The sequence below is a fragment of the uncultured Rothia sp. genome, assembly GCF_963544205.1.
Lineage (GTDB): Bacteria > Actinomycetota > Actinomycetes > Actinomycetales > Micrococcaceae > Rothia.
Genome location: NZ_CAUUDY010000001.1, coordinates 288358 through 346028, shown reverse-complemented (window position 1 = coordinate 346028; position 57671 = coordinate 288358). Strand labels below are relative to the sequence as shown.

At 57.3% G+C, this 57671-nt stretch carries 47 protein-coding genes (2 of these 47 only partly in view); 45 read left to right on the top strand and 2 right to left on the bottom strand.

Going from position 1 to position 57671, the window contains the following annotated elements; translation table 11 throughout:
• Positions 1-126: the 5' end (the start) of a GTP 3',8-cyclase MoaA gene (gene moaA / locus RWZ58_RS01380; protein WP_314656903.1), read on the bottom strand. The gene continues 1086 nt to the left of window position 1, outside the view; only the first 126 of its 1212 coding nucleotides appear in the window; it begins with the start codon at positions 124-126; its stop codon lies off the left edge, out of view.
• 232 nt (positions 127-358) lie between these two features.
• Between moaA and modA the strand changes: the two genes are divergently transcribed.
• From modA to tuf, 22 genes are all read left to right on the top strand, one after another.
• On the top strand, positions 359-1165 hold the full coding sequence (gene modA, locus RWZ58_RS01375; protein ID WP_296544989.1) for a molybdate ABC transporter substrate-binding protein: 807 nt from the start codon (positions 359-361) through the stop codon (positions 1163-1165).
• Positions 1166-1314: 149 nt separating this feature from the next.
• Positions 1315-2190: an ABC transporter permease subunit gene (locus tag RWZ58_RS01370; RefSeq protein ID WP_314656902.1), complete on the top strand. Its 876-nt coding sequence runs from the start codon at positions 1315-1317 to the stop codon at positions 2188-2190.
• A gap of 123 nt (positions 2191-2313) precedes the next feature.
• Positions 2314-3693, top strand: coding sequence for a molybdopterin molybdotransferase MoeA (locus tag RWZ58_RS01365; protein WP_314656901.1), 1380 nt, complete (start codon positions 2314-2316; stop codon positions 3691-3693).
• Between the two features lie 108 nt (positions 3694-3801).
• Positions 3802-4302: a cyclic pyranopterin monophosphate synthase MoaC gene (moaC, locus tag RWZ58_RS01360; protein ID WP_044150196.1), complete on the top strand. Its 501-nt coding sequence runs from the start codon at positions 3802-3804 to the stop codon at positions 4300-4302.
• A gap of 55 nt (positions 4303-4357) precedes the next feature.
• Positions 4358-4876 (top strand): MogA/MoaB family molybdenum cofactor biosynthesis protein, encoded by a 519-nt coding sequence (locus RWZ58_RS01355; protein ID WP_314656899.1) that lies wholly within the window; start codon positions 4358-4360, stop codon positions 4874-4876.
• On the top strand, positions 4866-5372 hold the full coding sequence (locus tag RWZ58_RS01350) for a molybdenum cofactor biosynthesis protein MoaE (protein ID WP_005504913.1): 507 nt from the start codon (positions 4866-4868) through the stop codon (positions 5370-5372). The genes RWZ58_RS01355 and RWZ58_RS01350 overlap by 11 nt, the downstream gene beginning before the upstream one ends.
• A gap of 129 nt (positions 5373-5501) precedes the next feature.
• Positions 5502-6695 carry a ThiF family adenylyltransferase gene (locus tag RWZ58_RS01345; protein ID WP_314656898.1) on the top strand — a complete coding sequence of 398 codons (1194 nt, stop codon included), beginning with the start codon at positions 5502-5504 and terminating at the stop codon, positions 6693-6695.
• Between the two features lie 78 nt (positions 6696-6773).
• Positions 6774-10493 carry a nitrate reductase subunit alpha gene (locus RWZ58_RS01340; protein WP_314656896.1) on the top strand — a complete coding sequence of 1240 codons (3720 nt, stop codon included), beginning with the start codon at positions 6774-6776 and terminating at the stop codon, positions 10491-10493.
• A complete protein-coding gene (gene narH / locus RWZ58_RS01335; RefSeq protein WP_005504921.1) occupies positions 10493-12106 on the top strand; it encodes a nitrate reductase subunit beta in 1614 nt (537 codons plus the stop codon). The genes RWZ58_RS01340 and narH overlap by 1 nt, the downstream gene beginning before the upstream one ends.
• Positions 12107-12109: 3 nt before the next feature.
• On the top strand, positions 12110-12850 hold the full coding sequence (gene narJ / locus RWZ58_RS01330) for a nitrate reductase molybdenum cofactor assembly chaperone (RefSeq protein WP_005504922.1): 741 nt from the start codon (positions 12110-12112) through the stop codon (positions 12848-12850).
• A 26-nt stretch (positions 12851-12876) separates the two neighbouring features.
• The gene (gene narI, locus RWZ58_RS01325; RefSeq protein WP_311446859.1) at positions 12877-13710 is read left to right on the top strand and encodes a respiratory nitrate reductase subunit gamma; all 834 of its coding nucleotides are present in this window, start codon (positions 12877-12879) and stop codon (positions 13708-13710) included.
• 30 nt (positions 13711-13740) lie between these two features.
• On the top strand, positions 13741-14961 hold the full coding sequence (locus RWZ58_RS01320; RefSeq protein WP_005504924.1) for a nitrate/nitrite transporter: 1221 nt from the start codon (positions 13741-13743) through the stop codon (positions 14959-14961).
• Positions 14962-15247: 286 nt separating this feature from the next.
• Positions 15248-18088 (top strand): aminomethyl-transferring glycine dehydrogenase, encoded by a 2841-nt coding sequence (gcvP, locus tag RWZ58_RS01315; protein ID WP_314656892.1) that lies wholly within the window; start codon positions 15248-15250, stop codon positions 18086-18088.
• Between the two features lie 172 nt (positions 18089-18260).
• Complete coding sequence (gene gcvT, locus RWZ58_RS01310) at positions 18261-19379, top strand: glycine cleavage system aminomethyltransferase GcvT (protein WP_296546798.1); 1119 nt, start codon at positions 18261-18263, stop codon at positions 19377-19379.
• Between the two features lie 274 nt (positions 19380-19653).
• Complete coding sequence (locus RWZ58_RS01305) at positions 19654-21150, top strand: L-serine ammonia-lyase (protein ID WP_314656890.1); 1497 nt, start codon at positions 19654-19656, stop codon at positions 21148-21150.
• Positions 21151-21407: 257 nt separating this feature from the next.
• Positions 21408-24914, top strand: coding sequence for a DNA-directed RNA polymerase subunit beta (gene rpoB, locus RWZ58_RS01300; RefSeq protein WP_200962785.1), 3507 nt, complete (start codon positions 21408-21410; stop codon positions 24912-24914).
• Between the two features lie 110 nt (positions 24915-25024).
• Positions 25025-28927 (top strand): DNA-directed RNA polymerase subunit beta', encoded by a 3903-nt coding sequence (locus tag RWZ58_RS01295; RefSeq protein ID WP_314656888.1) that lies wholly within the window; start codon positions 25025-25027, stop codon positions 28925-28927.
• A 439-nt stretch (positions 28928-29366) separates the two neighbouring features.
• Positions 29367-31550: a neutral/alkaline non-lysosomal ceramidase N-terminal domain-containing protein gene (locus RWZ58_RS01290; RefSeq protein WP_314656886.1), complete on the top strand. Its 2184-nt coding sequence runs from the start codon at positions 29367-29369 to the stop codon at positions 31548-31550.
• Positions 31551-32187: 637 nt separating this feature from the next.
• Entirely contained in the window at positions 32188-32562 is a 375-nt protein-coding gene (rpsL, locus tag RWZ58_RS01285; RefSeq protein WP_005504939.1) for a 30S ribosomal protein S12, read from the top strand.
• Positions 32562-33032 (top strand): 30S ribosomal protein S7, encoded by a 471-nt coding sequence (gene rpsG, locus RWZ58_RS01280; protein WP_005504941.1) that lies wholly within the window; start codon positions 32562-32564, stop codon positions 33030-33032. The genes rpsL and rpsG overlap by 1 nt, the downstream gene beginning before the upstream one ends.
• Positions 33033-33104: 72 nt before the next feature.
• Positions 33105-35219, top strand: coding sequence for an elongation factor G (gene fusA / locus RWZ58_RS01275; RefSeq protein WP_303949355.1), 2115 nt, complete (start codon positions 33105-33107; stop codon positions 35217-35219).
• A 200-nt stretch (positions 35220-35419) separates the two neighbouring features.
• Complete coding sequence (tuf, locus tag RWZ58_RS01270) at positions 35420-36610, top strand: elongation factor Tu (RefSeq protein ID WP_005508397.1); 1191 nt, start codon at positions 35420-35422, stop codon at positions 36608-36610.
• 694 nt (positions 36611-37304) lie between these two features.
• On the opposite strand, the gene RWZ58_RS01265 is transcribed toward tuf, so the two are convergent.
• Entirely contained in the window at positions 37305-40634 is a 3330-nt protein-coding gene (locus tag RWZ58_RS01265) for a Fe2+/Zn2+ uptake regulation protein (protein WP_314656883.1), read from the bottom strand.
• A 576-nt stretch (positions 40635-41210) separates the two neighbouring features.
• Between RWZ58_RS01265 and rpsJ the strand changes: the two genes are divergently transcribed.
• From rpsJ to secY, 23 genes are all read left to right on the top strand, one after another.
• Positions 41211-41519 carry a 30S ribosomal protein S10 gene (gene rpsJ, locus RWZ58_RS01260; protein WP_004005287.1) on the top strand — a complete coding sequence of 103 codons (309 nt, stop codon included), beginning with the start codon at positions 41211-41213 and terminating at the stop codon, positions 41517-41519.
• Positions 41520-41533: 14 nt separating this feature from the next.
• Positions 41534-42190: a 50S ribosomal protein L3 gene (gene rplC / locus RWZ58_RS01255; protein WP_294628513.1), complete on the top strand. Its 657-nt coding sequence runs from the start codon at positions 41534-41536 to the stop codon at positions 42188-42190.
• A gap of 6 nt (positions 42191-42196) precedes the next feature.
• Positions 42197-42814: a 50S ribosomal protein L4 gene (gene rplD / locus RWZ58_RS01250; protein ID WP_005504957.1), complete on the top strand. Its 618-nt coding sequence runs from the start codon at positions 42197-42199 to the stop codon at positions 42812-42814.
• Complete coding sequence (gene rplW / locus RWZ58_RS01245) at positions 42814-43116, top strand: 50S ribosomal protein L23 (protein WP_005504959.1); 303 nt, start codon at positions 42814-42816, stop codon at positions 43114-43116. The genes rplD and rplW overlap by 1 nt, the downstream gene beginning before the upstream one ends.
• Positions 43117-43156: 40 nt before the next feature.
• Positions 43157-43993, top strand: a complete 837-nt coding sequence (gene rplB, locus RWZ58_RS01240) for a 50S ribosomal protein L2 (protein ID WP_005504961.1) — start codon at positions 43157-43159, stop codon at positions 43991-43993.
• A gap of 12 nt (positions 43994-44005) precedes the next feature.
• Entirely contained in the window at positions 44006-44287 is a 282-nt protein-coding gene (rpsS, locus tag RWZ58_RS01235) for a 30S ribosomal protein S19 (RefSeq protein ID WP_004005282.1), read from the top strand.
• Positions 44288-44347: 60 nt separating this feature from the next.
• Positions 44348-44713 (top strand): 50S ribosomal protein L22, encoded by a 366-nt coding sequence (gene rplV / locus RWZ58_RS01230; RefSeq protein WP_005504964.1) that lies wholly within the window; start codon positions 44348-44350, stop codon positions 44711-44713.
• Positions 44714-45511, top strand: coding sequence for a 30S ribosomal protein S3 (gene rpsC, locus RWZ58_RS01225; RefSeq protein ID WP_049331911.1), 798 nt, complete (start codon positions 44714-44716; stop codon positions 45509-45511).
• On the top strand, positions 45512-45931 hold the full coding sequence (gene rplP, locus RWZ58_RS01220; RefSeq protein WP_044150210.1) for a 50S ribosomal protein L16: 420 nt from the start codon (positions 45512-45514) through the stop codon (positions 45929-45931).
• Between the two features lie 5 nt (positions 45932-45936).
• The gene (gene rpmC, locus RWZ58_RS01215; protein WP_005504969.1) at positions 45937-46176 is read left to right on the top strand and encodes a 50S ribosomal protein L29; all 240 of its coding nucleotides are present in this window, start codon (positions 45937-45939) and stop codon (positions 46174-46176) included.
• Entirely contained in the window at positions 46173-46445 is a 273-nt protein-coding gene (gene rpsQ / locus RWZ58_RS01210) for a 30S ribosomal protein S17 (protein WP_060824425.1), read from the top strand. Before rpmC ends, rpsQ begins: the two co-directional genes overlap by 4 nt.
• A 487-nt stretch (positions 46446-46932) precedes the next feature.
• Complete coding sequence (locus RWZ58_RS01205; RefSeq protein WP_314656877.1) at positions 46933-49701, top strand: LPXTG cell wall anchor domain-containing protein; 2769 nt, start codon at positions 46933-46935, stop codon at positions 49699-49701.
• A gap of 934 nt (positions 49702-50635) precedes the next feature.
• Positions 50636-51826, top strand: coding sequence for a hypothetical protein (locus tag RWZ58_RS01200; protein ID WP_314656876.1), 1191 nt, complete (start codon positions 50636-50638; stop codon positions 51824-51826).
• A 657-nt stretch (positions 51827-52483) separates the two neighbouring features.
• The gene (gene rplN, locus RWZ58_RS01195; protein WP_005504986.1) at positions 52484-52855 is read left to right on the top strand and encodes a 50S ribosomal protein L14; all 372 of its coding nucleotides are present in this window, start codon (positions 52484-52486) and stop codon (positions 52853-52855) included.
• Positions 52856-52858: 3 nt separating this feature from the next.
• The gene (gene rplX, locus RWZ58_RS01190) at positions 52859-53194 is read left to right on the top strand and encodes a 50S ribosomal protein L24 (protein WP_314656873.1); all 336 of its coding nucleotides are present in this window, start codon (positions 52859-52861) and stop codon (positions 53192-53194) included.
• Positions 53194-53754, top strand: coding sequence for a 50S ribosomal protein L5 (rplE, locus tag RWZ58_RS01185; protein ID WP_070819400.1), 561 nt, complete (start codon positions 53194-53196; stop codon positions 53752-53754). The genes rplX and rplE overlap by 1 nt, the downstream gene beginning before the upstream one ends.
• A 73-nt stretch (positions 53755-53827) precedes the next feature.
• Entirely contained in the window at positions 53828-54226 is a 399-nt protein-coding gene (gene rpsH / locus RWZ58_RS01180; RefSeq protein WP_049331925.1) for a 30S ribosomal protein S8, read from the top strand.
• Positions 54227-54253: 27 nt separating this feature from the next.
• Entirely contained in the window at positions 54254-54790 is a 537-nt protein-coding gene (gene rplF, locus RWZ58_RS01175) for a 50S ribosomal protein L6 (protein ID WP_005505004.1), read from the top strand.
• 2 nt (positions 54791-54792) lie between these two features.
• A complete protein-coding gene (rplR, locus tag RWZ58_RS01170; RefSeq protein WP_005505006.1) occupies positions 54793-55152 on the top strand; it encodes a 50S ribosomal protein L18 in 360 nt (119 codons plus the stop codon).
• Positions 55153-55181: 29 nt separating this feature from the next.
• Entirely contained in the window at positions 55182-55826 is a 645-nt protein-coding gene (gene rpsE, locus RWZ58_RS01165) for a 30S ribosomal protein S5 (protein WP_171840195.1), read from the top strand.
• Positions 55827-55828: 2 nt separating this feature from the next.
• Positions 55829-56035 (top strand): 50S ribosomal protein L30, encoded by a 207-nt coding sequence (gene rpmD, locus RWZ58_RS01160; RefSeq protein WP_004005265.1) that lies wholly within the window; start codon positions 55829-55831, stop codon positions 56033-56035.
• A 2-nt stretch (positions 56036-56037) separates the two neighbouring features.
• Entirely contained in the window at positions 56038-56484 is a 447-nt protein-coding gene (rplO, locus tag RWZ58_RS01155) for a 50S ribosomal protein L15 (protein ID WP_005505008.1), read from the top strand.
• Between the two features lie 282 nt (positions 56485-56766).
• Positions 56767-57671 carry the 5' portion of a preprotein translocase subunit SecY gene (gene secY, locus RWZ58_RS01150; protein ID WP_314656872.1) on the top strand. 403 nt of this gene lie beyond the right edge of the window, so the window shows 905 of its 1308 coding nt (coding positions 1-905); the start codon lies at positions 56767-56769; its stop codon lies beyond the right edge, outside the window.

Sequence of the window (57671 nt, the reverse complement as noted above, 5' to 3'; positions counted from 1 at the left end):
CTTGACGCCGCTCTCAGATTTTTCGGGCGTAACAAAAGCAGCCCCGTTACCCTCCGCAGAAGATAAGGTGCTTAACGTTGGGCCCGCAATGAGTTCAGAAGAGGCCGAATTCGCCGTGTACGCCATGTAAAACCTATGTGGAAAATTTGCATATTTCAGGTGACAATATGATTATTCCATGTTCCGGCGCCCCTTACATAGTGTGTGAAGGGTAAGTTACAACTGCGCCACCGCAGACTACCGTGACAACGCAACAACACGTGTACAAGCTAGGGACGTACACAAAACGTCACATAAAGCCCGCACATGGACGCACCTCACCTTCAATAGCAGTACGAATCAACCTAGGAAATACCTCATGAAGAGCCCCCTCGCAGCCCTCAGTGCGCTCGCGGCAGCAACCCTCGCCCTCACCGGATGTGGCGCCACCCAGAGTTCATCTTCGTCCACCGCATCTGCCGCAAGCAGCCAGGCAGCCTCCGGCAAGGTCGAGGTCTTCGCCGCAGCCTCCCTGAACAACGCCGGTGCAGATCTCGAAAAGGCCTACGAAGCCGCCAACCCCGGCGTGGACGTCACCTTCGTCTACGAAGGCTCCGCAAAGCTCGTCAACCAGATCGAGCAGGGCGCAACCCCCGACCTGCTCATCACCGCAGATACCAAGAACATGGACAAGGCAAAGAAGCTTGACCAGTTCTCGGCTTCCGAAACCAACGTTCTGGTCACCAACAAGCTCGTGCTCGTCACCGCCGAAGGTAACCCCGGTAAGATCAACAGCCTCGACGACCTCAAGACCACCGAAGGCGTCGTCGCAGTCTGCAAGGAAGACGTTCCCTGCGGCACCATCGCCCACCAGGAACTGAAGAAGCACGACATCACCCTCAAGAACGCAACCACCGAAAGCAAGGTCACCGACGTAGCCACCAAGGTCACCACCGGTAACGCCGACGCGGGCTTCATCTACACCACCGACCTCGCCGCAGCCAAGAAGAAGGGCGCGAACCTCGGCTCCGTCGAACTGACCGACGTGGAACGCAACGAATACCCCGCAGCGCTGAGCAAGACCGGCTCCTCCTCCGAAGCCGCGAAGAAGTTCAACGAATGGCTGAAGACCTCCGACGAGGCGAAGAAGATCCTCACCGACTACGGCTTCAGCACCGCAAAGTAACACTAGCGCCGTTCCGCACCGCTGAAACCCGGAGCGCAGAACGGACACCCGCAGGATGCGGCGGCACGCTCAACGAGCAAGCCGCCGCATCCTGAACACGTCTCCTGCCGCGCTCTCAAGACCCCGAAGAAACACGCCGAGAAATACCCATGACAGACAGCACCGCAACCACCCGCCGCCGCGCCGGCGCCTCACGCACGCCCGGGAGTGGCCTCTTCGCCTCCGTGCCCGTGCTCTTCCTGGTTCCGGCGTCGCTGGGTATTTTCCTCATTGCCGGTCCGCTTCTCGGGCTCTTCCTCAACATCCCCTGGAGCCAGCTCGGCAGCATCTTCACCCCGCAGGTACTCGGGGCGGCGAACCTCTCGCTAGGCACCGCCGCCGCCTCCACCCTTATCTGTGGCCTTCTCGGCGCACCCCTGGCACTCGTGCTTTCTAAAGTGCTCAACCGCTCGCGGCTGCACCGCTTCGGGTCGGTCCTCTACGCCATCATCTACACCCCGGTAATTCTCTCCCCGGTCGTCTCCGGCCTCGGCCTGCTCTTCTTCTGGGGTCGCAAAGGCATGATCGGCACCTACCTCTACCAGGCTGGAATCTCTATCCCGTTCACCTCGAACGCGGTGATTATCGCCCAGGTCTTTGTTGCCCTGCCCTTCTTCGTTGCCACCGCGGTCACCACCCTGCAGGCTATTCCCCGCGAATACGAAGAAATCGCCCTTGTCGAAGGCGCCAAACCCGCAGAAATCACCTTCAAAGTGTTGCTGCCCCTCGCCGCGCCCGGACTCGCCACCGCCTTCCTCCTCTCCTTCGCCCGAGCACTCGGCGAATACGGCGCAACCGTCACCTTCGCAGGCAATGTGCAAGGAAAAACCCAAACTATACCCCTCGCCATCGACCTAGCTATCAACAGCAGCGACATCCCCAGCGCCCTCGGAAGCGCCCTGATCCTCATCAGCCTCTACCTAGGAATCTTCGGGATCCTCGGCCTGATTCGCGCCCTCAAAAAACTACGCGAAAGCACCCGATAAGCCGCTCTGCCGCTCGCGCCGCCACGAGCCGGTGCACACAGGCTCTTAGGCACAACTGCATTTACCAGCTCACAAACACACACCTACACTAGTCATAACCACCGCCGCACGATTGGAACCGCCATGATTTCCCCCGAATTCAACGGAACCCCCAGCACCGAAGAATACCGCGCCTACCTGGCGCTACTATTGCGTGAAGTCTTCATCGGCACCGCAGAAACGGTTCCCCTCTACCACGCGGCAGGACGCATCCTCGCCCAAGACGTCACCGCACGCATGGACGTACCCAGCTTCGACAACTCCCAAATGGACGGCTACGCCCTCACCGCGGCAGCCGTTGACCGCGAAGACCGTATCTTCACCGTCGGCCGCGAGATCCCCGCCGGACGCCCGCTACAGCGCTCCCGCTCCTCCGACGACCTGACCTACCCCATCATGACCGGCGCACCCATCCCCAAGGGCTACGACGCCGTCATCCCCGTCGAACAGTCTGAACGCATCGAATACCCCGACCTGCCCGAATCCTTCGGCCGCCCCAGCGAAAAGGTCAAACTCGCCCCCGGCAAGCCCGGACAGTTCGTACGCCGCCGCGGCGAAGATGTCGTCACCGGCCAGGTCCTCGCACGTGCCGGTGAACGCGTCACCCCCGCCCTGCTTGGTGCGCTCGCCTCCCAGGGGTATGCGCGCCTGACCGTCGCGGCAGGTCCCCGTGTGCTCGTGTGCACCGGCGGTGACGAGATCCTCTCCGGCGTTGAAGAAGACGGCAGCGCCACCACTCAGGAACTCGGTCAGGGCCAGATTTTTGACGCCAACGGCCCCATGCTCACCGCCATGCTCCGCGAAGACGGAGCGGAGGTGCGGCGCATCGCTATTGGTGATGACCCCATCGAGCTGCTGCACCGCCTCACGGCAGAATACGAGAGCTTCAAACCGGACATCATCATCACCTCCGGAGGCATCAGCCACGGTAAATACGAAGTGGTGCGTAATGCCATCGCCAAGGCGCACGAAGCCGATATTCTGGTGCCCATCTCCTGGTTTGGCCACGTCAGCCAGCAGCCCGGCGGACCGCAGGGTGTAAACGTTCTCGATTTCAAGGGCCACCGCGTGCCCATGATTTCCTTCCCCGGCAACCCGGTGAGCACCCTCATCTCCTACGCGCTGATTCTGCGCCCCTACCTGCGTGCCGGCGGCCCCTACGGTGTGCCCTATGCGGTTGCCTCCGAACAGGCAACGCTGAACAATGCTCCCCGAGGCGTGCTCGTCACCGACACCCCGCTCACCGCCCCGGCAACCAAACGCCAGTTCCTGCGCGGTACCCTCGCAATGGTGGAGGTCGAGCCCGGAACCTACCGGGTGGAGCTCTACCCCGACGTGCTCTCCGGCTCGCACCTGCTACACCGCGCCGCACAGGCGGATGTGCTCATTGAGCTGGCGCCCGGAACCACCTACACCGGGGGAGAAGCGGTACCCTACCACCGCATCCGCCTCACCGATAACTAGGTGACGCACCCCCGCATTGTTCCCATCCAGAGCGACAGGGAATAATTGAGACTCACACTAACTAACGATTCGCGGCAGAAGAACACCGCGCAGAAGCCAGGAGAAACGATGACCTCTACCTCTCAGCCCAACCAGGAACTGACCCACGTGCGCGCCGACGGCTCGGCACACATGGTGGACGTTACGGAGAAGTCAGTCACCACCCGCACCGCCCTGGCTGAAGCAACCGTGCGCACCCGCGAAGACGTCATCGCCATGATTTTTGACGCCGACCTGCCCAAGGGCGACGCACTGCCCGTCGCACGCGTCGCCGGCATTATGGGTGCTAAGCGTACCCCGGAAATCATTCCCCTCTGCCACCCGCTGCCCCTGGGCAAGATTACGGTGGACTTCGAGCGTGGCACCGACTTCGTGCGTATTGAGGCTTCCGTGAAGACCCGCGGCGTGACCGGTGTGGAGATGGAGGCGCTCACCGCCGTCTCCTCGGCAGCGCTGACCGTTTTCGACATGATTAAGGCAGTCGATAAGCACGCCGTTATTACCGATATTCGTGTTCTGGAGAAGAGCGGCGGCAAGTCCGGCGACTGGTCCGTCCGCGAGGACTCCTAAGCCCCGGCGGAACACCGCCCCACCGCCATCTGGTAAATACAGAAAAGGAATTCCAATGAGTAGCGAAGAGTACACCATGCCGGAGAACCTGACCGGCCTGGTCATTGTCGCCTCCACCCGCGCAGCCCGCGGCGTGTACGAGGATAAGTCCGGTCCCATCGCCGTGGAGTGGTTGCGCTCGCGCGGCTTCGACACCCCGGACGCTGTGGTCATCGAGGACCGCGATATTGTCGAGTACTTCAACACCCTGGTGACCGAGGGTAAGAAAAACGGTAACCTACCGACTTTCATTCTGACCAGCGGCGGCACCGGCCTGAACTCTGACGACCAGACCGTGGAGGCTGTACGCCCCCACCTGGACAAGGAAGTTCCCGGCATCATGCATGCTTTCTGGATGAACGGTCTGAAGAACGTTTCCTCGGCGGTTCTTTCTCGCGGCGTGGCGGGCGTGATTGACCGTACCTTCGTGATGACCCTGCCCGGTTCGCGCGGCGGTGTGAAGGACGGCGTGGCGACCCTCGACCCGCTTGTTGAGCACATCTGCCGCCAAATGGAGGACTACCATGACCACTAAGCCGCAGAACGAAGAATCCCTGGACCATTCGGGCGCGCATGGTGCTGAGCCGAGCGGCTCGACCGTGGTGTTCACCGATATTACGGAGGCGCCCCTGGAGCCGCTGTATGCGGCGGCTAAGGCTGAGGTTATGACCGATGCCATGGGTGCCCTGGTGATTTTTGATGGTATTGTGCGCAACCACGATCACGGTAGTGCGGTGCGTGGGCTGTCCTATAGCGCGCATCCGCAGGCTCGTGAGTATATTGCTGAGGTTGCCGCCGAGGTTGCCGCTGAGCTGGATGGCGTGCGCCTGTGGGCTGTGCACCGTGTGGGCCCGATTGCTATTGGTGAATCGGCTCTGACGGTGATGGCTGCTGCTGCTCACCGCGGCCGTGCGTTTGATGCCTGCGAGCTGGTTGCCGATCGGGTGAAGGCTCGTGTGCCGATTTGGAAGGAACAGGAACTGCTCGATGGAAGCATCGAGTGGGTTGGCGTGGATACTTCGCCCGCTTAGCCTTCTGAATATTCTTATATATCTATATAAGCCTGTCAGGGGGATTTCTCTCGGGCAGGCTTATTCTCCTTGAGGCTTGGCGCCCTGAAAGCTCAGGCCACCCTCTATTACTTGACGTGAGGATTCCCTATGTCTTCTCAGCCTTCAACCGGCGCGAGCGAGCTCTCTGCTGCTGAGCGTGCGTTCTATTCTCGTCAGCTGATTCTGCCTGAAATGGGGTATGAGGCTCAGCTGACGCTCAAGGGCGCGCGTGTGGTGGTGTTGGGTGCTGGTGGTTTGGGCGCTCCCGCTCTGCTGTACCTGGCGGGTGCCGGAGTCGGTCAGATTGTGGTGGTGGATGACGACTTCGTGGATGCCTCGAATTTGCACCGCCAGGTGATTCATACGCATGCCAGGGTGGGCAATTCTAAGGCTGAGTCCGCTGCTGAGTCCTTGCGCTCGCTGAATCCTTTTATTGAGGTTGTACCGGTGCGCGAGCGGCTGACGGAGGCGAATGCTGATGAGCTTCTGGCTGGCGCTGATGTGGTGCTGGATGGTAGCGATAATTTTGAGTCGCGCTATGTGGTGTCGGCGGCGGCGGCGCGTGCGGGGATTCCGCATGTGTGGGCTGCGATTCTTGGCTTTGATGCGCAGTTGAGCGTGTTTTGGGCTGGTCACGGTCCTGTGTATGAGGATTTGTATCCTCAGGCTCCTGTGGAAGGTAGCGTGCCGTCATGTAGTACCGCCGGTGTGGTGGGTGCTATGGCTGGCGTGGTGGGTGCTGCGATGGCTATGGAGGCGGTGAAGCTGCTGACCGGGGTGGGGGAGCCGCTCATGGGTGAGGTTGGCCTATATTCGGCGTTAAGCGGGAGGTGGGAATATATACCTCTTGTAGCTAGCGTGCAAGCTGTACCTAAGAAAAGCGCCATTTTGCCCCAAGAAACGAGTCATAAGCCCAAAAATCATGTAACAATTCGTAATATTTCTCAGGATTTTACAAGCACTTCTGCCGGTTCGGAACCTCGCTCGATGAGTGCTCAGGACCTTAAAAAGATGTCATCGGGTGAAAATATTGCCCTTTTGGATGTCCGTGAGCAGGTGGAATTTAATGCTTTCGCTATTGAGGGCGCTATCAATCTGCCCCTCACCGAACTGCTTGAAGCGGCTCGAAGCGGTACTCTAAAGGCCTTGATTGAGCACAAAATCCCTGTAAATGCCCAGAAAATCGTTATTTACTGCACCGGATACACCCGAACGGTTGAAGCGGCTCGTGAAATAGCGCCTCTGGAGGAGCGTTCTGTGTACATGCTTGAGGGTGGAATTTCCGCCTGGCTTACGGTCTAAAACACCCTTATTTCGCATGAATTAGGCAAGGTTTTTATCTCGTATTTTCTATGCCAAATTTCCGATATATTGGGCAGTATGGAACAAGCATCACAGATTAAGGGCCCGGATGGCCCCCTTACCGATCAGCTGATCAAGTTCGGTAAGTTCTTCTCCCGCTGGGATGAGACTGAAGACGGCCGCGCCGTCTTCCGTGAAGGCGGCCGCGAAGGTGACGCCTTCTACCGCGACCGTTGGAGCCACGATAAGGAAGTTCGCTCTACCCACGGCGTGAACTGCACCGGCTCCTGCTCCTGGAAGGTGTACGTCAAGGACGGCATTATCACCTGGGAAGCACAGGAAACTGACTACCCCTCGGTTGGTCCCGACCGCCCCGAGTACGAGCCCCGCGGTTGCCCCCGCGGTGCAGCATTCTCGTGGTACACCTACTCTCCCACTCGCGTTAAGTACCCCTACGTTCGCGGTCTCCTGCTGGAGATGTACCGCGAAGCGAAGGCAATCCACAACGATCCCGTGGACGCCTTCCACTCCATCGTGTCCGACCCCGCCAAGCGTGCACGCTACGTGAACGCACGTGGTAAGGGTGGTCTGGTGCGATCGACCTGGGCTGAGGCTCTCGAGCTGATGGCTGCTGCTCACGTGCACACCATCAAGTACTACGGTCCCGACCGTAACACCGGCTTCACCCCGATTCCGGCAATGTCCATGGCGTCCTTCAGCGCGGGTGTTCGCTACATCCAGCTGGCCGGTGGCGTCATGACCAGCTTCTACGACTGGTACGCTGACCTTCCCGTGGCTTCCCCGCAGGTCTTCGGCGACCAGACCGACGTTCCCGAGTCTGGCGACTGGTGGGACGCTGCGTACCTCATCATGTGGGGCGCAAACGTTCCGCTGACCCGTACCCCGGACGCTCACTGGGTCTCCGAGGTTCGCTACCGCGGTACCAAGGTTGTCACCGTGAGCCCCGACTACGCCGACAACACCAAGTTCGCTGACGAGTGGCTGCCCGCACAGGCAGGTACCGACGCGGCACTGGCTATGGCGATGGGCCACGTCATCCTCAAGGAGAACTATGTCGACCAGCGTGTCGAGTTCTTTGAGGACTTCTCCCTGACCTACACCGACCTTCCCTTCCTGGTCACCCTGGAAACCCGTGAAGACGGCGTTAAGGTCCCCTCCAAGTTCCTGACCGCTGCTAAGCTCGCTGGCGAGGCTGAGCAGCCGAACGCTGACTTCAAGCCCGTCCTGATGGACCGCGAGACCGGTGAGGTCTTCGTTCCCAACGGCACCATGGGTCACCGTTACGCTCAGGAAGACCAGGGCAAGTGGAACCTGGACCTGCAGGGCCGTAAGCCGATCCTGTCGATTCGCGACCTGCCCCAGGGCCAGACTGCAGCTGCAGAGATCAAGATGCCGACCTTCGACAACCCGAAGGGTCACGGCGACGTCATTACCCGCGGTGTGCCCGTAGCTTACGTTGAAGGCCACGAAGTCACCACCGTCTTCGACATTATGCTGGCACAGTACGGTGTGGGCCGTGAGGGCCTGCCCGGTACCTGGGCTAAGGACTACGAGGACTGGGACGTTCAGAACACCCCGGCATGGCAGGAGCAGATTACTTCTGTCCCCGCCGAGGCTGTTATCCGCGTTGCCCGCGAGTTCGCTAAGAGCGCCCTGGATTCCGGTGGCCGCTCCATGATTATCTTCGGTGCAGGTATCTGCCAGTGGTACCACGCTGACACCACCTACCGCGCTATTCTCGCTCTGCTGAACCTGACCGGTTGCCAGGGCCGTAACGGTGGCGGTTGGGCTCACTACGTGGGCCAGGAGAAGGCACGTCCTCTGACCGGTCTGACCAACATTGCGAACGCTCTGGACTGGAGCCGCCCGCCGCGTCACATGATCGGTACCGGCTTCTGGTACATGCACACTGACCAGTTCCGTCAGGACGCGTACTCCACCGACTACCTGCAGTCCCCGCTGGCTAAGGGCGAGCTGCGCGACGTTCACACTGCTGACGTTGTGGCACGTTCTACCCGTATGGGCTGGATGCCGTTCTACCCGCAGTTCCCCGAGAACTCGCTGGATCTGGCAGACAAGGCAGAGCAGGCAGTGGCACGCGGCGAGGCTTCCTCGAACGCGGACTACATTGCACAGCGCCTGAACTCCGGTGACCTGGAGTTCTCCGTTGAGGACGTTGACAACCCCGTCAACTGGCCTCGTACCCTGACCCTGTGGCGTTCGAACCTGTTCGGTTCCTCCGCTAAGGGTGAGAGCTACTTCCTGAAGCACCTGGTCGGTAGCATGGACAACGTCCAGGGCTCCGACTCGGAGAAGCTGCCGAACGAAGTGAAGTGGGTTGAGGACGCGCCTCAGGGCAAGCTGGATCTGCTGGTCACCTCGGACTTCCGTATGACCTCCACGACCCTGCTGTCTGACATCGTTCTGCCGACTGCTACCTGGTACGAGAAGCACGATATCTCCTCGACCGATATGCACCCGTTCCTGCACGCGTTCTCCCCGGCAATTGACCCGCCGTGGGAGGCAAAGACCGACCACGAGACCTTCAAGGCACTGGCGTTTGAGTTCAGCCGCCTGGCTAAGAAGCACCTCGGCGTCCGTAAGGACATCGTTTCGGTCCCGCTGTTGCACGACACCCCCGGCCAGATTGCTCAGCCCGGCGGTCACGCACCCGACTGGAAGAACACCCCCGGTATGGTGGGCGTACCCGGCAAGAACATGCCGAACTTCGTCACCGTCGAGCGCGACTACGGCGCACTGTACGACATGTACACCACCGTTGGCCCGCTGTTCGATAAGCTCGGTGCAACCACCAAGTTCATCACTTACGACCTGAAGGACGAAGTCGCGAAGATGGCTAAGGAATTCGGTGTGATGGACTCCGGTAAGGGCGCAGGCCGTCCGGCACTGGATACCGACGTGAAGATTTCTGAAGCAATCCTCATGATTTCCGGTACCTCCAACGGTGAGGTCGCTGTCAAGGGCTTCAAGGAGCTTGAGAAGCAGACCGGTCTGCACCTGATGGACCTGGCAGAAGGTAACGAGGAACGTCGTATCACCTTCCCCATGACCCAGGCCGCACCGCAGCCCGTGATGACCTCCCCCGAGTGGTCCGGTTCGGAGACCGGTGGTCGCCGTTACGCTCCGTTCACCGTCAACATCGAGAAGAAGAAGCCGTTCCACACCCTGACCGGCCGTATGCACTTCTTCCTCGACCACGACTGGATGCACGAAATGGGCGAGGCTCTGCCGATTTACCGTCCGCCGCTGGATATGACCGGCCTGTACAACGAGCCTGAGCTCGGTACTACCGATGGTGTTTCGGTTGCTGTTCGCTACCTGACCCCGCACAACAAGTGGGCAATTCACTCGCAGTACTTCGATAACCACTACATGCTGAGCATGTTCCGTGGCGGTCCGACTGCATGGATGAGCCCGCAGGACGCTGAGAAGATTGGCGTCAAGGATGGCGAGTGGATTGAGTGTGTGAACACCAATGGTGTCTTCGTCGGCCGTGCGGTTGTTTCGCACCGTATGCCCGAGGGCGTTTGCTACGTCTACCACGCTCAGGAGCGTATGGTTAGCCCGAAGTCTGAAGTCACCGGTAAGCGCGGTGGTATTCACAACTCGGTGACCCGTATTCTTCTGAAGCCCACCCACATGATTGGTGGCTACGCTCACCAGGCGTTCGCCTTCAACTATCTTGGACCGACCGGTAACCAGCGAGACATCGTCTCGTACATCCGTCGCCGTAAGTCCCAGGAGGTAACTTTCTAATGCGCGTTATGGCACAAGTTGCTATGGTGATGGCGCTCGATAAGTGCATCGGCTGCCACACCTGCTCCGTGACCTGTAAGCAGGCATGGACGAACCGAGCCGGTACCGAGTACGTCTGGTTCAACAACGTTGAGACTCGTCCCGGTCAGGGTTACCCCCGCCGTTACGAGGATCAGGAGAAGTGGAAGGGCGGCTGGGTGCTGAACAAGCGCGGTCGTCTGGAGCTCAAGAGCGGTAACCGCTTCCAGAAGCTCTTCACGATCTTCGCTTCCCCGATTCAGCCCGAGCTGAACGACTACTACGAGCCCTGGACCTACGATTACCAGAACCTGACCAGTGCTCCTCTGGGTGATGACTTCCCGGCTGCTAAGCCGGTCTCCCTCATCACCGGTGAGGACACCAAGGTCGAGTGGGGTATGAACTGGGACGACAACCTGGCTGGTGCGACCGAGTACGGTCACCTGGACCCGCTGGTTGAGAAGGTTCGCAAGAAGGCTGAGGACAAGATTAAGTTCGAGTTCGAGCAGACCTTCATGTTCTACCTGCCTCGTATTTGTGAGCACTGCTTGAACCCCTCCTGCATGGCTTCTTGCCCCTCCGGCGCTATCTACAAGCGCGCTGAGGACGGTATCGTTCTGGTTGACCAGGACCGTTGCCGCGGTTGGCGTCAGTGCATCACCGGCTGCCCCTACAAGAAGGTGTACTTCAACCACAAGACGGGTAAGGCTGAGAAGTGTACCTTCTGCTACCCCCGTATTGAGGCTGGTATTCCGACCGTGTGTGCTGAGACCTGTGTTGGTCGTATGCGCTACATCGGTATCTTCCTCTACGATGCAGACCGCGTGACTGAGGCTGCTTCGGTTGAGGATGAGAAGGACCTCTACGAGGCTCAGCTGTCGCTGATGCTTGATCCTTCGGATCCGGCTGTGATTGAGCAGGCTCGTAAGAACGACATCCCCGATGCGTGGATTACTGCAGCTCAGAAGTCGCCCGTGTACAAGCTGGCGAAGGAGTGGAAGGTGGCTCTGCCCCTGCACCCCGAGTACCGCACCATGCCGATGGTTTGGTACGTGCCGCCGCTGTCTCCGATTGTTGACCTGCTCAAGGAGCAGGGCCACGATGCAGAGAACAGCAACAACCTGTTCGGCGCTATTGAGTCTCTCCGTATTCCGGTTGAGTACCTGGCTGAGCTGTTCACCGCTGGTGACACTGAGGTTGTTACTAACGTTCTGCGCCGCCTGGCTGCGATGCGTTCGTACATGCGTGACATCAACCTCGGTGGCGAAGGCAACGAGGAGATTGCTCAGGCAGTTGGCATGACTGGTCAGCAGGTGTACGAGATGTACCGCCTGATGGCTATCGCTAAGTACAACGAGCGTTACGTCATTCCGAAGGCTCACATGGAAGACGCCCACAACCTTGAGGAAATGGGTTGCTCCCTGAGCGTGGATGGCGGACCCGGCATGTACGGCGATGCGTTCAACGACATGGAGGGTCGCCCGACCCCCGTGTCCACCGGTGTCTACGAGGCTAACAACAAGGTCAGCTTGTTCAGCTGGGACGGTTCTTCCCGTCCTGACGGCCTCTTCCCGAATACCACCGGAAAGAAGTAATAAGTGGCTGGATTCTTTTCCAAGCTCATGGGCAAGGCCGGTTCCGAGGCTACTGTCTCGGAGCCGGCTCAGCCGGAGAACCCGTTTGATATCGATTACGGTCCCGGCGAGGATAAGGACTCGGTGATTTACCAGGTGAGCGGTATGCTCCTGGGCTACCCCGATGAGGAGACTCTGAAGGTTCTGCCTGAACTGGTGGAGATTACCGCTTCCACCCAGGATGAGGCTTTCATTGCTGCCGTTGATGCGGTTCAGCAGTGGCTGACTTCTAAGGACCTGGAGGATGTGCAGTCCGAGTACGTGCAGGAATACGACCTTTCGCGTCGTCATTCTCTGCATCTGTCCTACTGGACCGATGGCGATACCCGCCGCCGTGGTGAGACTCTTCTGCGTTTCAAGCAGATGTACCGCGACTCCGGTATGTTGACCGTTTTGAATGGTGAGCTTCCGGACTACCTGCCGCTGGTGCTGGAGTTCTGTGCGTTGGTGGATCGCCGTAAGGGCCGTTCCGCTTTGCAGGCGTACCGTCCGTCCCTTGAGCTTCTTCGTCTGTCCATGAAGGACGGAAATCTGCCCCACTACGGGTTGTTGCAGAGCATCTGCGATACCCTTCCTGGCGTCTCTCCGCAGACTCAGGAAGAGGTCCAGAAGATGGCTGGCTACGGCCCTCCCGTCGAGACTGTTGGCCTGAATGGCTACGCTGATCATCAGCTGCTCCAGCAGGCTTCGGCTCGTTCTAACTAGTTTTATCCCTTGTGAGGAGACAACACGTGTACGTACTTGCTTCTGAGAACGCAGGACATGCTGCACAGGCTGTAGCCGATCCGGGTATTGTTGACATCCTGCTGTGGGGCGTTCTGCCCTATGTTGCACTGGTCATTCTGATTGGTGGCACCATTTGGCGTTACCGTACTGACCAGTTCGGATGGACTACCCGCTCGTCCCAGGTCTATGAATCGAAGCTGTTGCGCATCGCTTCGCCCCTGTTCCATTACGGTCTTGCGGCCGTTTTCCTTGGCCACGTTGGTGGTCTGCTGGTGCCTAAGGCATTCACCGACCTGGTCGTTTCGGAAGACACTTACCACATTGTGGCGCTGGCTGGCGGTTCTGTTGCTGCGGTCGCAACCATTGTTGGTATGTTTGTTCTGATTGGTCGCCGTGTTTCGAACTCTCGTGTGCGTTCGGCTACCACTCGTAATGACGTTTTCATGTATGTCGTTTTGGTTCTGGTGATTCTCGCCGGTACTGCGGCTACTCTAATTTCGGCAGTGAACCCCTCGGGTGGTTTGCCTCCGGTGAATGGTCACGAGGTTCACTTCAACTACCGTGAGACCATTTCTGTGTGGTTCCGTTCGCTGTTCTACTTCCACCCTGAGGTGGCTCTGATGGTGAATATTCCTGTGGCTTTCAAGATTCACATCGTGGTGGCTATGGTTCTGTTCATCATTTGGCCGTTTACCCGCCTGGTGCATGCACTGACTGTGCCTCTGCACTACCTCTTCCGCCCCTACACCGTGTACCGCTCTCGTGGCGGCCAGCGTGTTGGTGCACGTCGAGGTTGGGATCCGGTTGGTACTCTCCCGCGTGAGCGCGCCGACCGCTAATACACATATCCATATTGCAAAAGAGGAAATATGAGCACCCCTGCTGCACCGAGCTACGACCTGAAGAATGGTCAGCTCCGTAACGTTCTGCTTGCAACCTTCGCCTCGACCATTGGTTTCTGGGCGTGGACCGTTGTTGGCCCGCTGGCCAAGATGTACGCAAAGCAGATGCACCTGGACGCTGGTATGACCAGCCTTCTGGTTGCTATGCCGATTTTCATCGGCGCTATCGGCCGTATTCCCGTTGGTGGTCTGACTGACCGCTACGGTGGTCGTATTATGTTCACCGCTGTTCTGGCGATTAGCGCACCCCTGGTCTTCCTGGTTGGTGTTGCTGGTCAGATGAACTCGCTGCCCATGCTGCTTGTTGTGGCGTTCTTCCTGGGTATTGCGGGTACCGTGTTCGCTGTGGGTATTCCCTTCAGTTCCGCATGGTATGACGCTTCCAAGAAGGGTTTTGCGACCGGTGTGTTCGGTGCCGGCATGGTGGGTACTGCAATTTCTGCATTCGCTACCCCCCGCCTGGTGCAGGGTATTGGTTACTTCCAGACTCACGTTCTGATTGCTGTTATCTGTGCTGTAACCGCTGCTATCTCTTTCTTCTTCTTGAAGGATTCCCCGGCAACCATCGGCCGTGAGGTTACTCCGCTGATGCCGAAGATTGTTCAGGCATTCAAGGTGAAGACCACTTGGCAGCTGTGCTTCCTCTACGCTGTTGTGTTCGGTGCGTTCGTGGCATTCTCGAACTACCTGCCTACTTACCTGAGCAACATCTACAACTTCAACGCTAACGACGCTGGTATGCGTGCGGCTGGCTTTGCGGTTGCTGCTGTGATTGCTCGTCCCTTCGGTGGTGTGCTGGCTGATAAGTTCGGTCCGAAGATTATCACCCTCATCTCCCTGGGTGGTGTGGTGATCCTGGCAGTTATTACCGCGTTCCAGCCTGATGCTGAGCACGTGTATGGTGCTGTTTTCATCCTGATGGCTGCTCTTCTGGGTCTGGGCCACGGCTCGGTCTTCGGCTGGGTGGCTCGTGCGGCTGATCCGAAGAACGTTGGTGCGGTGTCCGGTGTGGTTGCTGCTGCTGGCGCTCTGGGTGGTTTCTTCCCGCCGCTGGTGATGGGTGCAACCTACAACCAGGCTGAGAACAACTACTTCATCGGTCTGATGCTGCTGGCTGTGACTGCGGCTCTGGCTTTCCTGTCGGCATTCCTGGTGCCGCACGGTGGCAAGCCCAACCACGCTAAGTAGGTTCTTCTAGTACATCCTTCTGCAGGATGTATGCGAAGTTTGCTTTGACTGAGTCCGGCTCGTTTTCTCTTCGGAGGGAACGAGCCGGACTTTGTGCTTTTTTGCTGTTTTGTCGTCTGACAGGGGTGGGCTTTGGCGGGGCAGAAGAGTTTGATGTTTGGGCATGTCGAATGTTGGTAAAGCTAGCGAAACTTTGTGGAGATGTGGGACACTTTAAAGTGTTCGACTCGTCGCAATAGCGCGACGTGACCCCTCTACGGTTTGCGCCGACCAATAGGAGAATCCTATGTCCTTTATTGATCGTCATCTCGGCCCCCGTTCCGCAGACGCAGAGCAGATGCTCGAAACCCTGGGATACTCTTCCCTGGATGCGCTGATGGACGCTGTCGTCCCCTCCCAGATTCGCCTTGACGGCGAATTGCAGTTGCCTGCTCCGCTGTCGGAGCATGAGGCTCAGGCAAAGATCGCCGGCTATGCTGCGAAGAATAAGGTTCTCGCCCAGATGATTGGTGCCGGATACTACGATGCAGTAACTCCCGCAGTTCTGCGCCGTAACATTCTGGAAAACCCCGGTTTCTACACTTCTTACACCCCGTACCAGGCTGAGATTTCTCAGGGTCGTCTGGAGGCTCTGCTGAACTTCCAGAACACCGTGATGGAGCTGACCGGCCTGGAGATTGCAAACTCCTCCCTGCTGGATGAGGCGTCAGCAGTGGCTGAAGCAGCTGTCATGATGTACCGTGCAAACCGCAAGGTGAAGAACGGCTTCTTTGCTATTGACTCCCGTTGCCTGCCTCAGGTTATTTCGGTGACTCGCGGCCGTGCAGAGATGCTCGGCATTCCCTTCGTCATTACTGATTTCTCTGAGGGTCTGCCCGAGGGCGACCTGTACGGTATCGTCCTGGCGTACCCCGGCAATGAAGGCGATATTCGCGATATTGAGCCGCTGATTAAGGCCGCTAAGGAGCGTAACGCCCTGGTCACTGTGGTCGCTGACCTGTTGGCTCTGACCCTGCTGAAGTCTCCGGGTGAGCTGGGTGCTGATATCGCTGTGGGTAACACTCAGCGTTTTGGTCTGCCCTTCTTCTTCGGTGGTCCTCACGCTGCGTACATGGCTGTTCACAAGGGTATGGAACGCACCATGCCTGGCCGTCTGGTGGGTGTTTCTAAGGACTCTGCCGGTAAGCCTGCGTACCGTCTGGCTCTGCAGACTCGTGAGCAGCACATCCGCCGTGAGAAGGCTACTTCCAATATTTGTACTGCTCAGGCTCTGCTGGCTATTGTTGCTGGCGCTTACGCGATGTACCACGGCCCTGAGGGTCTGCGCGCTATCGCGAACCGCCTGCACACTAACGCCGCTCGTGTTGCTACTGCGCTGGAGGCTGCGGGTTACGATATTGCTCACGATACTTTCTTCGACACCGTCGTGGTGGAGGCCGCTGGCCGCGCCGATGAGCTGGTCGCGAAGGCTCTGGAAGCTGGCGTGAACATCCGCCGCTTCGATGAGAACCGCGTTGGTATTTCCGTGGGTGAGTCTCACGGTGAGGAGCTGCTGAAGAGCCTGGTTGAGGCTCTGGGCGGTACCCTGGGTGAGGCAGATTCGAAGTATGACCTGCCCTCCAACCTGCTGCGTACCGATGACTACATGCAGCACCCGATTTTCCACAAGTACCGCTCCGAGACCGAGATGATGCGCTACCTGCGTCACCTGGCGGATAAGGACCTGGCACTTGACCGCACCATGATTCCGCTGGGTTCGTGCACCATGAAGCTGAACGCGGCTGCAGAGATGGAGCCCATCTCTTGGCCTGAGTTCGCGAATATTCACCCGCTGGTCCCGGAGGATCAGGCTGAGGGCTGGCACGAACTGATTAAGGACCTGAGCGAGTGGCTGGTTGCTATTACCGGTTACGATGCTATCTCGCTGCAGCCGAACTCGGGCGCGACCGGTGAGTACGCTGGTCTGCGCGCTATCCGTTCCTTCCATGAGGCTAACGGTGACCACGAGCGCGATACCGTCCTGATTCCGCTGTCTGCGCACGGCACCAACGCTGCATCTGCTGCTCTGGCTGGTCTGAAGGTTGCCGGTGTGGCAACCGCTGCTGACGGTTCGATTGATGTTGATGACCTGAAGGCAAAGATCGAGAAGTACGGTCCCAAGGTTGCCGGCATCATGATTACCTACCCCTCCACTCACGGTGTGTTTGAGGAGCAGGTTGCTGAGGTTTGCCAGCTGGTTCACGAGGCGGGCGGCCAGGTGTACCTGGATGGCGCGAACCTGAACGCTCAGATGGGCTTCGCTCAGCCGGGTAAGTTCGGTGGCGACGTTTCGCACCTGAACCTGCACAAGACCTTCTCCATTCCTCACGGTGGTGGCGGCCCCGGTGTTGGCCCGCTGGCTGTTCGTGAGCACCTGGCGAAGTTCCTGCCCGGTGACGCATACCGTGCCGATTCTGAGGGTAAGCTCCCCAACGACGCAGCACTGCCGATTTCGCAGGCGTTCTTCGGTTCTGCCGGTGTTCTGCCGATTAGCTGGATGTACATTGCGATGACTGGTGCTCAGGGTCTGAAGGACTCTTCGCAGTACGCGGTGCTGAACGCTAACTACATTGCGAAGAAGCTGAACGACAAGTACCCGGTGCTGTACACCGGCCCCGGCGGTCTGGTCGCTCACGAGTGCATCCTGGACCTGCGTCAGCTGACCGATCAGTCTCACGTGACTGCTGAGGATGTCTGCAAGCGTCTGATGGACTTCGGCTTCCACGCTCCGACTCTGGCGTTCCCGGTTCCGGGCACCCTGATGGTTGAGCCGACCGAGTCTGAGTCGAAGGAAGAGCTGGACCGCTTCATTGAGGCAATGGAGACCATCTACGACGAGATTATCGAGGTGGCTGAGGGCAAGGTTGCTGTGGAGGATTCGGTTCTGCGCAACGCACCGCACACCGTTGACGTGGTGAGCGCTGATGAGTGGGATCGCCCCTACACCCGTACCCAGGCGGCTTTCCCGGTTCCGAGCCTGCGCGCTAACAAGTACTTCACTTCGGTGGGTCGTATTGATGGCGCCGGCGGTGACCGTAACTTCGTGTGCGAATGCCCCCCGATGGAGGCTTTCGACCTGGAAGCATAAGGAGCTTGTAACGCTCCTGGGCGGGCTGTAACGGTCTGCCTGCCCCGTCCGTCCTCAGGTTTCTGGGGACGGGCGGGGGATGCCTCCGCAGCGTATCTCGTGTCTGTGGGGGCGAACCAAATCTACGACGATTGAATGATAACAGCACAAGGCTGTGCGTGAGGAGAATCCAATGTCCCCCAAGAAGACCTCCCTGTACCCGGTTCACGAGAAGCTGGGCGCTTCTTTCACCGACTTTGGTGGCTGGGATATGCCCCTGAAGTACGCTAATGACGTTGCTGAGCACGAGGCTGTCCGTACTCGTGCCGGTATTTTCGACCTGTCTCACATGGGTGAGTTCCGTGTGACCGGCCCGGATGCGGGTGCGTTCCTGGATTACGCTCTGGTGTCGAACATGTCCATCCTGAAGGTTGGTAAGGCGAAGTACTCGATCCTGGTCAACGATAAGGGTGGCGTGATTGACGACCTGATTACTTACCGTCTGGGCGATGAGGAATTCATGGTTGTTCCGAACGCTTCGAACATTGACACTGACTTCGCTGCGATGAGCGAGCGCCTGGGCGATTTCAACGTTGAGTTTGTGAATGAGTCGGATCAGACTTCTCTGGTTGCTGTTCAGGGTCCCCGTGCTGAGGAGATCCTGCTGGCTGCTGGTGTCTCTGACGAAGAGGCTGTCCGTGAGCTGAAGTACTACGCTTCGGTTCCGCTGACTGTTGCTGGTGTTGATGTTCTGCTGGCTCGTACCGGTTACACCGGTGAGGATGGCTTCGAGCTGTTCGTGCCGAATGAGAAGGCTGTTGAGCTGTGGGATAAGCTGGCTGCTGCTGGTGAGCCTTTCGGCATGATTCCTGCGGGTCTGGCTTCTCGTGACTCCCTGCGCCTTGAGGCTGGTATGCCGCTGTACGGTCACGAGCTGGGTCTGGATATCACCCCCTTTGAGTCCGGTCTGGGCCGTCTGGTTGAGATTGCTCTGGAGAAGAAGGCGGCTAACTTTGTGGGTCGTGAGGCTCTGGCTGAGCTGGCTAAGAGCGAGTCGAAGCGTATCCTGGTTGGTTTGAAGGCTCAGGCGAAGCGTCCTGCTCGTGCCGGTTCTAAGCTGGTGGATGCTGAGGGTAATGAGATTGGTGAGGTTACCTCCGGTATTCCTTCCCCGACTCTGGGCTTCCCGATTGCTATGGCACTGGTGAACCGTGAGTTCTCTGAGGTTGGTTCTACTGTGGATGTTGATATCCGTGGTAAGCGTGCTCCGTTTGATGTTGTGGCTCTGCCGTTCTACAAGCGTGAGAAGTAAGAGTTTTTCTGCAGGTAATCTGTAGGGCAGAGGCGCCGTGTCCTGTGTGGGCACGGCGCCTTTTCAGCGCTGTAATGCGGGGCTGAGCGGCGGGGGAATGTTGGAAGTGTTCTGAGCCTTAGTTTGTGATGGTTCTGAAGTGCGTTAGGATTAGAGCGGCCAGTCAAGGGTGATTGTCCGCACGTATAGACCGCAGATTGGTGTGTGGTTCCTTTGTTGAGGGGCGCGTATCTTTTGGTGCGGTGCACAGGCATTTTTATTTGAAGGACAGAACGTGGCTATTAACCAGAGCGCACCCAGTAGCGCCCAGAAGAAGGCAGAGGCTCTGCCGTATGACATCAGTGTTTTTGAGATGTTCAGCATTGGTGTGGGTCCTTCGAGTTCGCACACGGTGGGTCCGATGCGCGCTTCGAACCGTTTTGTGGCGGATCTGATTGACGAGGGTCTGCTGGACCGTGTGACGGGCGTGCATATTGATTTGTATGGTTCGTTGGCGGCTACGGGTGCCGGTCACGGTACGATGAGCGCGGCGTTGAAGGGTCTGTGCGGTTTTGTTCCTGAGACTATCAATATCGCTGAGTCTGAGGCGATGATTGAGCGTAATAGCGTGGACGGTAGGTTGCCGTTGGCTGGTTACCCGTCCTCTGCGTACGGTGTGACTGCTCCCGGTGGTGAGGAGCAGAAGGTGTACGGCCCGGTGGTGAATTACCGTGAGCTGGATATGACTCTGCGCCCTCTGACTGTTTTGCCGCGCCATACGAACGGTATGAAGATTGCGGCGTTTGCGGGTGAGCAGCTGCTGCTAGAGCGTACCTACTATTCGATTGGTGGTGGCTTCATTGTTGAGGGTGATGAGGAGGCGACCGGTGGCGCGTCGCTGATGAACCCTCCGTATCCGTTTGGTTCGGCTGCTGAACTGCTGGAGATGGCGAATGAGTCTGGTCTGTCGATTGCGCAGTTGAAGATGGCGAATGAGTGTTCTCTGCGTTCGGAGCAGGAGGTCCGTGACGGCATCCTGCATATCTACCGTGTGATGAAGGAGTGCATTGGCTCTTCTCTGGCGCGTGTGGGTTATTTGCCTGGTCCGCTGAAGGTACGTTGCCGTGCGGGTGCGTGGCACCGCGATTTGATGGTGGAGGATCCTTCGAAGTCTCCTGAGTTCGCTATTGACTGGGTGAACCTGATTGCTCTGGCGGTCAACGAGGAGAACGCTTTTGGTGGTCGTGTGGTGACTGCTCCGACGAATGGTGCTGCGGGTATTATTCCGGCGGTGCTGCATTACGCGATGAATTACACGCAGGGTATTCGCCATTGCGGTCAGGCTGCTCGTGATCAGGCTGTTGTTGATTTCTTCTTGGCGTCTTCTGCTGTGGGTGTGCTGTATAAGAAGCGTGCCTCGATTTCTGGTGCTGAGGTGGGTTGCCAGGGTGAGGTGGGTAGCGCCTCCTCGATGGCTGCTGCCGGTTTGGCGCAGGTGATGGGTGGTACCCCCGAGCAGGTCGAGAACGCTGCTGAGATTGCGATGGAGCACAACTTGGGCCTGACCTGTGACCCGGTGGGTGGTCTGGTGCAGATTCCGTGTATTGAGCGTAATGCGATGGCCGCGTCGAATGCTGTGACGGCGGCTCGTATGGCGTTGCGTGGTGATGGTACGCACCGTGTGTCGTTGGATCAGGTGATTGAGACGATGCGTCAGACCGGTCTGGATATGTCTCACCGTTATAAGGAGACGTCGATGGGCGGTTTGGCTGTGAATGTGGTGGAATGCTAGGTGCACGCCGTGGCAGGTTTGCACTCCTGATGAGGGTGTGGTAGACAGAAGGGATTTCTTCCTGTATCGTTAGTATTTACGCTTTCCCTAACCTTTGTGCCTTCATATAGCGGTGGGCACGGGCTGAAGGTGACGTTTTTCCGTCCGACTCTATAGCTTCGAGCACCGTTCTATTCGGGGGCTGAGGTTGTCATGTCGCCGGTAATGTCGCCGGGAGGCTGATTGCTAACAGACATGTCTGTGGAAGGATCCCCATTTTGGTCGCTTCGAGCACCTCTAACCATGACGCCGCTAACGGCGCAGAGAACGTCTCGCGCCGAATTTCATTCGCGAAGATTAACGAACCGCTGAAGGTTCCCAACCTGCTTGCTATCCAGACCGATAGCTTCGACCGCCTCGTTGGTAACGAGCGCTGGGCGGAGCGCCTGGAAAAGGCGCAGGCTGCTGGTGACACTTCTGTCCCCGCTCAGTCCGGTCTGGCTGAGATTTTTGAAGAAATCTCCCCGATTCGTGACTTCCAGGAGACTATGCAGCTCTCCTTCTCTGAGCCTGAGTTTGCTGACCCCAAGTACTCTGTTGAGGAGTGCAAGGACCGTGACGCAACCTACTCGGCTCCGCTGTACATTAAGGCTGAATTCATGAACCTCGCTACCGGCGAGGTCAAGCAGCAGACCCTGTTCATGGGTGACTTCCCCCTGATGACCGAGGCCGGTACCTTCGTTATTAACGGTACTGAGCGTGTGGTCGTTTCCCAGCTGGTGCGTTCCCCCGGTGCTTACTTCGAGAAGGCTCCGGACCGTACCTCCGATAAGGACATTTACTCTGCCCGCGTGATTCCTTCCCGCGGTGCATGGTTCGAGCTGGAGATTGATAAGCGCGACCAGGTTGGCGTGCGTCTGGACCGTAAGCGTAAGCAGTCCGTGACTGTTCTGCTGAAGGCTCTGGGCTGGACCGAGTCCAAGATTCTGGCTGAGTTCGGTCAGTACGACTCCATCCGCGCAACCCTGGAGAAGGACTCCGTCAAGGACCGCGACGAGGCTCTGCTGGACATCTACCGCAAGCTGCGTCCGGGCGAACCCCCGACGGTTGAAGCTGCCCAGGCTCTGCTGGACAACATGTACTTCACCCCGCGCCGCTACGACCTGGCGAAGGTTGGCCGTTACAAGCTGAACCGTAAGCTCGGCGTGGACGTTCCCATGGATTCCCCCGAGGCTTCCGTTCTGAGCCAGGACGACATCGCTCAGATGATTCGTTACCTCTGCGCTCTGCACGCAGGCGAGACCAGCATCCCCGGCGTCCGTGACGGCGAGGAAATCTCCCTCAAGATCGATATCGATGACATCGACCACTTCGGTAACCGTCGTATCCGCACCGTGGGCGAGCTGATTGAGAACCAGATCCGTACCGGTCTGTCCCGTATGGAGCGCGTGGTTCGCGAGCGCATGACCACCCAGGACGTGGACGCTATCACCCCGCAGTCCCTGGTGAACATCCGCCCCGTCGTGGCAGCTATCAAGGAGTTCTTCGGTACTTCTCAGCTGTCCCAGTTCATGGACCAGAACAACCCGCTGGCAGGTCTGACCCACAAGCGTCGTCTGTCCGCACTGGGCCCGGGCGGTCTGTCCCGTGACCGTGCAGGCATGGAAGTTCGAGACGTCCACCCCTCGCACTACGGTCGTATGTGCCCCATTGAAACCCCTGAAGGCCCGAACATTGGTCTGATTGGTTCGCTGGCAACCTACGGTCGAATCAACTCCTTCGGTTTCATTGAGACCCCCTACCGCGTGGTGACTGACGGCCGCGTGACCGATGAGGTCCGCTACCTGACCGCTGACGACGAGAAGTCTGTCGTTATTGCACAGGCAAACGCACCGCTGAACCCGGACCGTACCTTCGCTGAGAACGAGGTTCTCTGCCGTGCGGGCGATGGTTCTGGCGAAGCTGTTCTGGTCGCTCCCGGTGCCGTTCAGTACATGGACGTCTCCCCGCGCCAGATGGTGTCCGTGGCTACCGCCCTGATTCCTTACCTGGAGCACGACGACGCTAACCGAGCACTGATGGGTGCTAACATGCAGCGTCAGGCTGTGCCCCTGCTGGAGTCCGAGGCTCCCGTGGTTGGTACCGGTATGGAGAAGTACGCAGCACTGGACTCCGGTGACTCCGTGCTCGCGAAGAAGCCCGGTGTGGTTTCCTCCGTGGACGCTAAGACCGTTATCGTCCGTAACGACGACGGCTCTGTCTCCACCTACCCGATTATGAAGTTCTCCCGCTCGAACCCGGGTAACTGCTACAACCAGCGCGTTGTGGTGAAGGAAGGCCAGCGCGTCGAATACCGCGACGTTATCGCTGACGGCCCCTCCACCGACGGCGGCGAGCTGGCACTGGGTAAGAACCTGCTCGTGGCATACATGCCGTGGGAAGGCCTGAACTACGAGGATGCGATCATCCTCTCCCAGCGCATGGTTTCTGAGGACGTGCTGACCTCGATCCACATTGAGGAGCACGAGATTGACGCCCGCGACACCAAGCTGGGCCCCGAGGAGATTACCCGCGATATTCCGAACGTGTCCGAGGATGTTCTCTCGGCTCTGGACGAGCGCGGCATCATCCACATCGGTGCTGAGGTTGAGGCTGGCGACATCCTCGTTGGTAAGGTCACCCCCAAGGGTGAGACCGAGCTGACCCCCGAGGAGCGCCTGCTGCGCGCAATCTTCGGTGAGAAGTCCCGCGAGGTTCGCGACACCTCCCTGAAGGTTCCTCACGGCGAGTCCGGTACCGTCATCGGTATCCGCATCTTCGACCGCGAGAACAACGATGAGGACGACCTGCCCCCGGGCGTGAACCAGCTGGTCCGCGTGTACGTGGCTCAGAAGCGTAAGATTACCGACGGCGACAAGCTTGCAGGCCGCCACGGTAACAAGGGTGTTATTTCCAAGATCCTGCCGATCGAGGATATGCCCTTCCTGGAAGACGGTACCCCCGTGGACGTTATCCTGAACCCGCTGGGCGTGCCCGGTCGTATGAACATTGGTCAGGTTCTGGAAGTCCACACCGGTTGGCTGGCTAAGCAGGGTTGGAAGATTGAGGGCGAGCCCGAGTGGCTCAAGCACATGCCGAACTTCCCGAAGGAATCCGGCCCGACCCGCCTGGCAACCCCGGTGTTCGACGGTGCCCACGAGGACGAGCTGTTCGACCTCATGGACCACTCGAACCCGAACCGCGATGGTGACCGTCTGATCAACCGTTCCGGTAAGGCACGTCTGATTGACGGCCGTTCCGGTGAGCCGTTCCCGGACCCGATTTCGGTTGGTTACCAGTACATCCTGAAGCTGCACCACCTGGTGGATGACAAGATTCACGCTCGTTCTACCGGTCCGTACTCGATGATTACCCAGCAGCCCCTGGGTGGTAAGGCGCAGTTCGGTGGTCAGCGCTTCGGTGAGATGGAAGTGTGGGCGCTGGAAGCATACGGCGCCGCATACACTCTGCAGGAAATCCTGACCGTCAAGTCCGATGACGTGGCGGGCCGTGTGAAGGTTTACGAGGCTATCGTGAAGGGTGAGAACATCCCTGAGCCGGGTATCCCCGAATCCTTCAAGGTTCTTATCAAGGAAATGCAGTCTCTGTGCCTGAACGTCGAGGTGCTCTCCACTGACGGCAAGATTATTGAGATGAGCGACTCGGAGGAAGAAGGCTTCCGGGCAGCAGAAGATATGGGCGTGAGCCTGACCCACGACGAGCCTAGCTCCGTCGACGAGGCATAAGCACCGCCTCCTTCTAGGGTGGGGAACCCCGCATGCGCTCGCGTGCGTTGTGGGGTTCCCGCCCGCTAACCCAAGTCTTCAGAAACTTACAGAAAGAGATTAGGACCGATATGTCCAACGAATCTTCGCTTGGTTTGATGCGAATTGGCCTTGCCACCGCCGACGACATCCGTCGTTGGTCCTTTGGCGAGGTTAAGAAGCCCGAGACCATCAACTACCGTACCCTGAAGCCCGAGAAGGACGGCCTCTTCGACGAGCGTATCTTCGGCCCCACCAAGGACTGGGAGTGCTACTGCGGTAAGTACAAGCGCGTGCGCTTCAAGGGCATCGTGTGTGAGCGCTGTGGCGTTGAGGTGACCCGTTCCAAGGTTCGTCGCGAGCGCATGGGTCACATTGAGCTGGCTGCTCCCGTGACTCACATTTGGTACTTCAAGGGTGTTCCTTCCCGCCTGGGTTACCTGCTGGATCTGGCTCCGAAGGACCTGGAGAAGGTCATTTACTTCGCTGCCTACATGATTACCAGCGTTGACGAGGAAGCTCGTCACGAGGACCTGCCCATGCTGCAGGCTGCTCACGACCGTGAGAAGCAGGAGCTTGAGGCTGCTCTGAACGCTGATGTGAACGCTATTAGCCGTGAGGTTGAGGCGGAGCTGGCTCGTATTGAGGCAGAGGGCGGCAAGGCTGCTGAGAAGCGTAAGCTGCGTGATAACGCTGAGCGTCAGCTCGCGTCGGTGCGTAAGCGCTACGAGCGTGAGGCTGAGCACCTGGAGCGCGTGTGGGATCGCTTCAAGAACCTGAAGGTCGCTGACCTTGAGGGTGATGAGGCTCTGTACCGTTCCATGATTGATAAGTACGGTCTGTACTTTGAGGGCGCGATGGGCGCAGAGGCTATTAAGAAGCGTCTGGAGTCCTTCGACCTGGAGGCTGAGGCTGAGGCTCTCAAGGAGATTATTCAGACCGGTAAGGGTCAGAAGAAGACCCGCGCTCTGAAGCGTCTGAAGGTTGTTAACGCCTTCCTGACCACTAACAACTCTCCGCTGGGTATGGTCCTGGATGTTGTTCCGGTTATTCCGCCGGAACTGCGCCCGATGGTTCAGCTGGATGGTGGCCGTTTCGCGACCTCCGACCTGAACGACCTGTACCGTCGTGTGATCAACCGTAACAACCGTTTGAAGCGCCTGCTGGAGCTGGGTGCTCCGGAGATTATCGTGAACAACGAGAAGCGTATGCTGCAGGAAGCTGTGGACTCGCTGTTCGATAACGGTCGTCGCGGTCGCCCGGTGACCGGCCCCGGTAACCGCCCCCTGAAGTCTCTGTCTGACATGCTGAAGGGTAAGCAGGGCCGTTTCCGTCAGAACCTGCTCGGTAAGCGTGTTGACTACTCGGGTCGTTCCGTGATTGTGGTTGGTCCTCAGCTGCAGATGCACCAGTGTGGTCTGCCCAAGCAGATGGCGCTGGAGCTGTTCAAGCCCTTCGTCATGAAGCGTCTGGTGGAGCTGAGCCACGCTCAGAACATTAAGAGCGCTAAGCGTATGGTTGAGCGTTTCCGCCCGCAGGTTTGGGACGTTCTGGAAGAGGTTATTGCTGAGCACCCGGTTCTGCTGAACCGTGCACCTACCCTGCACCGCCTCGGTATTCAGGCGTTTGAGCCGAAGCTGGTTGAGGGTAAGGCTATTCAGCTGCACCCGCTGGTTTGCTCCGCGTTCAACGCTGACTTCGATGGTGACCAGATGGCAGTTCACCTGCCGCTGTCTCCCGAGGCTCAGGCTGAGGCTCGTATCCTCATGCTGTCCTCGAACAACATCCTGAAGCCGTCGGATGGCCGCCCTGTGGCTGTTCCTTCGCAGGATATGATCATTGGTCTGTTCCACCTGACGACTCCTCGCGATGGTCAGAAGAACGAGGGTCACGCATTCTCCTCGGTGTCTGAGGCTCTGATGGCGATGGATCGTCACGAGATTGAGCTGTACACCAAGGTGAAGATTCGCCTTGATGGTGACCAGTTTGTTGCTCCTGAGGGCTGGGAAGCTCCTGAGGGTTACAAGGCTGGCGACCCCGTGCTGCTGGACTGCACCGTTGGTCAGGTTCTGTTCAACCAGGCTCTGCCGAAGGATTACCCCTGGTTCTCCGGTGTGGCAGATAAGAAGGGCCTGGGTAGCCTGATTAACGATCTGGCTGAGCGCTACCCGATGGATGTTGTGGCTCGTGCTCTGGATAACCTGAAGAACTCCGGTTTCTACTGGGCTTCTCGTTCGGGCGTGACCGTGGCTGTTTCTGATATTGCTACTCCTGCTGAGAAGCCGGCAATTATGGAGCGCTACGAGAAGCAGGCTGCTGCAATTCAGGACGACTTTGAGATCGGTACCATCGATGACGAAGAGCGTCGTCAGGAGCTGATTAAGGTTTGGACCGAGGCTACCGACGTGGTTGCAGAGGCTATGCGTGAGAACTTGAGCTCTCACGGTGGCCTGAACACCATTTACCGTATGGTGACCTCCGGTGCACGTGGTAACTGGATGCAGGTCCGTCAGATTGCGGGTATCCGTGGTCTGGTGTCGAACCCGAAGGGTGAGATTATGCCTCGCCCGATTAAGTCCTCGTACCGTGAGGGCCTGTCGGTTCTGGAGTACTTCATCGCGACCCACGGTGCACGTAAGGGTCTGGCTGATACTGCGCTGCGTACCGCTAACTCGGGTTACCTGACTCGTCGTCTGGTGGACGTTTCGCAGGACGTTATCGTTCGCGAGCACGACTGTGGCACTCGCCGCGGTTTGGTTCTGCCTCTGATTGATGAGGATGGCGGTCTGCACCAGGATGTTGAGACTTCGATTCACGGTCGTACCCTTGCGGTTGACGTGAAGGACGAGGCTGGCAACGTTCTGGCTGCTGCTGGCTCCGATGTCTCTGATGAGCTCATTGAGAAGCTCTTCAAGGCAGGTGTGAAGGATGTTCGCGTCCGTTCGGTTCTGACCTGTGAGTCCGCTATTGGTGTGTGTGCACTGTGCTACGGTCGTTCGATGGCTTCGAACGTGCTGGTGGACATTGGTGAGGCTGTTGGTATTATTGCGGCTCAGTCGATTGGTGAGCCCGGTACCCAGCTGACCATGCGTACCTTCCACACCGGTGGTGTGGCTTCGGCTGACGATATTACTCAGGGTCTGCCCCGTATCCAGGAGCTGTTCGAGGCTCGTACCCCCAAGGGTGTTGCCCCGATTTCTGAGGTGTCCGGTCGCGTGACCATTGAGGATACCGAGAAGTCCTACAAGATTGTGGTGACCCCGGACGATGGTTCTGAGCCCCAGTCCTACACTGTTCTGCGTCGTGCGGCTTCTAAGCTGCAGAACGGCGATCACGTTCAGGTTGGCGATCAGCTGGCTACCGGTTCTGTTGATCCGAAGGAGGTTCTGCGTATTCGTGGTCCTCGTGAGGCTCAGAAGCACCTGGTGAGCGAGGTTCAGGGCGTGTACAAGTCGCAGGGTGTGGAAATCCACGACAAGCACGTTGAGGTTATTGTCCGCCAGATGCTGCGTCGCGTGACCGTGATTGAGTCCGGCGATACCGATCTGCTGCCTGGTGAGCTGGTTGATAACATTGCTTTCCAGACTGCTAACCGCAAGGCACTGGTTGAGGGTAAGAAGCCCGCAGCTGGCCGTCCGGAAATGATGGGTATTACCAAGGCTTCGCTGGCTACCGAGTCCTGGCTGTCGGCGGCCTCCTTCCAGGAGACCACCCGCGTCCTGACTCAGGCTGCTATGGAGGCGAAGACTGACCCGCTGCTCGGCCTGAAGGAGAACGTGATTATCGGTAAGCTGGTTCCCGCCGGTACCGGTCTGGCACGTTACAACGATATTGAGGTTGAGCCCAGCGCTCAGGCTACCGCGGAGCGTATGCAGGCTCTGGACACTTTCGGTGGTTACCCGAGCGCATTCCAGATGGATAACGAGGTGTACACTTACGGCAACGGCGGCTTTATGGCTGTTTCGCTGGATGAGTACGGTCGTGGTCTGGACTAAGGCTTCTGCCGTGAGGGGCAGGTTGGGGGTTTAGACTCCTGACCTGGTCCCTGATAAAGAACGCGGATACTCGAGTTGTCTCGGGTATCCGCGTTCTTTGTTTAACGAATAGGTGGGGGAGGGGCGGCTTTCTTTTAAGCGGTACTTTAATATTCTTTATCCTTCAGGGGAAGGTTGCATATTTTTTGCCTAGTGGGCGAATTTATTTATCAAAAAATCATTGGAGTGCATTATTTTTCAAAGCGAGAAAATTTCTTGGCTGAGCAAGAAATAAGATGATGCACAATTCTTGCGGGAACCCCTGTATCTCGCTCTAAGATTGCAATATACAGAATGTTTGCTCGTTTTTCTTGCCAGTATAAAAAGAGTGAATATTCTATATTTGAACAATGCTAATTCAACTTGGAAAGCCCTTTGACTAGGTTCTATTCTTGAAGGCATGCATATCACTCCATTCTCTTCCGGACGGGTGGCAACTCGAGGCACCCGACTGTCTTCCGGAGCAGCACACGCTCACGAATCTGAACAGAATTCTTCCTGGTCTGCAGGGGAGCAAAAGCGCTCCTCTGTTTTTTCGCGTTTTAAGGCGCCCACCCACTCTCTTGCTCGCATTGGCGCAGCATGTCTTATTGCGGCGTCCGCAATTCTTCCCGCCGGTCAGGTTGCAACCGCAGCCCCTGCTTCTCAGAGCGCTAGCGCTACCCCCTACCTGGTAGGTGCGGGTGCGGCGGATATTACCGGCGAGCCCGGTGAAGTCGGCTTCATGGGCTACGGTGAGACCTCCCAGAAGGGTAGCGGTGTGCATACTCGTCAGTACGCACGTGCTTTCATTGCTGTGGACCGAGCCTCGGGTAAGCGTAACCTCATTGTTGTTCTGGACTCTCTGACCGGTTGGCAGTCTCTGCGTGATGAGCTGGTGAAGCGCATCCGTGCAGAGTTTGGCTCCGCGTATGACGAGTCGAACATTATGATTACCGCGACCCACACTCACGCGACTCCGGGTGGCATTACGCACCAGAGCCTGTACAACATTACGACTCTGGGCTTCCATCAGGACACCTTCAACGCCCAGGTGAACGGTTCGCTGAAGGCAATCCGCCAGGCAACCAAGGATCTGGCTCCTGGTAACCTGACGATCTCTTCTTCGAAGCTGACCGGTGTTGGTGCTAACCGTTCCCGCGAGGCGTTTAATCTGGATTCTCCTCAGTTGCGTTCTAAGTTGCCCGGCGGTACCGATCCGACCAATATGACTCTGCGTTTGGAGCGTAACGGCAAGACTCGTGCGGTGCTGAACTGGTTCGCGATTCACCCGACGTCTTTGACCTCGAAGAATACTTTGATTTCGAGCGATAACAAGGGGTATGCGGAATACCTGCTGGAGACTCAGGATCACGGTGTTGACCGCAATGTTCCCGGTAGTGGCGATGGTTTCGTGGCGGCGTTTGCAAATGCAAATGCTGGTGACGTTTCTCCGAATACCTGGCTGAAACCGGGGCAGGGCCCGACCAATGACCAGTTCAAGAACGTGAAGATTCAGGGTGAGAAGCAGGGTAACGCCGTGCGTTCTCAGCTCAAGAGCTCGGGTACCCCGGTGGGTAAGGGCTTGGATTCGCGTATTTCGTACTTCAACTTCTCGGGTATGAATGTGGACGCCAAGTACACCGGTAGCGGCCATAATGAGCGCACCTGCCAGGGCTTCCTGGGTACTCCGTTCGGCGCCGGATCCACTGAGGATGGCGGCGGTGGTTGGGCTGTCTATAAGGAAGGCTCTGGTCGCCCCTCTATTCTGGGTACCTTGGTGTTCACACCGAGTGCGGCACAAACGCGCTGCCAGCAGCCGAAGGGCATTCTCTTCTCTGCAAAAAATGGAACGATCATTCAGGAAAAGTATCCGGTGCAGATTATGCGCTTCGGTGACTACTACCTGCTGGGTATGCCCGGCGAGTTCACCGGCGCGGTGGGCGTTCAGTACCGCCAGGATGCAGCCAAGCTTTTCGGTGTTCCCGAATCGCATATTATTCTGCAGGGTTACACCAATGCCTACGATCACTATGTGACTACTCCTGAGGAATACGACTCGCAGCAGTATGAAGGCGGCGCGACCCTCTTTGGCCGTTACACCTCCAGTGCCTTCCGCCAGACTATTAACGTTGTTGGAACTTCCCTGAAGAACGGCACCCCTCTGGGTATCGGTGATCGTCCGAATGATCGTCGCCCGGTAGCTAGCCTGCAGGGTAAGGTCGTCTACGACACTCCCATGTTCGGTACACGCTACGGTCAGGTGACCCAGCAGCCTCAGGACGCTATTGCCGGCCGTCAGGAGGTGTCGGCTCGTTTCGTGGGTGCACACCCGAACAACAATATGCATCACGACGGTAGCTACTTCGTGATTGAGCGCCGTGTGGGTAATACCTGGAAGTACTACACCGCAGATAACAATCCGGACACCTTCTTTGAATGGAAGCGCATCGGTGCTTCAGCTTCCCAGGTGACGGTGCGTTGGAGCGTTCCGGCAAATACCCCTAAGGGGCAGTACCGCATCCGCTACTACGGCAATGCCAAGAAGAATTCGAAGACTATTACCCCGTTTGAGGGGCAGACTCGAGTCTTCCAGGTGGTGTAGTTCGGCAGTCGCTACGGTGAACCTATAACTGAAGACTCTCTTGCGGGAGGCGGGTGCGATTCTGCGCTCGCCTCCCGCAAGTATTGAAGCCGTCAAGAATCGTGTGTGTGATTCTTGGCGGCTTTCTGTTTTAGGTCGCCTCAAGAGGTCACGGGGAAGGGATAAATCCCAACAATGTAATTTAAGTGAGATAAATCATTGGATTTAACCCCTTGGGTGGGGCATTAAAGCGAAGAATCCCAGTTCTGGCGCTAGATTAAGTGCGATTTAACCTGTATAGTCTTATCCGAAGTACTTGAGCTCGGTGCACAAGGATCCACCCCCGGTGGGTTTACGCGGGATATTTCCCGAGGGTACGGGCATGATGAATCAATGGCAGTATGGATACCGTCCTTTGGCGTTGCTTTTTTGCTGACGCCTAAATGCCATTTTTAAGCGTGCCCAAAAACTTTTTCACCTCTGACGGTGAGAAATTTTAGCCCTGAGAACTCGCCGAGATGTCGAGGAACCTATAGAAACCAACCGGATATGCATTCGAGCGTTTCTGATAACCGAGAGCACCCATCCAACGTGATGGGGGCCAGTAAGTTTATACGGGATTTTCTAACGAAGAACCCGATCAAGCAACGGAGAAAACGTGCCTACTATTCAGCAGCTGGTCCGCAAGGGCCGGACTCCCAAGGTCGTTAAGACCAAGGCGCCCGCACTGAAGGGCAACCCCATGAAGCGTGGCGTGTGCACCCGTGTGTACACCACCACCCCGAAGAAGCCGAACTCGGCACTGCGTAAGGTCGCTCGTGTCAAGCTCAACGGCGGCGTCGAGGTTACCGCATACATTCCCGGTGAGGGTCACAACCTGCAGGAGCACTCGATTGTGCTCGTTCGCGGTGGTCGTGTGAAGGACCTCCCCGGTGTTCGCTACAAGATCGTTCGTGGCGCTCTGGATACCCAGGGTGTTAAGGGTCGCGGCCAGGCTCGCTCCCGCTACGGCGCTAAGAAGGAGAAGAAGTAATGCCTCGTAAGGGTCCCGCTCCCAAGCGTCCCCTCGTAAACGATCCTGTTTACGGTTCTGCTCTGGTCACTCAGCTGATCAACAAGGTTCTGCTGGACGGCAAGAAGTCCGTCGCAGAGCGCATCGTCTACGGCGCCCTCGAGGGTGTCGAGAAGAAGACCGGTTCTGACCCGGTCGCAACCCTGAAGAAGGCAATGGACAACATCAAGCCTTCTCTCGAGGTTCGCTCCCGCCGCGTTGGCGGTGCAACCTACCAGGTTCCGGTTGAGGTTCGCCCCGGCCGTTCCACCGCTCTGGCTCTTCGCTGGCTCGTTGGCTTCTCGAAGCAGCGCCGCGAGAAGACCATGACTGAGCGTCTGATGAACGAGATCCTGGATGCGTCCAACGGTCTCGGTGCCGCTGTGAAGCGTCGCGAGGACACTCACAAGATGGCCGAGTCCAACAAGGCCTTCGCACACTACCGCTGGTAATTCTCCGTTTAGAGCCTGCCGAGTCGATTCGAGTCGGCAGGCTTTCGGAGTATCTCATTTAGGGAGAATAACGTGGCACTTGACGTGTTCACCGACCTTAACAAGGTCCGCAACATCGGTATTATGGCGCACATCGACGCCGGTAAGACCACCACCACTGAGCGCATTCTGTTCTACACCGGTATTAACCACAAGATTGGTGAGACCCACGACGGCGCTTCCACCATGGACTGGATGGCTCAGGAGCAGGAGCGAGGTATTACCATTACCTCCGCAGCAACCACCTGCTTCTGGAAGGACAACCAGATCAACATTATCGACACCCCCGGTCACGTCGACTTCACCGTTGAGGTTGAGCGCTCCCTGCGCGTCCTCGACGGCGCAGTTGCTGTGTTCGACGGCAAGGAAGGTGTTGAGCCCCAGTCTGAGACCGTTTGGCGCCAGGCTGACAAGTACGATGTCCCCCGTATCTGCTTCGTCAACAAGATGGACAAGATGGGTGCTGACTTCTACTTCACCGTTCAGACCATCATCGACCGCCTGGGCGCACGCCCGCTGGTTGTTCAGCTCCCCATCGGCGCTGAGAGCGACTTCCTCGGTGTTGTTGACCTGCTCGAAATGAAGGCATACGTCTGGCCCGGCGACGCCAAGGGTGACGTGACCATGGGTGCCTCCTACGAGGTTCAGGACATCCCCGCCGACCTGGTTGAGAAGGCTGAGCAGTACCGCGCTGAGCTGGTTGAGGCTGTTGCTGAGGCTAGCGAAGAGCTCATGGAGAAGTACCTCGAAGAGGGCGAGCTGTCCATCCCCGAGATCAAGGCTGGTATCCGTCAGCTCGTGATCGCAGGCGAGGCATTCCCCGTTCTCTGTGGTTCTGCATTCAAGAACCGTGGTGTTCAGCCCATGCTGGACGCTGTGATTGAGTACCTGCCCTCCCCGCTGGACGTTCCGGACGTTGTCGGCTCCAACCCCTCCAACGAGGAAGAGAAGCTGACCCGTAAGGCATCCGCTGACGAGCCCTTCGCAGCACTGGCATTCAAGGTTGCAGCTCACCCGTTCTACGGTCAGCTGACCTACACCCGTGTGTACTCCGGTACCGCAGCTCAGGGCCAGCAGGTTCTGAACTCCACCAAGGGTAAGAAGGAGCGCATCGGTAAGCTCTTCCAGATGCACTCCAACAAGGAGAACCCGGTTGAGGAGATCACCGCAGGTCACATTTACGCTGCGATTGGTCTGAAGGACACCACCACTGGTGACACCCTGTGCGACCCCGCACACCCGATCGTTCTCGAGTCGATGACCTTCCCCGACCCCGTGATCTTCGTGGCTATCGAGCCCAAGACCAAGGGTGACCAGGAGAAGATGTCCACCGCTATCCAGAAGCTTTCCGCTGAGGATCCCACCTTCACCGTTTCGCTGAACGAAGAAACCGGTCAGACCGAAATTGGTGGTATGGGTGAGCTGCACCTGGACATCATCGTTGACCGTATGAAGCGTGAGTTCAAGGTTGAGGCTAACGTTGGTAAGCCTCAGGTTGCTTACCGCGAGACCATCAAGAAGGCAGTCGAGAAGGTCGACTACACCCACAAGAAGCAGACCGGTGGTTCCGGTCAGTTCGCAAAGGTGCAGGTCTCCTTCGAGCCCCTGCCCCTGGATGGCGAAGAGCTGTACCTGTTCGAGGACAAGGTCACCGGTGGCCGCGTTCCTCGCGAGTACATCCCCTCGGTCGACGCTGGTATCCAGGACGCTATGAAGTTCGGTGTCCTCGCTGGCTACCCGATGGTCGGCGTGAAGGCAACCCTGATCGACGGTGCTTACCACGACGTCGACTCCTCCGAAATGGCGTTCAAGATCGCTGGTTCGATGGTCTTCAAGGAAGGCGCTAAGCGCGCTAACCCGGTCCTGCTCGAGCCGCTGATGGACGTTGAGGTTCGTACCCCCGAGGAGTACATGGGCGACGTTATCGGCGACCTGAACTCCCGCCGTGGCCAGGTTCGTTCCATGGAGGACGCATCCGGCGTTAAGATCATCAAGGCTATCGTGCCCCTGACCGAAATGTTCGGTTACATTGGCGACCTGCGTGGTAAGACCCAGGGTCGTGCAGTGTTCTCGATGGCATTCGACAGCTACGGCGAGGTTCCCAAGAACGTCGCTGACGAGATCATCCAGAAGAGCCGCGGCGAGTAATTTCCGCGTCTCACCCGTGGGCCACGGGCTAAAAACCTGTGGCCCACGCCAAAATTTTCAATTAAATCCATTATTGAGAGCATGAACAGTTTCATCTCTGCGGCGTAATCCGCTATTGTAGACGCTAGACCGTTTTATAACGGGATGCGCCGGAGCGAAGATCCGCGTGCATGTTTTCAATCGTTCTAGGAGGAACACTCTTGGCTAAGGCTAAGTTCGAGCGCTCCAAGCCTCACGTTAACGTCGGTACCATTGGTCACGTTGACCACGGTAAGACCACCCTGACCGCAGCAATCTCCAAGGTTCTGGCTGACAAGTACCCGGACCTGAACGAGAAGCGCGACTTCGGTATGATCGACTCCGCTCCCGAGGAGCGCCAGCGCGGTATTACCATTAACATTGCTCACATCGAGTACCAGACCGAGAAGCGCCACTACGCACACGTTGACGCTCCCGGCCACGCTGACTACGTCAAGAACATGATTACCGGTGCGGCTCAGATGGACGGCGCAATCCTCGTGGTTGCAGCTACCGACGGCCCCATGGCACAGACCCGCGAGCACGTTCTGCTCGCTCGCCAGGTTGGCGTCCCCACCCTGCTGGTTGCACTGAACAAGGCAGACATGGTTGACGACGAAGAGCTCCTCGACCTCGTCGAGATGGAGGTCCGTGACCTCCTCTCCTCGCAGGAGTTCGACGGCGACAACGCTCCCGTTGTTCGCGTCTCCGCACTGAAGGCTCTCGAAGGCGACCCCGAGTGGGTTGCTAAGGTCGAGGAGCTCATGGACGCAGTCGACACCTACATTCCGGACCCCGTGCGTGAGAAGGACAAGCCCTTCCTCATGCCCATCGAGGACGTCTTCACCATCACCGGTCGTGGCACCGTTGTTACCGGTCGTGCAGAGCGCGGTACCCTGAAGATCAACTCCGAGGTCGAGATCGTCGGTATCCGCCCGATCCAGAAGACCACCGTTACCGGTATCGAGATGTTCCACAAGCAGCTCGACGAAGCATGGGCAGGCGAGAACTGTGGTCTGCTGCTGCGTGGTCTGAAGCGTGACGATGTTGAGCGTGGTCAGGTTGTCGTGGAGCCGGGCTCCATCACCCCCCACACCGAGTTCGAGGCAAACGTCTACATCCTCTCCAAGGATGAGGGTGGCCGTCACAACCCCTTCTACTCCAACTACCGTCCTCAGTTCTACTTCCGTACCACTGACGTGACCGGCGTTATCACCCTCCCCGAGGGCACCGAGATGGTTATGCCCGGTGACAACACCGAGATGACCGTTACCCTGATCCAGCCCATCGCAATGGAAGAGGGCCTCGGCTTCGCTATCCGTGAGGGTGGCCGCACCGTTGGTTCGGGTCGCGTTACCAAGATTATCAAGTAATTGCCGTAAATTTACGACAATTCGCTAGATATCTGCCGGAGAGGATACTCTCCATCAGGTAGCGATACTCAAGGACCCCCGCATCTGCGGGGGTCCTTTTGTTATGTCCTTTTCCCTGGCTCGCCCTAGCTGCTCCTGACTGATAGGAGCTTCGAAGAAGGGAGCGGCGTCGCCACGGGGAGAAAAGCGGGGTCCTAAAAGCCCGTGGACGTCTGATACAAGCTATCAAGCACCTGGCCAAGGGGAGTCTCAGGCGATTGAAGCGAAAGCGTAGCCTACAGGAGAAACGAACGGGGACGCCGGACGTAGCAATAGCCCCTAAGATCCATACAGCAAGGCGTACCAGCCTCCACGCTGCCCTGTAAACAGATAGCAGAGACGTGTAAGAAGAGAACGGTACAAACTATATTTAGGCTATCTCTCCGGATCCTCAGAAGCTCACAGTGTTGTGAACGTTAGGGAAGCGCACGATAGGTTGTTGAAGGCCCGCTGAAAGGCGCTAGAAGCATCGTTCGCGGCAGACGGTAGTATCTAGGCGGTAAGTTGATCCTCTCGGCAAACGCTACGTGGGGTAAAGAAAAACGGTTCCCAGCCCGAAGGCTGGGAACCGCAATTCGAATGACTGCCCCTCGGAAGGGACATAGGTAATCCTACTACAGAATGCTGCAGGAAAAGAACCTACATGAGCCTATGGCTAGATGTTTTCCTCGTTGCGAGGCAGGTATCCCTGCTGAGGAGCCGGAGACTGCTGCGCCTGGATAGTGCCCTGAGGGTACATACCCGGCTGGTTCTGAGGCTGTGAGAAATCCTCGAGCTGCTCAGAACCCTGGTGCGGAGCTACCGCATCCTGCTTATTCTGTCGCACCAGTAGACGCCAGATAACGCCGGCAATAAGCAAAATCGAGATGATCAGCAGGGTCAGCGGGTTCAGACCGTTGAGCAAAATTGCCAGGTCGAGGGTGACCAGAGCAGTTGCGATATAGGTCCAGACTCGGTCGAGCAACAGAGCGCTCAGAAGAGTCAGAGCGATGCCGAGTACCAGTACCACGATATCCGGACCGTCAGCGGGAACTGCCCACGTTACCAGGGTGAGGAATACCTGCAGGCCCAAAGCCCAGTACAGAGGAGAATCCGATACCTGCTCGTCTACAGGCCTCTTTGCGATGAAGTTCTTGAGAACCTTGGCTGCCACAACAGCCAGCAGAATCAGAAGAGCAACTTCAAGAACGACGCTCAGAGGATTGGACTTCGAGTAATCAATGACCAGGCGGGCGATGAAGAGACTGAACGCCGTGGTGCAGATGGCCGGCAGGTTCTTAGCCTTGGTGACAGACACGAAGGACAGGGCGCCTAGAGCCCAGAGAAGCGCGTTGAGCTCCACCTGCTTGGGCTCAAAAACCAGCCCAACGAAAGTGTAGAATCCCAACGTCGCCAGAGCGGGAAGCATCAGCAGCGTATTGACAGGGGCGTAGATACTCTGGCTCAGGGGACGGCGAGACAGGAAACGCGCGTAGGGAGCGCCCAAGGGGCCGTGCATCGGCAAATCAACCATCGTATTACCGACCGGGACAGCGATGCGCGGACGAACATTAGCGTTCACACCGAAGACCTCAACCGGGAGCGTGACCTTCAGAACGAACAGGATGATGACGGCAAACAGAGCGTAATAGCCCAGAAGAGTCATTTCCATTGTGCTGGTTCGCGTGTTGAAGAGATTCCACAGAGAACCGATGCAGAAAGTCGTGATGCTGATGGAGGCACCAATCTGCATGCGGGGGACCCTGAAGATGAGGGCAAGCGCCCACACAGCGATGAAGATGGCAGGAGTTGCTACTGCGAACAGCAGATCATCGAAGTCGCCAATGAAACGGCCTGCGCTCAGGACAGAACCGAGCGTGAAGAAAATCGCCGCCGCGTATGCTTCGTAGTTTCGCTTGGAGTACGCGTAGAGTAGTACGCTGCACAGAGCCTGAACCGCCAGCAGGGCAAGTACGAGGAAGTCTACAAGGGATTCCTTCATATTGCCGCTGATTGCGAGCAGAATGACCGACCAGCAGATGGGGAATCGCGCAACGGTGAGTAGCTCCGAACGAATCGAAGAGCCAGCCGCCATAAAGAAACCAAGCGCACCATAAACGACGGTCAGGAGCGCCGGCAGTGCTACAGCAATGTACTCCTTCTGCAAGTCGTACAGCAGGTAGTGTCGCGAGCCAATCGTCGCGATAAGCAGAGTCGCATAGAACGCGATACGGACAAACATGACAAGCGTGGAGCGGAAGGATCCAACATCCGAAAGTCGTAGCGCGCGGGCCAGAATAAGAGCGCTCAGGACGCTCAAGAAGAGGATGGCACCCGAGAAGAGCGGGAAACCAACCCAGAATCGGCCATGTGCTCCGCCATCAGCATGGTTAGCTACGTACCCAACGAAGAGAGCAAAAACGCCCAAGAAGAGGTAGACCGACATCTCTACAAGACGGTAGCTTGCGTTCTGCGCTGCAACGCCCTGAGAGAGGACAAAAGTCAGCAGCGCAATAGCGGCGCAGACCAACGCAAACATCAAAAGCGACTCAGAAGTCTGCATCTCAGGAATGAGAGCGAGGAAGAGCTGAATCATACCAATGGCATAACCGATGTTGCTCAGTACCGCTCCAGCGGTACGTGCCTCGGGAGCCTTAGCACTGACCAGATAGATGACTACAGCCGCGGCAAAGAAGAGGTAGAACGTTCCCTGGTTGCCAGGGGAAGCATACATGCCAATGACCGGGATGAGCGCTACAAAACTCATGAGCACCAGAGGCTGAATTGCCTTGCGGTACAGCAAGAAGCTCACGATGCAGAGGACACCGATAACCCAGGGGGCGGGGAAGATACCTTGATTGCCTTCTGCGTAGGGAAGGAAGGCGCTCCAGCGCGTTGCGTACATAACGCTATCAGCGACGTGAGCAGTGTAGAAGGCATCATGGAGAGCAAAGAAGGAGAAGAATACGCCGACGCATGCGTCAATTGCCGGCAACCACTCTATCTTGCGAGCGGGTTGGTGAATAGATTCCTTCGCCCAGGGGATAGCCGGGGTGCTTTGCACCTGCTCGGGCTGTTCATCAGTAGCAGGAGCAGAACCAGCAATAGTCTTCTGCAGACGAGGAATAAATACGTACGCAGAAATCAGGTTAACAACCAGGACCGAGACGAAGAAGAAGCTGGGGAACCACGGGCCGTGATCCGAGTCCATGATGAAGGAGAGAATGGACGCAATCGGGTAGATGCGTGCCTGGGCGTAGTAATCCGCTGTGCCGTTCAGCCAGGTGAACAGAATGGCGTGCACAGACATAACCCCAAATGCAATACCTGCATCCGTGTAGCTCAGATCGTTGGTAAAGAAGAAAATGGCGACGGCAGTAGCCGGGACGAAAATACGGGAAGAATCAACAAGACCTTCGCGGATACCCTTCGGGGCAGCATTCGGGGCAAAGTGCAGAATCAGCCCCAGTACGGTGGCAACAACAGTCAACGAGACGAAATACCAGACGAAAGGCAGGGCCGCCACCTTCGTAGCTGCCAACGAGTCCGAAACGATAAACGAAATCAGCAGGTACGCCATCACACGGTTACGCATGAGGGCGCAGGCTCCAACAATGGCTGCAGTGCCAACCAGAGACGTGAGAAGCCAGATGTAGCGTCCTTCAGTCCAAATCTTAAGGACATAGATAGCAACGCCGGTCAGAGGAATAAACGCAAGACCCGTTGCTGCAAAAGAATAGGAGGCAATACGCAGGCGTTCCACAAAACGGTAGGTGAGCAGACCTGCTCCGTAGAAGACAATTGCTCCAAGCGCCATTGCGAGGACACGGAAGATAGCCGTTTCATCATGAGAAGAAGTCACCGAAGTGACAAAAAGGCCTGCGGCACCAATGAGCAGGAGCGAACCAATGTACAGGACAATATTGAGGAAGATATCCTCATTGACCCGGCGTCGCTGCGCAGGAGGCTGAGGATACGGACTCGATAGGGACGGGGGAACGTACAAACCGAGACCTTGCGGCTGAGCATACTGAGGGCTCTGAGACGAAGAGTGAGAGCTAGAGGATGCCTGATGAGGTTGTGTCGGCTGAGACATGGTTTCTCCTTAGGCTGTAGTGATACTTCTACGATACGAGAGTCTTTAGAGCTAAAAGCTTTATTAAGAGCAATAAAGCGCATGGAACTTACTGAAAGTAGATTGAAAGCTCCCTGAGAGTTACATCGCGGGGGTATCCTCAGGTTGACAGAGATAGTTAAGTGTTCTTAAGCACTTAACTTGTGTTCGTATTGCATCGGGGCTCTATCTCTGAGAGAATTGACGACGTTGTCAAAGCGTCTACCTGCACTAAAGGTAGGCCCACGTATGACCCGGTCCGAAGGATGACGGGACGAGTTTGTCTAGACAATAGGCGACACGCCCGAGTTCGGGGGTCGGTACTCAGGCGGGGTGAGGAACCCGGCAAAGCCGGATTCAGTCCGTTCTGAGTGGCGCACGTGATGAATATATCGCGTTCCTTAAGCGCTATAACAAAGGGGCAAAAGCTCCGATACAGGGAATACATCAAGAAAGAGAGTCCGACAGATGGCGGGACAGAAAATCCGCATCCGTCTGAAGTCCTATGACCACGAGGTCATCGATTCTTCGGCACGGAAAATCGTCGAAACGGTCAAGGGCGCAGGCGCAACTGTAGTTGGCCCCGTGCCGCTGCCGACCGAGAAGAACGTCTACTGTGTTATTCGTTCTCCCCACAAGTACAAGGACAGCCGCGAGCACTTCGAGATGCGTACGCACAAGCGTCTGATCGACGTTGTTGATCCGACCCCTAAGGCTGTTGATGCCCTCATGCGTCTTGACCTGCCGGCAGACGTGAACATCGAGATCAAGCTGTAGAGGATCGCATCTAAATGACTAACAAATTCGAGCGCCAGGTGAAGGGCCTGCTGGGCACCAAGCTCGGCATGACCCAGGTCTGGGACGAGGACGGCAAGTTCGTGCCCGTCACCGTCGTCAAGGCTGATTCTAACGTTGTTACCCAGATCCGTAACCAGGAAACTGATGGCTACGAAGCCATTCAGATTGGTTTCGGTGCAATCGACTCTCGCAAGGTTACCAAGCCCCTGGCTGGTCACTTCGAGAAGGCCGGTGTTACCCCCCGTCGCCACATCGTCGAGCTGCGTACCGCAGATGCTTCTGAGTATTCCCTCGGTCAGGAACTGACCGTTGAGCTCTTCGAAGCAGGCCAGAAGGTCGACGTCGTTGGTAAGACCAAGGGTAAGGGCTTCGCAGGTGTTATGAAGCGTCACGGCTTCAAGGGTGTTGGCGCATCTCACGGTCAGCACAAGAACCACCGTAAGCCCGGTTCCATCGGTGGCGCATCCTACCCCGCACGCGTGTTCAAGGGTATGCGCATGGCTGGCCGTATGGGCGCAGCACGTCACACTACCTTGAACCTGACTATCCAGGGTGTGGACGCAGAGAACAATGTCCTGCTGATCAAGGGCGCAATCCCCGGTCCCAAGGGCGGCGTTGTTCTGGTTCGTACCGCTGTGAAGGGAGCCTAATACATCATGGCTGTTAAGACCCTTAAGGTAGACCTGCCCGCAGAGATTTTCGACGCGCAGGCATCCGTGCCCCTGCTGCACCAGGTTGTCGTTGCACAGCTCGCTGCTGCACGCCAGGGCACCCACAAGACCAAGAACCGCGGCGAGGTTTCCGGTGCAGGCCGTAAGCCCTTCAAGCAGAAGGGTACCGGTAACGCACGTCAGGGCTCCATCCGTGCACCGCACATGACCGGCGGTGGCGTTGTTCACGGTCCGACCCCGCGTAACTACGCACAGCGCACCCCCAAGAAGATGATCGCCGCTGCACTGCGCGGTGCTCTCTCCGATCGCGCTCGTCACGACCGCGTCCACGTTGTCGAGAACTTCATCTCCGGTGAAACCCCCTCGACCAAGGCTGCAAAGGCTGCATTCGCAGCTATCACCGAGCGCAAGAACATCCTTCTTGTGATTGCTCGTGCAGAGGACGTTGTGGCTCTGTCCGCACGTAACCTGGAGAACGTCCACGTTCTGTACGCAGACCAGCTCAACACCTACGATGTGCTGGTTTCGGACGACGTGGTCTTCACCAAGGCAGCATTCGACGCATTCGTTGCTGCAGCTCAGAAGAAGGAGGGCGCTAAGTAATGAGCGTTTCCACCAAGTCTGTATACGACGTGATCATCGCTCCCGTCGTTTCCGAGAAGAGCTACGGTCAGCTCGACGAAGGTAAGTACACCTTCGAGGTCGCTACCGATTCCAACAAGCTGGAAATCAAGCAGGCCATCGAGAAGATCTTTGACGTCAAGGTTGCTTCCGTCAACACCATCAACCGTCAGGGCAAGCGCAAGCGCACCCGTTTCGGTTGGGGCGCTCGCAAGAACACCAAGCGTGCGATTGTGACCCTCAAGGAAGGCACCATCGACATCTTCGGCGGTCCGCAGGCATAAGCCCCGCGGAGACCACTTTAACGAAGGAAGAAATATCTAAATGGGTATTCGTAAGTACAAGCCGACGACCCCGGGTCGCCGCGGTTCGAGCGTTGCTGATTTCTCCGAGATCACCCGCTCCACCCCGGAAAAGTCCCTGCTTCGTCCGCTTCACAAGACCGGCGGCCGTAACAACACCGGTCGCATCACCACCCGTCACAAGGGTGGCGGCCACAAGCGCCAGTACCGTCTGATCGACTTCCGTCGTCACGACAAGGACGGCGTGAACGCACGCGTTGCACACATCGAGTACGATCCCAACCGTACCGCTCGCATCGCACTGCTGCACTACTTCGATGGTTCCAAGCGCTACATCATCGCTCCGAACAAGCTCGCTCAGGGCGACATCGTCGAGTCCGGTCCCGCAGCTGACATCAAGCCCGGTAACAACCTGCCCCTGCGCAACATCCCCGTTGGTACCGTGATTCACTGTGTCGAGCTCCGTCCCGGTGGCGGCGCAAAGCTGGCTCGCTCCGCAGGTGCTTCTGTACAGCTGGTTGCTAAGGAAGGCAAGTACGGTCAGCTCCGTCTGCCCTCCGGCGAAATCCGCAACGTGGATGTTCGCTGCCGCGCAACCGTTGGTGAGGTCGGCAACGCCGAGCAGTCCAACATCAACTGGGGTAAGGCTGGCCGTAACCGCTGGAAGGGCATCCGCCCGACCGTCCGTGGTGTGGTCATGAACCCGGTTGACCACCCGCACGGTGGTGGTGAAGGTAAGACCTCCGGTGGTCGTCACCCGGTTAACCCCAACGGTAAGCCCGAGGGTCGTACCCGTCGTCCCAACAAGGAAAGCGACAAGCTCATCGTTCGTCGCCGTCGTACTGGCAAGAAGCGCTAAGGAGCCTGACACATGCCTCGTAGTTTGAAGAAGGGCCCTTTCGTTGATCAGCACCTCTACCTGAAGGTTGCAGCTCAGAACGAGAAGGGCACCAAGAACGTAATCAAGACTTGGTCGCGTCGCTCGATGATTATCCCCGACATGCTCGGTCACACCATCGCAGTGTACGACGGTCGCAAGCACGTGCCGGTGTTCATCACCGAGTCGATGGTTGGTCACAAGCTCGGCGAGTTTGCTCCGACCCGCACTTTCCGCAGCCATGTGAAGGACGACCGTAAGGGCAAGCGTCGCTAATCGGTTCACACCGATAAGCTAACGTTTCCCTTTCGGCAATAGACGAAAGAGAGATAGGCAATGGAAGCCAAGGCATCAGCGCGTTTCGTTCGCGTTACGCCTATGAAGGCCCGCCGTGTCGTCAACCTGATCCGTGGTAAGCAGGCGGAAGAGGCTCTGGCGATTCTGAAGTTCGCCCCCCAGGCAGCTTCGGAACCGGTATACAAGATCGTTGCTTCGGCAGTAGCTAACGCTCGTCAGAAGGCAACCCAGCAGGGTCTGCCCTTCCGCGAGGAAGAGCTGTTCATCAGCGAAGCATTCGTGAACGAAGGCCCGACCATGAAGCGCATTCAGCCCCGCGCTCAGGGTCGTGCATACCGAATCAACAAGCGCACCAGCCACATCACCGTGGTAGTTGCTACCCCGGAGAAGGAGGAGGACCGCTAAATGGGTCAGAAAATTCACCCGAACGGTTTCCGACTGGGCATCACCACTGACCACGTCTCCAAGTGGTTCGCTGATTCCAACAAGCCCGGCGAGCGTTACGCTGACTTCGTCCGCGAGGACGTAAAGATCCGCGAGCTGCTGGCAAAGAACCTGGATCGCGCAGGCGTTGCAAAGGTCGAGATTGAGCGTACCCGTGACCGCGTGCGTGTGGACATCCACACCGCTCGTCCCGGTATCGTGATTGGCCGCCGTGGCGCAGAAGCAGACCGCATCCGCGGCGAGCTCGAGAAGCTCACCGGCAAGCAGATTCAGCTGAACATCCTTGAGGTTGCTAACCCCGACCTCTCCGCTCAGCTGGTTGCACAGAGCATCGCAGAGCAGCTCGCATCGCGTGTTGCATTCCGCCGTGCCATGAAGAAGGCAATCCAGTCCGCGCAGCGTGCAGGCGCAAAGGGTATTCGTATCCAGTGCTCCGGCCGTCTGGGTGGCGCTGAAATGTCCCGTTCCGAGTTCTACCGCGAAGGTCGTGTGCCCCTGCACACCCTGCGTGCGAACATCGACTACGGCTTCTTCGAGGCTAAGACCACCTTCGGTCGCATCGGCGTGAAGGTCTGGATCTACAAGGGCGACCTGACCGACAAGGAGCTGGCAGCTCAGCAGGCAGCAAACAACCGCCGTGGCAACCGCCGCGATGGTGACCGCCGCCGCCAGGGCAACCGTGGTCCTCGTCGCGAGCGCCGCAACGAGAACGCTTCGGCAAAGGTCGAGGCCAAGACTGCAGAGAACGGTGAGGCATAAATGCTTATTCCCCGTCGAGTAAAGTACCGCAAGCAGCACCACCCCAAGCGTAATGGTCTCGCAAAGGGCGGCACCGAGGTTAGCTTCGGTGAGTGGGGCATTCAGGCCCTGTCGCCCGCATACGTGACCAACCGCCAGATTGAGGCTGCACGTATCGCAATGACCCGTCACATCAAGCGTGGCGGTAAGGTCTGGATTAACATTTATCCCGACCGTCCGCTGACCAAGAAGCCCGCTGAAACCCGTATGGGTTCCGGTAAGGGTTCGCCCGAGTGGTGGGTCGCAAATGTCAAGCCGGGTCGAGTCATGTTTGAACTCTCCGGTGTGTCCGAAGAAGTGGCTCGCGAGGCAATGCGCCTGGCAATCCACAAGCTCCCGATGAAGGCACGTGTTGTGCGTCGCCGCGAAGGTGGTGAATAAGCGAGATGGCAGTAGGATCCAAGGACCTGAGCATCGATAAGCTCGCAGAGCTCTCCAACGAAGAGCTGGCTGCAAAGCTGAGCGAAGCGAAGAAGGAACTCTTCAACATCCGCTTCCAGGAAGTCACCGGTCAGGCTAACGCAGGTCGTCGCCGCACTATCAAGCGCGACATCGCACGTATCTACACCGTGCTGCGTGAGCGCGAGCTCGGTATTCGTCCCGCAACTGAAGGTGAGTCCAAGTGAGTGAAGTAAAGAACGAAGAGCGCGGCTACCGCAAGACCCGCCGCGGCTACGTTGTCTCCGACAAGATGGACAAGACCGTTGTCGTCGAGGTCGAGGACCACGTGAAGCACGCACTGTACGGCAAGGTCGTTCGCCGTAGCTCCAAGATCAAGGCACACGACGAGCAGAACACTGCTGGTATTGGTGACCTCGTTCTGATTGCAGAGACCCGTCCGCTGTCCGCTTCCAAGCGCTGGCGTATCGTGGAGATCCTGGAGAAGGCTAAGTAAGCCCTCTAAGGACTCTCTGCTAGAGCAGTAAAAGAGCCCCTATCCTACCTAGGTAGGATAGGGGCTCTTTGTTTTAACCTCTGTAGGGGAGACAGAAGCGGGCTATTCTGTGAAGCCTAGAACCGACAGCGGAGGTAATAAAAGACTGGATAAATATTTGTCATAAAACTTTTGAAGACGTCACATAGAAAAGTGGTCACTTTTGCCGGACAACGCTATCAAAGAGCCACGTAGCTTGAGCTGGAGGAAGAAATCCCCTTGTGGAGCGTGTCTACGGGGCTTTTGGAGGATTGCGACGGTGACTAAAAGAATCGTGAGAAGCGTGGACGCTGATAAAAGCTGCTTGAAAATAACCTAGTGAGGCACTTATTATCAACTTTATAGTTGCTTAGTCTAGCCTTGCCTAATCATTAGGGGCTTAGCTATGCATCTTCCGGAGGTTGCACGACCTTTGGAGAAGTACCACTACACATCATCGAGGATCAGCATGACTTCTTCACCCAAGCCCTCACGTAAGCTGCTCGCCATTGCTGGCGCACTTTCCGTTGTCGCAGGTTCTTTCGCTGCGGTTCCCGCTACTTTTGCGGCAAACGTCTCCGCTTCTGTCCCCGGAGGAAACTCCCAGACCTCTGCTGAGGAATGCCGCCACATCGCAGTGAGCGCTACCCAGTACCAGGGCCTGCCCGGCCAGTACCAGCTGGCATACTCTGCGGCAACCTCCTCCCTCTACACTTCCTTCTCCTCCGGCCGCCCGCCGGTACTGACCGGTGGTGTCGGCACCTGGAACGTTGCATCTAACCCGAGCCTTGCCACTGTCTACCAGTTCCCGACCACCGACTTCACCGCACGTGGCGCTACCGCACCGACCGGTAAGCAGATCGAATCTCCCTACGGTATCGCCTACGACGAGGCAACCGGATACGTATGGGTTACCCAGACCCGCGTTAACAAGGTATCTGTCTTCGATCCCGCGACCAACAAGATTATCTGGAGCAGCGCAGAAGGCGACGTTGACCACCCGCGTGAGGTACGTATCGATCCTTCCAGCGGCAAGGTATTTGTATCTGGCTCCGGCGGCATTAGCGTCTTCGACACCACTCGTCACGCTCTGGTCAAGAAGATCGAGTTCACCGATGCCAAGGGCGAATCGGACATCGCAATGAACATGCACGTAGACTCTGCCGATGGTAAGCTCTACGTGCCCTCCCTGAGTGCCGGCACCGTGAAGGTGATTGACACCAAGAGCTACGAGGTCGAGAAGACCATTCAGCTGCACAAGGACAATGCTGAAGCCGACCTGAACGCCTCTGACGTCACTATCGACAAGTCTCTGAAAGAAATCTACGTTAGCTCCCAGGGCGACCGTAAGGGTACTAACTCCGGTATTACCGTCTACGACCTGGAAACCGGCGCATACAAGAAGACTATTCCTTTCGGTCCCCAGGCTCTTGCCATCACCTCTGATGAAGCTCGTGACCTGCTGTACGTGACCGATTACGGTACCGGTAACGTCGGCGTTGTTGACGCACGAACTGGAACCGTTGTTTCTCAGGTGTCCACCGGCGCAACTAGCGGCGCAAATGACGTTCTGGTGACCGCAGATGGCAGCGCATACGCTGTAGCACGTAGCGTCGAAGGCGCTTCCGCTATCGAAACCGACTACACCATCGATAAGACCACCGGTGAATACCGCACCTCTAGCACCGAGCCTAAGGGCAAGGACAACGCAGATTCCCCGATTACCCCCGGCGTCATGGTGAAGATCAACACCACCGTTGAAACTGCCGCAAAGCCGGCAGCGCAGACTGCTTCTGAAGAGCTGGTGAAGACCTACGCCGACGGCGCTAAGCTCTACGCAGTGAAGGACTGGACCACCGGTGAAACCCTGAAACTGCGCGGTGAAGGTTTCAAGACTCAGGACGGTTCGAAGGGCTCCGTGCTCGCCGTTAAGCTGAACAAGGGTCGTATCTCCGCGAAGGAAGAGCCGAAGTTCAACGGCGTTGAGGGCAACAGCGCAGGTGTTTGGGCGTACATCCAGGCAGATGAAAACGGTAACTTCACCGCTGAACTGCCGTACCCGACCACCGAGAACTCCAACCTGACGGAAAATCTGAAGAGCGGCGATAAGGTATCGGTCTTCCTGCTCTCCGGCTCCGTCGTTGAAGGTGACACTCCTCGCGGTGGCGAAGCGCTCTCCGCAACTGTTGCAGAGAAGAAGGCAGACACCGCTGAGACCTGCGCACCGGCAGAAACCACCCAGGTCGCTGCTACTCCTTCTGGCGTGACTACCACTTACCCCGCCGGAACTAAGCTGAGCCTGCCTGATAGCGACGAGCCCACTCCGGCTCCGAGCGAGTCTGCTAAGCCCGAGCCGACTACTCCGGCTCCGAGCGAGTCTGCTAAGCCCGAGCCGACTACCCCGGCTCCGAGCGAGTCTGCTAAGCCCGAACCCAGCACCCCGGCACCCTCCGAAAGCGCAGAATCCAACGAAGTTGTACACGAGTACAAGGACGGCGCTAAGGTCTACTTCCCCAAGACTTGGGACGGCCAGAAGCTGACCTTCCGTGGTGAAGGCTTCAAGACTAAGGACGGCAAGGGCTCCGTCATCGCCGTCAAGCTGAACAAGGGTGCTATCTCTGCTAAGGAAGAGCCTAAGCTGGAGGGCGCAGAAGCTAACAGCTCGGGAGTGTGGGCATACATTAAGGCCGATGAGAACGGTAACTTCACCGCGACTATCGACCGTCCGACCGTCGCAAACTCTAACCTGAAGGAAGAGCTGCAGAACGGCGATAAGGTAGCTATTTACCTGCTCTCCGGATCCCTGGCTGAGAACGATAACGCACGTGGTGGCGTGGCCGTTGAATACACCTTTACGACCAGCAACCAGCAGCAGAATAACGATGCCAAGACCTCTCCTTCTAACCCCTCTGTCCCGGAGCCTTCCGCACCGGCAGACTCTAAGGACCAGGTAAAGAAGCAGGACGAGAACCCTGCGAAGGACCAGAACAAGGCTCCCGCGGATTCTTTGAAGTCTGAGGCGCAGAAGAAGGACAACAACGTACCCAACAGCGCACCGAAGACCACCGGCTCTTCCTCGCAGAACGGTACTTCTTCCAACGCCTCCAGCTCTTCGAACTCCTCGAAGTCTTCGCTGGCTAACACCGGTGCTTCGGGTGTTGTCGTTGCTGCCGGAATTGGTGTTCTTGCCCTGGTTATCGGTGCAACTGTGCTGGTAGCACGTCGCCGCAAGGCATAGCCCATAGGCTGTGGCAACCCACGATACCACTGCTCGGTAGAGGCGAAGGGGCGGACCGGGATCTACTAGAAATACAAGAACCTGATTAGCCTCGGAAACTACCGATATATCGCTGAAAGGGGCGGTACCCATCGACTTGATGGGTACCGCCCCTTTCAGCGTATATATGCCCGCGTTTAGGGAGGGGCAAGGACAAGACCAGGTAAGTGATGACAGAGGAGAAGCACTCTTCTACTGCGCTCGCCAGTCCCTATTTGACGAGTTAACAGTCTAAGAAAACGGAATATTGATTTTAGCGGCTCAGATACAACCTCAGATACAAAGAAAACCCGCACCGAAGTGCGGGTTTAGTGTCAAAGCGAGGTTCGGTCCCTAGACAAACGGATTAGCGAGGAAAAAGGGACCCAAGAAATCTGTCCGATAAGGACCGAACCTCTTGTTTGACGCATGCGTCTCTTCTATTATGGTACATCTCGCTGATTTTCGCACCTTGAAGCGCGTTTTTTACCAAAAAACTTGATTTTTGAAAAAACAACCCTTAATTTCTAAATTTTTAAGCAGATTTTTTCAGACTGCTGTTTTGAGAGGGGTCAGAAGTGACGAAATATTACGAAATCTATAGCTCTAGCCGACTCATAATAGGTCTACTGATTCTGTAAGGTGCCAGTATCTCTAGATAGATATCTTTCATGCTAACTATACGTAGAATGTTATAGCTTTTGTCGGGTAAATTTGCCCCGTTCAGAGCATGGGGGAGAGTGGCACATGGTGCCAATATAGGACGTCTCGATAACGAACGGTACAGCGTATGGGCTGTGCTAGAAAAGCCTCAAAGTGGTGGGCAAAGCGTAAGATATACAGCAAAAGCCTCGGATGCTAAGCCCGCAAAATATAGGCGAGCTAGCCTCCAAACTACACAACTCTGGAGATACTCATGGTTCCCTCTGTTGCAGGAGAAGGACAGAAAAATACGCTCGATAATAAGCGTTTTGCCGTGGCTCGTTCTGCGGGACTCGCTGGTCAGTATCAAGTGGCATACAACTCTGAAGAGAACGTTCTTTTTGTAAGCGGAAGCTATAACCATACAAAGACCCACGGCACTCTCTGTGCCACAATTGCTCGCATAAACGCAGATACCCTGCAGATTGAGAAGACAGCTGTTCTGCCCGCTATCCCGGAAAATAACCCCGAACTAGCAAGCCTCTTCCAGATTCAAGCTGCCTACGGCCTAGCCGCAGACAACGAACGGGGGCTTCTCTGGACCGGAGGAACGCGTACAAACTCCGTCACCGCATACTCCCAAAAAGATCTATCGCTCGTATGGGATTCTCTCACTCTAGGAGTAGAGGTGCTGACTCCGCGCGAGCTATACGTCGCACCCAACGGTGCCGTGCTCGTTACCGGCATGGGTGGCTACCAGGTGATTTCTGCGCCCAACGCAGAAGGGGAGCGTAAGGTTAGCGCCCTTCAAGGGGAAAGTCCCGCCATGCTGCTAGGACCCGTAGCGGATGAAACCCGTAGCCTCCTGTACATCCCGAATATTATGCGAGATGAAATCTGGGTTGTGGATATGAATACCTGGGAGCTCGTGCGCAGGCTACCCGTAATTGGAGGGGAAGATGTCAATGCTCCAGTCGGTGTACACGGCGTGGAGATTGACTCGTCGCGCGGTGAACTATATGTCTCTGCACAAGGGCGCGAGGGTAAGAACGGCGGTCTATACGTTCTGAGTCTTGAAGGCGAACGCCTCGATTATCTTCCTTTCGGAAAAATGCCCACCGATATCTTGCTCGATGCAGAACGTCACCTGCTTTATGTTGCTGATTTTGGTGGCAAGGGGGAGGCGGCAGTTGCTGGTGGCGGAACTATTACTGTCATCAATACGCTCAATCGAGCCATTATTGACACCGTGCAGGTGGCTCCCACCCGCATTAATCACCAGGTCCTGTTGAAGGACGGGAGTGTCATTGTTATCGATAAAGCAGGAGACTACCCTGCAGTTGAGGTTCCCTACGTGCTGGATGCGAACTCTGGCAAATACTACGAGGCGGCAGAAGAAGTTCGGCCGGGAGAACCGCCTCGCCCTATCGTTCGTGACGGTATCGCGAAAGTATATATGCCCTAGTTGCTGTGTGAAGAGCGGCTGAGTCGCCAACGTCGTGTCTGCTGTGCTCTAGCGTCGTATGCACGTTTGCGTAAGGAGCGGAACCGCCATGATCTCTCGCCAGCCCCGCGGCAAGTCTGTCGTGGAGGCATATTAAAACGTAGTAAAATACAAATATCTACCATCCTTGTTTGACACATTGTTTGGTAGATTTCTCGAGGCCCCTTCAGTTTCTTATGCGTCAGGAACTACACGAAGGGGCCTCCTGCTTTAAGTGTCAAATAAGAGACCTTCTCGTTCGATAGTGATGTGGGATATGAGGTTTTTTATCTCCAATGCATAGCTATCTCGGGGGATAGGGTAGGGGAGACCGAAATCATAGTTAATAAGCTCTTGCGCTAGATACCTGCTTCCTGTACAGTGTTAAGACTGTGTGGCTGTATCCAAATAGCCGCGCAACCACGGGCTTCTCGTGCCAGTGCATAATGCCGCTACTTACGGGTGGATACGCCCGCTTCACGCGGGTCCAAATGCTTCTGGCATGGGTTTGCCCCAGGCGTTTCCGCTAACCCCTTCCCTAGAGCTGGGGCCCGGGGCGTCAACCAATCCCGTAAAAATGTTCCGCAAGGCTGGCTCGCGCCTAAAGCGAGTCGGAACCGGCGAGACGACAGGAGAAATATGATTCAGCAGGAGTCGCGACTGAAGGTCGCCGACAACACTGGTGCGAAGGAAATCCTGACCATCCGTGTTCTCGGTGGTTCCTCGCGTCGCTACGCAGGCATCGGCGACATCATTGTCGCAACCGTCAAGGATGCAATCCCCGGCGGTACCGTAAAGAAGGGTGACGTTGTCAAGGCAGTCGTCGTCCGCACCAAGAAGGAAACCCGTCGTCCCGACGGCTCCTACATCAAGTTCGACGAGAACTCCGCAGTGATCCTGAAGAACACTGATGGTGATCCCCGTGGTACCCGTATCTTCGGCCCCGTGGGTCGTGAGCTTCGCGACAAGAAGTTCATGAAGATCGTTTCGCTGGCTCCGGAGGTGCTCTAATTCATGGCTAAGATCAAGTCCGGCGACCTGGTTCAGGTTATTTCCGGTGCAGATAAGGGCAAGCAGGGCAAGGTTCTGAAGGTTCTCCCCAAGGAAAACCGCGTGATTGTTGAGGGCGTTAAGGTCGTCACCAAGCACACCAAGGCTAACCCCCTGACCGGCGCAACAGGCGGCATTCAGAAGGTTGAGGCACCGATCCACGTTTCTAACGTTGCGATTGTTGACCCCGAGACCAAGAAGCCGACCCGTGTTGGTTTCCGCCTCGAGACTGTAGAGCGTGACGGCAAGGAGCGCACCGTTCGCGTGCGCGTTGCTAAGCGTTCGGGTAAGGACATCTAATGACCGAAACCAAGATCACCCCCCGCTTCAAGACCAAGTACGCTGAGGTCGTCGTTCCCGCTCTGCAGGAAGAGTTCAAGTACGAGAACGTCATGCAGACCCCGAAGATCGTTAAGGTCGTCGTAAACATGGGTGTTGGCGAGGCAGCTCGCGACGCAAAGCTCATGGATGGCGCAATCCGCGATCTCACCGCAATCACCGGTCAGAAGCCGATTGTTACCCGCGCTAAGAAGTCCATCGCACAGTTCAAGCTGCGCGAAGGTATGCCCATTGGTGCACACGTCACCCTGCGTGGCGACCGTATGTGGGAATTCCTGGACCGCCTCGTCACCCTGGCACTGCCCCGAATCCGCGACTTCCGCGGCCTCTCGGACCGCCAGTTCGACGGTAACGGTAACTACACCTTCGGTCTGACCGAGCAGTCCATGTTCCACGAAATCGATCAGGATTCGATCGACCGCGTGCGTGGTATGGACATCACCGTGGTGACCAGCGCCAAGACCGACGATGAAGGCCGTGCCATCCTGAAGGCACTGGGCTTCCCGTTCAAGACCAACTAACGACTACGTTGCAGGTCCAGACCCCGTTACCGCGGGGTAGGGAAACCACAACGAGGAAGGGCAAAAGCCCACAATGACTATGACTGATCCGGTCGCAGATATGCTGACCCGTTTGCGTAACGCAAACTCCGCATACCACGACACCGTATCCATGCCCTACTCCAAGCTGAAGTCTCGCATTGCTGAGATCCTGAAGGCTGAGGGCTACATCGCCGACGTGAAGGTTGAGGATGCAAAGGTCGGCAAGACCCTGACCCTCGTCCTCAAGTACGGTCCGTCCCGCGAGCGTTCCATCGCTGGCGTGCGTCGTATTTCCAAGCCGGGCCTGCGTACCTACGCAAAGTCCACCAACCTGCCCCAGGTTCTGGGTGGCCTCGGCATCGCAATCCTGTCCACCTCTTCGGGTCTGCTCACTGACAAGCAGGCTGCGAAGAAGGGCGTGGGCGGCGAAGTCATCGCTTACATCTGGTAGTCGGTTAGAAGAGAAAGGAAGAGAATAATGTCACGTATTGGACGTCTCCCCATCTCGGTTCCCGCCGGCGTTGAGGTTAAGGTCGATGGCAACCTGGTCACCGTTAAGGGCCCCAAGGGCGAGCTCTCCCACAAGGTAGCTTCCCCCATCACCGTGGCTCTGAACGAAAACGAGATCGTTGTATCTCGCCCGAACGACGAGCGCCTGTCTCGCTCGCTGCACGGTCTGACTCGTACCCTGATTCAGAACCTGATTATCGGCGTTACCTCCGGCTACGAGAAGAAGCTGGAAATCGTTGGTACCGGTTACCGTGTGACCCCGAAGGGTAACGACCTGGAGTTCGCTCTGGGCTACTCCCACCCGATCAACATCACCGCTCCCGAGGGTATTACCTTCGCAGTGGAGGGTGCTAACAAGCTGACCGTGTCGGGTATCGACAAGCAGCTCGTTGGTCAGGTTGCAGCAAACATTCGTGGTCTGCGTAAGCCCGATCCCTACAAGGGCAAGGGTGTTCGCTACGCAGGTGAGCACATCCGCCGCAAGGTCGGAAAGGCTGGTAAGTAAACATGGCTATCAAGTCGAAGGCAGCGCAGCGTGCACGTCGTCACGCTCGCATCCGCAAGTACGTTTCGGGTACCGCTGCGCGTCCGCGCCTGTGCGTCACCCGTTCGACCCGTCACATGTTCGTTCAGGTTATCGACGATGTCAAGGGCGTAACCCTGGCATCCGCTTCCACCATGGAAGCAGAGCTGCGTGCAGCTGACCTGGACAAGACCGCTAAGGCAAAGCGCGTTGGTGAGCTCGTTGCAGAGCGCGCCAAGGCAGCTGGCGTTGAGGCAGTCGTGTTCGACCGCGGTGGTAACAAGTACCACGGCCGTGTTGCAGCCGTTGCTGACGGTGCACGCGAGGGAGGTCTTGCACTCTAATGAGCGAGCAGAACGTAAAGGAAACTCAGGTGAGCGAAGCAGTAGTAGCTGAAACCGCTGAGACCTCCAACCAGCGCGAGGAGCGCCGCAACAACCGCGGCGAGCGTCGTGGCCGTGGTGAGCGCCGTAACAACCGCGCTCGCGAGGAGGAGAAGGACAAGTACATCGAGCGCGTTGTGACCATCAACCGCGTTTCCAAGGTCGTCAAGGGTGGTCGTCGCTTCAGCTTCACCGCACTGGTCGTCGTTGGTGACGGTAACGGCCTGGTCGGCGTTGGCTACGGTAAGGCTAAGGAAGTTCCCGCAGCAATCTCCAAGGGTGTCGAGGAAGCAAAGAAGAACTTCTTCCGCGTTCCCCGCATCGAGGGTCGCACCATCCCGCACCGTGTGCAGGGTGAGGCAGCTGCAGGCGTTGTGATGCTCCGTCCGGCAACCGCTGGTACCGGTGTTATCGCAGGTGGCCCCGTGCGTGCAGTACTCGAGTGCGCAGGCATTCACGACGTGCTGTCCAAGTCGCTCGGTTCCTCCAACCAGATCAACATCGTTCACGCAACTGTTGCAGCACTCAAGGAGCTTGAGGAGCCCCTGGCAGTGGCAGCCCGCCGTGGCCTGCCCACCGATGAGGTTATCCCCAGCTACCTGCGCAACACCAAGTCTGAAAAGGCAGGTGCGTAATAATGGCCAAGCGTATTCAGCCCAGCGACGCAAAGCTGGAAATCACCCAGGTCAAGTCCTATGTTGGTCAGAAGCAGAACATGCGCGACACCCTGCGTTCCCTGGGCCTCAAGCGCCCCGGCAACAAGGTAGTCCGCACTGCTGACCCCGTCACCGTTGGCATGGTTAACACCGTTGCTCACCTGGTGAAGGTTGAGGAGGTCAAGTAAAGATGGCAGAAGCTATCAAGATTCACGATCTGCGCCCGGCACCGGGTGCCCACAAGGCAAAGACCCGCGTTGGCCGCGGTGAAGGCTCCAAGGGTAAGACCGCAGGTCGCGGTACCAAGGGTACCAAGGCACGTTACCAGGTTCGTGCAGGCTTCGAAGGCGGCCAGCTGCCGCTGCACATGCGCCTGCCGAAGCTGCGCGGCTTCAAGAACCCCTTCCGCACCGAGTACCAGGTTGTTAACCTGGACCGCATCCAGGAACTGTTCCCCAACGGTGGCGACGTCACCGTCGAGGCACTGGTTGCTAAGGGTGCCGTTCGTAAGAACGAGCTCGTGAAGGTTCTGGGCAACGGCGAAATCTCCGTCAAGGTGAACGTTGTTGTCGACAAGGCATCGGCTTCCGCTATCGAGAAGATCGAGGCCGCTGGCGGTTCTGTAACCGTTAAGTAGTCTTCAAGACGAGAAAGCCCCCGTCCATACGCAGTATGGACGGGGGCTTTTTGCTGCTTGAAAAGATTCACAACAGGACTATATTCCTGTATTCGCATATTTGAACGCTTGGTGTACGCCACATTTTGTGTTCAAAAATCACGCTAAGAGAATATAAAAGCTACATAATCTGCTAGGGAGTTATCGCTACCCACTCTAAACACGATAGACTGGAAGATGTGTTTACTGCGCCCTAAAACTCTTTGAGAGAGATGGGCGCCCCATAGATTTACAGGAGGACATGTGCTGAGCGCAGTGGGGCGAGTCTTTAAGACTGCCGATTTGCGGCATAAGCTGCTGTTTACCCTGGCAATGATTGTGCTGTACCGCCTGGGTACCTTTATCCCCGCGCCGGGTGTTTCCTACGGAAATGTACAGCAGTGTCTGAACGCTAACGTTACAAGCGGCGGCGTTTACGATATTGTGAACCTCTTCAGCGGTGGAGCACTGCTGCAGCTGTCAATCTTTGCCCTCGGCGTGATGCCGTACATTACCGCGTCTATTATCATCCAGCTGCTGCGCGTGGTTATCCCGCGCTTCCAGGAGCTGCACGACGAAGGCGCACAGGGCCAGGCAAAGCTCACCCAGTACACCCGATACTTGACCATTGCCCTCGCTCTGCTGAATGCAACCACCATCGTCTCGATGGCACGCTCTGGCGTTCTGCTGGGTAACTGCCCGGGCATCATCCCCCAGGACGACGTACTGCACATCCTGCTGATTATCGTCACCCTGTGTGCGGGTACCACCGTCATCATGTGGATGGGCGAGCAGATTACCGAGCGTGGCGTCGGCAACGGCATGTCCCTGCTGATCTTCACCTCCATTGCGTCCTCCTTCCCGAGCGCTCTGGGCTCCATCCAGCGCACTCACGGTTGGGGTATCTTCGCGGCTGTCTGCGGTATTGGCCTGCTGGTCATGCTCGCCGTGGTCTACGTGGAACAGTCCGTTCGCCGTATTCCTGTGCAGTACGCAAAGCGCATGATTGGTCGACGCACCATTGGCGGCACCAGCACCTACATCCCGCTGAAGGTCAACATGGCCGGTGTGATCCCGCTGATCTTCGCGTCCTCCCTGCTGACCCTGCCCGGCCTGATTGCCCAGTTCAACACCCCCACCGACGGCTCCACCCCGCCGGACTGGGTCAA

Excerpts from the sequence above, each read along its gene's own strand:
- modA (WP_296544989.1), top strand. The coding sequence starts at position 359 with ATGAAGAGCCCCCTCGCAGCCCTCAGTGCGCTCGCGGCAGCAACCCTC.
- RWZ58_RS01370 (WP_314656902.1), top strand. The coding sequence starts at position 1,315 with ATGACAGACAGCACCGCAACCACCCGCCGCCGCGCCGGCGCCTCACGC.
- RWZ58_RS01365 (WP_314656901.1), top strand. The coding sequence starts at position 2,314 with ATGATTTCCCCCGAATTCAACGGAACCCCCAGCACCGAAGAATACCGC.
- moaC (WP_044150196.1), top strand. The coding sequence starts at position 3,802 with ATGACCTCTACCTCTCAGCCCAACCAGGAACTGACCCACGTGCGCGCC.
- RWZ58_RS01355 (WP_314656899.1), top strand. The coding sequence starts at position 4,358 with ATGAGTAGCGAAGAGTACACCATGCCGGAGAACCTGACCGGCCTGGTC.
- RWZ58_RS01350 (WP_005504913.1), top strand. The coding sequence starts at position 4,866 with ATGACCACTAAGCCGCAGAACGAAGAATCCCTGGACCATTCGGGCGCG.
- RWZ58_RS01345 (WP_314656898.1), top strand. The coding sequence starts at position 5,502 with ATGTCTTCTCAGCCTTCAACCGGCGCGAGCGAGCTCTCTGCTGCTGAG.
- RWZ58_RS01340 (WP_314656896.1), top strand. The coding sequence starts at position 6,774 with ATGGAACAAGCATCACAGATTAAGGGCCCGGATGGCCCCCTTACCGAT.
- narH (WP_005504921.1), top strand. The coding sequence starts at position 10,493 with ATGCGCGTTATGGCACAAGTTGCTATGGTGATGGCGCTCGATAAGTGC.
- RWZ58_RS01320 (WP_005504924.1), top strand. The coding sequence starts at position 13,741 with ATGAGCACCCCTGCTGCACCGAGCTACGACCTGAAGAATGGTCAGCTC.
- gcvP (WP_314656892.1), top strand. The coding sequence starts at position 15,248 with ATGTCCTTTATTGATCGTCATCTCGGCCCCCGTTCCGCAGACGCAGAG.
- gcvT (WP_296546798.1), top strand. The coding sequence starts at position 18,261 with ATGTCCCCCAAGAAGACCTCCCTGTACCCGGTTCACGAGAAGCTGGGC.
- RWZ58_RS01295 (WP_314656888.1), top strand. The coding sequence starts at position 25,025 with ATGTCCAACGAATCTTCGCTTGGTTTGATGCGAATTGGCCTTGCCACC.
- RWZ58_RS01290 (WP_314656886.1), top strand. The coding sequence starts at position 29,367 with ATGCATATCACTCCATTCTCTTCCGGACGGGTGGCAACTCGAGGCACC.
- rpsG (WP_005504941.1), top strand. The coding sequence starts at position 32,562 with ATGCCTCGTAAGGGTCCCGCTCCCAAGCGTCCCCTCGTAAACGATCCT.
- rpsJ (WP_004005287.1), top strand. The coding sequence starts at position 41,211 with ATGGCGGGACAGAAAATCCGCATCCGTCTGAAGTCCTATGACCACGAG.
- rplC (WP_294628513.1), top strand. The coding sequence starts at position 41,534 with ATGACTAACAAATTCGAGCGCCAGGTGAAGGGCCTGCTGGGCACCAAG.
- rplD (WP_005504957.1), top strand. The coding sequence starts at position 42,197 with ATGGCTGTTAAGACCCTTAAGGTAGACCTGCCCGCAGAGATTTTCGAC.
- rplW (WP_005504959.1), top strand. The coding sequence starts at position 42,814 with ATGAGCGTTTCCACCAAGTCTGTATACGACGTGATCATCGCTCCCGTC.
- rplB (WP_005504961.1), top strand. The coding sequence starts at position 43,157 with ATGGGTATTCGTAAGTACAAGCCGACGACCCCGGGTCGCCGCGGTTCG.
- rpsS (WP_004005282.1), top strand. The coding sequence starts at position 44,006 with ATGCCTCGTAGTTTGAAGAAGGGCCCTTTCGTTGATCAGCACCTCTAC.
- rplV (WP_005504964.1), top strand. The coding sequence starts at position 44,348 with ATGGAAGCCAAGGCATCAGCGCGTTTCGTTCGCGTTACGCCTATGAAG.
- rpsC (WP_049331911.1), top strand. The coding sequence starts at position 44,714 with ATGGGTCAGAAAATTCACCCGAACGGTTTCCGACTGGGCATCACCACT.
- rplP (WP_044150210.1), top strand. The coding sequence starts at position 45,512 with ATGCTTATTCCCCGTCGAGTAAAGTACCGCAAGCAGCACCACCCCAAG.
- rpmC (WP_005504969.1), top strand. The coding sequence starts at position 45,937 with ATGGCAGTAGGATCCAAGGACCTGAGCATCGATAAGCTCGCAGAGCTC.
- RWZ58_RS01205 (WP_314656877.1), top strand. The coding sequence starts at position 46,933 with ATGACTTCTTCACCCAAGCCCTCACGTAAGCTGCTCGCCATTGCTGGC.
- RWZ58_RS01200 (WP_314656876.1), top strand. The coding sequence starts at position 50,636 with ATGGTTCCCTCTGTTGCAGGAGAAGGACAGAAAAATACGCTCGATAAT.
- rplN (WP_005504986.1), top strand. The coding sequence starts at position 52,484 with ATGATTCAGCAGGAGTCGCGACTGAAGGTCGCCGACAACACTGGTGCG.
- rplX (WP_314656873.1), top strand. The coding sequence starts at position 52,859 with ATGGCTAAGATCAAGTCCGGCGACCTGGTTCAGGTTATTTCCGGTGCA.
- rplE (WP_070819400.1), top strand. The coding sequence starts at position 53,194 with ATGACCGAAACCAAGATCACCCCCCGCTTCAAGACCAAGTACGCTGAG.
- rpsH (WP_049331925.1), top strand. The coding sequence starts at position 53,828 with ATGACTATGACTGATCCGGTCGCAGATATGCTGACCCGTTTGCGTAAC.
- rplF (WP_005505004.1), top strand. The coding sequence starts at position 54,254 with ATGTCACGTATTGGACGTCTCCCCATCTCGGTTCCCGCCGGCGTTGAG.
- rplR (WP_005505006.1), top strand. The coding sequence starts at position 54,793 with ATGGCTATCAAGTCGAAGGCAGCGCAGCGTGCACGTCGTCACGCTCGC.
- rpmD (WP_004005265.1), top strand. The coding sequence starts at position 55,829 with ATGGCCAAGCGTATTCAGCCCAGCGACGCAAAGCTGGAAATCACCCAG.
- rplO (WP_005505008.1), top strand. The coding sequence starts at position 56,038 with ATGGCAGAAGCTATCAAGATTCACGATCTGCGCCCGGCACCGGGTGCC.